The organism is Ruegeria sp. BH8, assembly GCF_056538065.1.
The window spans coordinates 56,331-111,671 of record NZ_JBQFSP010000007.1 but is presented as its reverse complement, the minus strand read 5'-3'; the positions used below and the strand labels follow the sequence as shown (position 1 = coordinate 111,671).

At 58.1% G+C, this 55,341-nt stretch carries 56 protein-coding genes, 1 tRNA gene, 1 pseudogene and 1 riboswitch (2 of these 59 running past the window's edge); of the genes and pseudogenes, 32 read left to right on the top strand and 26 right to left on the bottom strand.

Going from position 1 to position 55,341, the window contains the following annotated elements:
• The 5 genes from ACR0AD_RS13485 to smpB all read left to right on the top strand — a co-directional run.
• Positions 1-87, top strand: the final stretch of a protein-coding gene (locus ACR0AD_RS13485) for an SDR family oxidoreductase (RefSeq protein WP_480487861.1). The gene continues 660 nt to the left of window position 1, outside the view; only the last 87 of its 747 coding nucleotides appear in the window; the start codon falls outside the window, past its left edge; it ends in the stop codon at positions 85-87.
• 82 nt (positions 88-169) lie between these two features.
• Entirely contained in the window at positions 170-1,186 is a 1,017-nt protein-coding gene (locus ACR0AD_RS13480; RefSeq protein ID WP_480482714.1) for a P1 family peptidase, read from the top strand.
• A gap of 113 nt (positions 1,187-1,299) precedes the next feature.
• Positions 1,300-1,713, top strand: coding sequence for a c-type cytochrome (locus tag ACR0AD_RS13475; protein WP_480482716.1), 414 nt, complete (start codon positions 1,300-1,302; stop codon positions 1,711-1,713).
• Between the two features lie 200 nt (positions 1,714-1,913).
• Positions 1,914-2,456 carry an isopentenyl-diphosphate Delta-isomerase gene (gene idi / locus ACR0AD_RS13470; RefSeq protein WP_480487859.1) on the top strand — a complete coding sequence of 181 codons (543 nt, stop codon included), beginning with the start codon at positions 1,914-1,916 and terminating at the stop codon, positions 2,454-2,456.
• 58 nt (positions 2,457-2,514) lie between these two features.
• Positions 2,515-2,991 carry an SsrA-binding protein SmpB gene (gene smpB / locus ACR0AD_RS13465; protein WP_209505165.1) on the top strand — a complete coding sequence of 159 codons (477 nt, stop codon included), beginning with the start codon at positions 2,515-2,517 and terminating at the stop codon, positions 2,989-2,991.
• On the opposite strand, the gene glpK is transcribed toward smpB, so the two are convergent.
• From glpK to panB, 3 genes are all read right to left on the bottom strand, one after another.
• Complete coding sequence (gene glpK, locus ACR0AD_RS13460) at positions 2,988-4,466, bottom strand: glycerol kinase GlpK (RefSeq protein WP_480487857.1); 1,479 nt, start codon at positions 4,464-4,466, stop codon at positions 2,988-2,990. The two genes, smpB and glpK, sit on opposite strands and share 4 nt — an antisense overlap.
• A gap of 68 nt (positions 4,467-4,534) precedes the next feature.
• Complete coding sequence (gene panC, locus ACR0AD_RS13455) at positions 4,535-5,386, bottom strand: pantoate--beta-alanine ligase (protein WP_480482723.1); 852 nt, start codon at positions 5,384-5,386, stop codon at positions 4,535-4,537.
• A complete protein-coding gene (panB, locus tag ACR0AD_RS13450) occupies positions 5,383-6,222 on the bottom strand; it encodes a 3-methyl-2-oxobutanoate hydroxymethyltransferase (RefSeq protein WP_480487855.1) in 840 nt (279 codons plus the stop codon). The genes panC and panB overlap by 4 nt, the downstream gene beginning before the upstream one ends.
• 168 nt (positions 6,223-6,390) lie before the next feature.
• On the opposite strand from panB, the gene ACR0AD_RS13445 reads away from it, so the two are divergent.
• From ACR0AD_RS13445 to ACR0AD_RS13420, 6 genes are all read left to right on the top strand, one after another.
• Positions 6,391-7,878 carry an ABC transporter substrate-binding protein gene (locus ACR0AD_RS13445; protein WP_209505161.1) on the top strand — a complete coding sequence of 496 codons (1,488 nt, stop codon included), beginning with the start codon at positions 6,391-6,393 and terminating at the stop codon, positions 7,876-7,878.
• Between the two features lie 167 nt (positions 7,879-8,045).
• A complete protein-coding gene (locus ACR0AD_RS13440; RefSeq protein WP_480487853.1) occupies positions 8,046-9,005 on the top strand; it encodes a ligand-gated ion channel in 960 nt (319 codons plus the stop codon).
• Positions 9,006-9,254: 249 nt separating this feature from the next.
• A complete protein-coding gene (locus tag ACR0AD_RS13435; protein ID WP_480474535.1) occupies positions 9,255-10,505 on the top strand; it encodes a sarcosine oxidase subunit beta family protein in 1,251 nt (416 codons plus the stop codon).
• A 13-nt stretch (positions 10,506-10,518) separates the two neighbouring features.
• Complete coding sequence (locus tag ACR0AD_RS13430; RefSeq protein WP_480487852.1) at positions 10,519-10,806, top strand: sarcosine oxidase subunit delta; 288 nt, start codon at positions 10,519-10,521, stop codon at positions 10,804-10,806.
• Positions 10,803-13,748 carry a sarcosine oxidase subunit alpha family protein gene (locus tag ACR0AD_RS13425; protein ID WP_480487850.1) on the top strand — a complete coding sequence of 982 codons (2,946 nt, stop codon included), beginning with the start codon at positions 10,803-10,805 and terminating at the stop codon, positions 13,746-13,748. Before ACR0AD_RS13430 ends, ACR0AD_RS13425 begins: the two co-directional genes overlap by 4 nt.
• On the top strand, positions 13,741-14,301 hold the full coding sequence (locus ACR0AD_RS13420) for a sarcosine oxidase subunit gamma (protein WP_480487849.1): 561 nt from the start codon (positions 13,741-13,743) through the stop codon (positions 14,299-14,301). The genes ACR0AD_RS13425 and ACR0AD_RS13420 overlap by 8 nt, the downstream gene beginning before the upstream one ends.
• An 8-nt stretch (positions 14,302-14,309) precedes the next feature.
• Here ACR0AD_RS13420 and ACR0AD_RS13415 read toward each other — a convergent pair whose 3' ends face one another.
• A complete protein-coding gene (locus ACR0AD_RS13415; protein ID WP_480482737.1) occupies positions 14,310-15,314 on the bottom strand; it encodes a GlxA family transcriptional regulator in 1,005 nt (334 codons plus the stop codon).
• Between the two features lie 263 nt (positions 15,315-15,577).
• Between ACR0AD_RS13415 and ACR0AD_RS13410 the strand changes: the two genes are divergently transcribed.
• Genes ACR0AD_RS13410 through ACR0AD_RS13395 form a run of 4 tightly spaced genes read left to right on the top strand, consistent with a single transcriptional unit; the run spans position 15,578 to position 20,416 of the window.
• Positions 15,578-16,525, top strand: coding sequence for an ABC transporter permease (locus ACR0AD_RS13410; protein WP_480487848.1), 948 nt, complete (start codon positions 15,578-15,580; stop codon positions 16,523-16,525).
• Entirely contained in the window at positions 16,522-17,337 is an 816-nt protein-coding gene (locus tag ACR0AD_RS13405) for an ABC transporter permease (RefSeq protein WP_480487846.1), read from the top strand. Before ACR0AD_RS13410 ends, ACR0AD_RS13405 begins: the two co-directional genes overlap by 4 nt.
• Positions 17,334-18,932 (top strand): ABC transporter ATP-binding protein, encoded by a 1,599-nt coding sequence (locus tag ACR0AD_RS13400; RefSeq protein WP_480487844.1) that lies wholly within the window; start codon positions 17,334-17,336, stop codon positions 18,930-18,932. Before ACR0AD_RS13405 ends, ACR0AD_RS13400 begins: the two co-directional genes overlap by 4 nt.
• Positions 18,933-18,964: 32 nt before the next feature.
• Positions 18,965-20,416 (top strand): aldehyde dehydrogenase family protein, encoded by a 1,452-nt coding sequence (locus ACR0AD_RS13395; RefSeq protein ID WP_480487842.1) that lies wholly within the window; start codon positions 18,965-18,967, stop codon positions 20,414-20,416.
• 280 nt (positions 20,417-20,696) lie between these two features.
• Here the strand turns inward: ACR0AD_RS13395 and dxs are convergent, their stop codons facing one another.
• The 6 genes from dxs to ACR0AD_RS13365 form a co-directional block, all read right to left on the bottom strand.
• The gene (gene dxs, locus ACR0AD_RS13390) at positions 20,697-22,625 is read right to left on the bottom strand and encodes a 1-deoxy-D-xylulose-5-phosphate synthase (RefSeq protein ID WP_480487840.1); all 1,929 of its coding nucleotides are present in this window, start codon (positions 22,623-22,625) and stop codon (positions 20,697-20,699) included.
• Positions 22,626-22,641: 16 nt separating this feature from the next.
• Positions 22,642-23,508: a polyprenyl synthetase family protein gene (locus ACR0AD_RS13385; RefSeq protein ID WP_480487838.1), complete on the bottom strand. Its 867-nt coding sequence runs from the start codon at positions 23,506-23,508 to the stop codon at positions 22,642-22,644.
• Complete coding sequence (locus ACR0AD_RS13380) at positions 23,509-23,751, bottom strand: exodeoxyribonuclease VII small subunit (protein WP_267363166.1); 243 nt, start codon at positions 23,749-23,751, stop codon at positions 23,509-23,511.
• Positions 23,748-24,674 carry a histone deacetylase family protein gene (locus tag ACR0AD_RS13375; RefSeq protein WP_480487836.1) on the bottom strand — a complete coding sequence of 309 codons (927 nt, stop codon included), beginning with the start codon at positions 24,672-24,674 and terminating at the stop codon, positions 23,748-23,750. Before ACR0AD_RS13375 ends, ACR0AD_RS13380 begins: the two co-directional genes overlap by 4 nt.
• Before the next feature lie 68 nt (positions 24,675-24,742).
• Positions 24,743-25,444: a response regulator gene (locus tag ACR0AD_RS13370; RefSeq protein WP_209506983.1), complete on the bottom strand. Its 702-nt coding sequence runs from the start codon at positions 25,442-25,444 to the stop codon at positions 24,743-24,745.
• Complete coding sequence (locus ACR0AD_RS13365; RefSeq protein WP_209598920.1) at positions 25,441-25,953, bottom strand: MarR family winged helix-turn-helix transcriptional regulator; 513 nt, start codon at positions 25,951-25,953, stop codon at positions 25,441-25,443. The genes ACR0AD_RS13370 and ACR0AD_RS13365 overlap by 4 nt, the downstream gene beginning before the upstream one ends.
• Before the next feature lie 159 nt (positions 25,954-26,112).
• Here ACR0AD_RS13365 and ACR0AD_RS13360 point away from each other — a divergent pair, with 159 nt between their 5' ends.
• From ACR0AD_RS13360 to ACR0AD_RS13345, 4 genes are all read left to right on the top strand, one after another.
• Positions 26,113-26,979, top strand: coding sequence for a branched-chain amino acid aminotransferase (locus ACR0AD_RS13360; protein ID WP_480482753.1), 867 nt, complete (start codon positions 26,113-26,115; stop codon positions 26,977-26,979).
• 109 nt (positions 26,980-27,088) lie between these two features.
• Positions 27,089-28,039, top strand: a complete 951-nt coding sequence (locus ACR0AD_RS13355) for an AraC family transcriptional regulator (RefSeq protein ID WP_480487834.1) — start codon at positions 27,089-27,091, stop codon at positions 28,037-28,039.
• Between the two features lie 111 nt (positions 28,040-28,150).
• Positions 28,151-28,516 (top strand): SPW repeat domain-containing protein, encoded by a 366-nt coding sequence (locus tag ACR0AD_RS13350; RefSeq protein WP_480487832.1) that lies wholly within the window; start codon positions 28,151-28,153, stop codon positions 28,514-28,516.
• Positions 28,517-28,688: 172 nt separating this feature from the next.
• Complete coding sequence (locus ACR0AD_RS13345; protein WP_267363171.1) at positions 28,689-28,895, top strand: hypothetical protein; 207 nt, start codon at positions 28,689-28,691, stop codon at positions 28,893-28,895.
• Between the two features lie 34 nt (positions 28,896-28,929).
• Here the strand turns inward: ACR0AD_RS13345 and cobO are convergent, their stop codons facing one another.
• The 5 genes from cobO to ACR0AD_RS13320 form a co-directional block, all read right to left on the bottom strand.
• Positions 28,930-29,529 (bottom strand): cob(I)yrinic acid a,c-diamide adenosyltransferase, encoded by a 600-nt coding sequence (gene cobO, locus ACR0AD_RS13340; protein WP_267363172.1) that lies wholly within the window; start codon positions 29,527-29,529, stop codon positions 28,930-28,932.
• Between the two features lie 56 nt (positions 29,530-29,585).
• Entirely contained in the window at positions 29,586-30,521 is a 936-nt protein-coding gene (locus ACR0AD_RS13335; RefSeq protein ID WP_480482758.1) for a DMT family transporter, read from the bottom strand.
• Between the two features lie 45 nt (positions 30,522-30,566).
• Positions 30,567-31,229 (bottom strand): HD domain-containing protein, encoded by a 663-nt coding sequence (locus ACR0AD_RS13330; protein WP_480487829.1) that lies wholly within the window; start codon positions 31,227-31,229, stop codon positions 30,567-30,569.
• Positions 31,213-32,313: a chorismate synthase gene (aroC, locus tag ACR0AD_RS13325; RefSeq protein ID WP_480482762.1), complete on the bottom strand. Its 1,101-nt coding sequence runs from the start codon at positions 32,311-32,313 to the stop codon at positions 31,213-31,215. Before aroC ends, ACR0AD_RS13330 begins: the two co-directional genes overlap by 17 nt.
• A gap of 127 nt (positions 32,314-32,440) precedes the next feature.
• A complete protein-coding gene (locus ACR0AD_RS13320) occupies positions 32,441-32,881 on the bottom strand; it encodes a 6,7-dimethyl-8-ribityllumazine synthase (RefSeq protein WP_480487827.1) in 441 nt (146 codons plus the stop codon).
• Positions 32,882-33,011: 130 nt separating this feature from the next.
• A riboswitch (FMN riboswitch) is annotated at positions 33,012-33,159 on the bottom strand.
• 54 nt (positions 33,160-33,213) lie between these two features.
• Between ACR0AD_RS13320 and ACR0AD_RS13315 the strand changes: the two genes are divergently transcribed.
• A complete protein-coding gene (locus ACR0AD_RS13315) occupies positions 33,214-33,825 on the top strand; it encodes an FMN-binding negative transcriptional regulator (RefSeq protein WP_480487825.1) in 612 nt (203 codons plus the stop codon).
• A gap of 19 nt (positions 33,826-33,844) precedes the next feature.
• Here the strand turns inward: ACR0AD_RS13315 and ACR0AD_RS13310 are convergent, their stop codons facing one another.
• Positions 33,845-34,291 carry a c-type cytochrome gene (locus tag ACR0AD_RS13310; protein ID WP_480482769.1) on the bottom strand — a complete coding sequence of 149 codons (447 nt, stop codon included), beginning with the start codon at positions 34,289-34,291 and terminating at the stop codon, positions 33,845-33,847.
• Between the two features lie 461 nt (positions 34,292-34,752).
• Here ACR0AD_RS13310 and petA point away from each other — a divergent pair, with 461 nt between their 5' ends.
• The 6 genes from petA to ACR0AD_RS13280 all read left to right on the top strand — a co-directional run bounded on the left by petA (position 34,753) and on the right by ACR0AD_RS13280 (position 39,067).
• On the top strand, positions 34,753-35,337 hold the full coding sequence (petA, locus tag ACR0AD_RS13305; protein WP_267363183.1) for a ubiquinol-cytochrome c reductase iron-sulfur subunit: 585 nt from the start codon (positions 34,753-34,755) through the stop codon (positions 35,335-35,337).
• 15 nt (positions 35,338-35,352) lie between these two features.
• Entirely contained in the window at positions 35,353-36,684 is a 1,332-nt protein-coding gene (gene petB, locus ACR0AD_RS13300) for a cytochrome b (protein WP_267363184.1), read from the top strand.
• Positions 36,685-36,701: 17 nt separating this feature from the next.
• The gene (locus tag ACR0AD_RS13295; RefSeq protein ID WP_480482771.1) at positions 36,702-37,493 is read left to right on the top strand and encodes a cytochrome c1; all 792 of its coding nucleotides are present in this window, start codon (positions 36,702-36,704) and stop codon (positions 37,491-37,493) included.
• A 199-nt stretch (positions 37,494-37,692) separates the two neighbouring features.
• Positions 37,693-37,944, top strand: a complete 252-nt coding sequence (locus ACR0AD_RS13290) for a PepSY domain-containing protein (protein ID WP_480487824.1) — start codon at positions 37,693-37,695, stop codon at positions 37,942-37,944.
• Positions 37,945-37,949: 5 nt separating this feature from the next.
• On the top strand, positions 37,950-38,525 hold the full coding sequence (locus ACR0AD_RS13285; RefSeq protein ID WP_480474557.1) for a cytochrome b/b6 domain-containing protein: 576 nt from the start codon (positions 37,950-37,952) through the stop codon (positions 38,523-38,525).
• Entirely contained in the window at positions 38,522-39,067 is a 546-nt protein-coding gene (locus tag ACR0AD_RS13280; RefSeq protein WP_480487822.1) for a helix-turn-helix transcriptional regulator, read from the top strand. Before ACR0AD_RS13285 ends, ACR0AD_RS13280 begins: the two co-directional genes overlap by 4 nt.
• Here the strand turns inward: ACR0AD_RS13280 and mtaB are convergent.
• The gene (gene mtaB / locus ACR0AD_RS13275; protein ID WP_480482779.1) at positions 39,049-40,305 is read right to left on the bottom strand and encodes a tRNA (N(6)-L-threonylcarbamoyladenosine(37)-C(2))-methylthiotransferase MtaB; all 1,257 of its coding nucleotides are present in this window, start codon (positions 40,303-40,305) and stop codon (positions 39,049-39,051) included. The genes ACR0AD_RS13280 and mtaB overlap by 19 nt on opposite strands.
• The gene (dapF, locus tag ACR0AD_RS13270) at positions 40,302-41,135 is read right to left on the bottom strand and encodes a diaminopimelate epimerase (protein ID WP_480487820.1); all 834 of its coding nucleotides are present in this window, start codon (positions 41,133-41,135) and stop codon (positions 40,302-40,304) included. Before dapF ends, mtaB begins: the two co-directional genes overlap by 4 nt.
• 220 nt (positions 41,136-41,355) lie before the next feature.
• Between dapF and ACR0AD_RS13265 the strand changes: the two genes are divergently transcribed.
• Positions 41,356-41,431, top strand: a tRNA-Lys gene (locus ACR0AD_RS13265).
• 96 nt (positions 41,432-41,527) lie between these two features.
• Here ACR0AD_RS13265 and ACR0AD_RS13260 read toward each other — a convergent pair.
• The 4 genes and pseudogenes from ACR0AD_RS13260 to ACR0AD_RS13245 form a co-directional block, all read right to left on the bottom strand.
• A pseudogene (locus ACR0AD_RS13260) lies at positions 41,528-41,674 on the bottom strand (hypothetical protein); the annotation flags it as partial.
• A 284-nt stretch (positions 41,675-41,958) separates the two neighbouring features.
• Positions 41,959-42,534 carry a TetR/AcrR family transcriptional regulator gene (locus tag ACR0AD_RS13255; RefSeq protein ID WP_480482783.1) on the bottom strand — a complete coding sequence of 192 codons (576 nt, stop codon included), beginning with the start codon at positions 42,532-42,534 and terminating at the stop codon, positions 41,959-41,961.
• Complete coding sequence (locus ACR0AD_RS13250; RefSeq protein WP_480482785.1) at positions 42,531-43,052, bottom strand: dihydrofolate reductase family protein; 522 nt, start codon at positions 43,050-43,052, stop codon at positions 42,531-42,533. Before ACR0AD_RS13250 ends, ACR0AD_RS13255 begins: the two co-directional genes overlap by 4 nt.
• Positions 43,053-43,142: 90 nt before the next feature.
• The gene (locus ACR0AD_RS13245; protein ID WP_480487819.1) at positions 43,143-44,015 is read right to left on the bottom strand and encodes a LysR substrate-binding domain-containing protein; all 873 of its coding nucleotides are present in this window, start codon (positions 44,013-44,015) and stop codon (positions 43,143-43,145) included.
• A 107-nt stretch (positions 44,016-44,122) separates the two neighbouring features.
• Here ACR0AD_RS13245 and ACR0AD_RS13240 point away from each other — a divergent pair, with 107 nt between their 5' ends.
• The 3 genes from ACR0AD_RS13240 to ACR0AD_RS13230 all read left to right on the top strand — a co-directional run bounded on the left by ACR0AD_RS13240 (position 44,123) and on the right by ACR0AD_RS13230 (position 47,790).
• Positions 44,123-45,685, top strand: a complete 1,563-nt coding sequence (locus ACR0AD_RS13240; RefSeq protein ID WP_480487817.1) for a trimethylamine methyltransferase family protein — start codon at positions 44,123-44,125, stop codon at positions 45,683-45,685.
• Between the two features lie 12 nt (positions 45,686-45,697).
• Entirely contained in the window at positions 45,698-46,789 is a 1,092-nt protein-coding gene (locus tag ACR0AD_RS13235; protein ID WP_480487815.1) for an aminomethyl transferase family protein, read from the top strand.
• A gap of 374 nt (positions 46,790-47,163) precedes the next feature.
• A complete protein-coding gene (locus ACR0AD_RS13230; RefSeq protein ID WP_480487813.1) occupies positions 47,164-47,790 on the top strand; it encodes a GTP-binding protein in 627 nt (208 codons plus the stop codon).
• A 901-nt stretch (positions 47,791-48,691) separates the two neighbouring features.
• Here ACR0AD_RS13230 and ACR0AD_RS13225 read toward each other — a convergent pair.
• Together ACR0AD_RS13225 and ACR0AD_RS13220 are read right to left on the bottom strand one after the other, a co-directional pair.
• Positions 48,692-50,278: an ABC transporter substrate-binding protein gene (locus tag ACR0AD_RS13225; protein ID WP_480487811.1), complete on the bottom strand. Its 1,587-nt coding sequence runs from the start codon at positions 50,276-50,278 to the stop codon at positions 48,692-48,694.
• A gap of 38 nt (positions 50,279-50,316) precedes the next feature.
• The gene (locus tag ACR0AD_RS13220; protein WP_480487809.1) at positions 50,317-51,843 is read right to left on the bottom strand and encodes a sulfatase family protein; all 1,527 of its coding nucleotides are present in this window, start codon (positions 51,841-51,843) and stop codon (positions 50,317-50,319) included.
• Between the two features lie 97 nt (positions 51,844-51,940).
• On the opposite strand from ACR0AD_RS13220, the gene ACR0AD_RS13215 reads away from it, so the two are divergent.
• A complete protein-coding gene (locus ACR0AD_RS13215; protein ID WP_480482799.1) occupies positions 51,941-52,846 on the top strand; it encodes a LysR family transcriptional regulator in 906 nt (301 codons plus the stop codon).
• A gap of 446 nt (positions 52,847-53,292) precedes the next feature.
• Here ACR0AD_RS13215 and ACR0AD_RS13210 read toward each other — a convergent pair whose 3' ends face one another.
• Complete coding sequence (locus ACR0AD_RS13210) at positions 53,293-54,282, bottom strand: adenosine kinase (protein WP_480482801.1); 990 nt, start codon at positions 54,280-54,282, stop codon at positions 53,293-53,295.
• On the bottom strand, positions 54,279-54,923 hold the full coding sequence (gene nth, locus ACR0AD_RS13205) for an endonuclease III (RefSeq protein WP_209505105.1): 645 nt from the start codon (positions 54,921-54,923) through the stop codon (positions 54,279-54,281). Before nth ends, ACR0AD_RS13210 begins: the two co-directional genes overlap by 4 nt.
• 117 nt (positions 54,924-55,040) lie before the next feature.
• Here nth and ACR0AD_RS13200 point away from each other — a divergent pair, with 117 nt between their 5' ends.
• A protein-coding gene (locus tag ACR0AD_RS13200) for a bifunctional helix-turn-helix domain-containing protein/methylated-DNA--[protein]-cysteine S-methyltransferase (RefSeq protein ID WP_480487807.1) crosses the window boundary here: on the top strand, positions 55,041-55,341 show its 5' end (the start). The gene runs 551 nt beyond the window's last position; 301 of the gene's 852 nt are visible here — the first part of the coding sequence; the start codon lies at positions 55,041-55,043; its stop codon lies beyond the right edge, outside the window.

Genomic DNA, 55,341 nt, shown 5'->3' with positions numbered 1-55,341 from the left:
GCCAACGCCGCCTGTTTCCTGTGTTCAGACGAGGCCAGCATGATCACCGGCACCGCGCTCGAGGTCGATGGCGGCCGATGCATCTGATCCGCTCTTCATCTGGCCAAAAATATCCCCGCCGGAGGCAGCGCGCGCCCGCGCGCTTCCCCGCTCCAATCCCGAGCTCAAGATGATCCCTGGACCAAGAAACCTGATTACCGATGTCCCCGGCCTGAAGGTTGGAAACGCACAGGACGACGCTCTGAAGTCCGGGACCACGGTTCTCACGGCAGATAAACCGTTTGTAGCGTCGGTCCATGTGATGGGCGGGGCACCGGGTACGCGCGAAACCGATCTGCTTGCGCCTGATAAAACCGTCACAGGGGTGGACGCGCTGGTTCTGTCCGGCGGATCGGCATTTGGACTGGACGCCTGCTCGGGTGTTTCAGATGCGATGCGGGCCGAAGGGCGCGGATTTCCCGTCGGGTCCGCGAAGGTTCCGATCATTCCCGGCGCGATCCTGTTTGATCTGCTCAATGGCGGTGCAAAGGATTGGGCGGAAAACCCCTATCGTGCGCTGGGGCGAGCCGCTTATCTGGCCGCTTCAAAAGATTTTGATTTGGGGTCCGTCGGGGCGGGCACCGGGGCGTTGGCCGCAATGCAGAAGGGCGGGCTTGGCTCTGCTTCGTCCATTCTGCCTGATGGGGTCACGGTCGGGGCCCTCGTTGCGACGAACCCGCTGGGCAGTGTCACAACACCGGGTGACCGGCACTTTTGGGCGGCACCCTTTGAACAAGGTGCAGAATTTGGCGGGCTGGGCCCCGATATGTCGCCGGATCAAAGCCGGATCCGCCCCAGCCGCAAAGCGATGGCCATGAGTCCAGCGCAACCCGAACAGACAAACACGACCATCGCCATCGTTGCCACGGATGCCGCATTGACCAAACCACAATGCCAAAGATTGGCCGTTGCCGCCCACGACGGAATTGCCCGGGCGATCCTTCCCGCACACACACCCGGCGACGGTGATCTGGTTTTTGGCATCAGTACCGGCGCCCGCCCCATCGCATCCGAGGCCGATCTCGCTCTGATCGGGCACGCGGCTTCGCTGTGCCTGTCCCGCGCCATCGCGCGGGCGGTTTATCTGGCGACCCCGGCGGAAGGAGACCTGTTGCCCTGCTGGACCGCTGTACATGACTTAAGTTAAGGACACACCATGTGTCGCAGTGGCACTGTAGATGCGCGCGGCAATCCGCGCGTTGACACTTTTATGCGCCGGGGGTCCATTCGGTGCAGCCAATTTGTATCGGAGCACAAGCTATGAATCGTATCCTCACTATCGCAATCGCTGGCCTGCTGGCGCTGCCCGCCCATGCCGAAGGCGATGCCGAAGCCGGTGAGAAAGCTTTCAACAAATGCAAGTCCTGCCACATGATCGCTGACCCGGCCGGAGAAGTCATTGTCAAAGGCGGAAAAACCGGTCCCAACCTCTTTGGTGTCGCCGGCCGCACTGCCGGAACCTACGAAGACTTCAAATATGGCGACAGCATCGTCGCAGCCGGTGAGAAGGGTTTGGTCTGGGATGAGGCCTCCTTTGCGGAATACACGCAGGACCCTAAGGGCTTCCTGAAATCGTATCTGGACGACACCGCTGCCAAGTCGAAAATGACCTTCAAACTGAAAAGCGGCGGTGAAGACGTCTACGCCTATATCGTCAGTGTATCAGGCGAATAAACGCTAGCATTGTGCACCCATGCACAAGGACCAAAGGCCGCAGCCCCTGCGGCCTTTGGTGCGATTGATACCAGTGTAGAACAGCGCCACTTTGGTATCTGACGGCAAACCGCAGAGTGTGCCGCAACGCCAAGCCGACCCGGCAACAGCTAAACCCAACATCAGCGCCCGTCAGGCGGATTGGCAACAGGAGAGGACAGATGGGCATTATGATCCCGGCTTGGGTCAATGGTGAATTGACCCCGGTAGACAAACTTGAAGCTCACGAAAAGGGCCTCAAGCACAAGGCCGTGTCGGTGTTTGTCGTTAGGGGCACCGAGATTTTGTTGCAGCGTCGGGCGCTGGGCAAGTACCACACGCCCGGCCTGTGGGCGAACACTTGCTGCACACACCCCGACTGGGACGAAAGCTCGTCAACCTGCGCCGTGCGCCGTTTGAACGAAGAACTGGGGATCACAGGTCTTTATCCTGAATACCGTCACCGTTTGGAATACCACGCCGATGTTGGGAACTGCATGGTGGAAAACGAAGTGGTCGACGTTTTTCTGGCCCATGTGCGCGGACCGCTGAAAATCGCGCCTGATCCGGACGAAGTCATGGATATCCGCTGGATCGACTACCATGACCTGTTGGCCGAAGTGGCCCGCCACCCGGATCGGTTTACACCGTGGCTCAAGATCTACCTGCACAACCATGCGGACACGATTTTCGGCCCGGACCTGATCATTTCAGCTAAATCCTGAGGCACACCGAAAATCCCTGCCTTGCAAGGGCGGCCCAAGCCGCCTAAATCAACGCGTCATGGCCAAGCAGAAGACAGACCCGAATTACAAGGTAATCGCCGAAAACCGGCGCGCCCGCTTCGATTACGCAATCGAAGAGGACATTGAATGTGGCATCATCCTGCAGGGGTCCGAGGTCAAATCCCTGCGCGCGGGCGGCTCGAACATCGCCGAAAGCTATGCCACGGTCGATGACGGAGAACTGTGGCTGGTCAACAGCTATATCGCGCCGTATGAGCAGGCCAAGATGTTCAAGCATGAAGAACGTCGCCGCCGGAAACTGCTGGTGTCCCGCAAGCAGATGTCGAACCTGTGGAACGCGACGCAGCGCAAGGGCATGACGCTGGTGCCGCTGGTTCTGTATTTCAACCACAGAGGACTGGCCAAGATCAAAATCGGCATCGCCAAGGGTAAGAAAACCCACGACAAGCGCGAAACCCAGGCCAAGCGCGACTGGTCACGGCAAAAGCAGCGCTTGTTGAAAGATCACAGCTAGAACGCCATCGCCGCCTGAACCGCCCGTTGCCAGCGATCATAGGCCGCGTCGCGTTCGGCTTGCTCTTGCGTTGGCTCGAACCGGCGGTCCAGCGCCCATGTTTCGGCAAAACCGGCCTGATCCGGGTAAATCCCGGCTTTCATACCTGCCAGCCATGCGGCGCCTAGGGCGGTCGTTTCCTGCATAACCGGGCGATCCACCGGGGCACCCAGACAATCTGAAAGACCCTGCATGGTCCAGTCAGATGCACTCATCCCGCCGTCGACGCGCAAGATGACATCCGCCTCGGCCCCCCAGTCGCCCTGCATGGCGTGCCACAGGTCGCGGGTCTGAAAGGCGATGCTTTCCAGCGTGGCGCGGGCAATCTCGGCCCGGCCGGAATTGCGTGTCAGCCCGAACATCGCACCGCGGCAATCCGGCTTCCAGTAAGGAGCCCCAAGGCCCGTGAACGCCGGCACCAGAATCACATGCTGGTTCGGGTCGGCCTGCGCCGCCAGATCGCCGCTTTGCGGGGCCGAATCGATGATCTGCAACGCATCGCGCAGCCATTGCACGGCGGCCCCGGCGATAAAGATCGACCCTTCCAGCGCATAGGTGCGCTGACCGTCCAATTGGTAAGCGATTGTTGTCAGCAGGCGGTTTTTCGATTCAACCGGCTGCGCGCCCGTGTTCAGCAGCGCGAAACAGCCCGTGCCATAGGTGGATTTCATCATACCGGGCTGGAAACAGGCCTGACCGATGGTGGCTGCCTGCTGATCGCCTGCCACACCCAGAATGGGGATATTCCCACCAAGCAAGGTGGTTGCGCCGAAATCCGAGGCGCAATCCTGCACGGTCGGCAACATTTGAACGGGTACATCCAGCAATTCGCAAATCTCAGCGCTCCAGGCGCCTTTGTGAATGTCGAACAGCAGGGTGCGGGCGGCGTTGGTGGCGTCAGTGGCATGGACACGACCTTCGGTCAGACGCCAGATCAGGAAACTGTCGATGGTGCCGAACAGCAACTCTCCGGCCTCAGCCCGCGCGCGTGCGCCTGAAACGGTGTCCAGCAGCCATTTGACCTTGGTGCCCGAGAAATAAGGGTCCAGCAGCAGGCCGGTCTGGGCGGTGACGTCATCTTCACACCCGGCTTGCTTGTATCGGGCGCAGATTTCGGCGGTGCGGCGGTCCTGCCAGACAATCGCGTTATGGATGGCCTTGCCGGTCTGCTTGTCCCAGACCACGGTGGTTTCACGCTGGTTGGTGATACCAATACCCGTGATCTGGTCAGCCGAAACACCGGCGCTTTCCATCACCTCGCGACACACATGCATGACGCTGGACCAGATATCCTCGGGGTCGTGTTCAACCCAACCTTCTTGCGGGAAATGCTGGGGGAACTCCTGCTGAGCGGTGCCAACACGGTTCATCTGCCCGTCGAACAGGATCGCGCGCGAGGACGTGGTGCCCTGATCAATTGCCAGAATAAAGGTCATGTCCGCTCTCCCCGGTGTCATTTTGCGCGACTTTAGCGCAAACAACGGCGCCGGGGCCAGAGCAGAAATCAGACCGGATCGACGGGAATATTGTCGATCAGGCGGACGCCATCGGCCCAGGCCGTAACGAACAAGCGCGCGGGTTTGCTGGCATTGGGCAGGCTTTCCAGCGTCTCGGCGCAGCGCAGATCGATATATTCCACTTCGGTAAAACCAGCGTCCAGCAATGCGGCTTTTGCGTCTTGCGCCAGCGCCGCGAAATCCTTGCCAGCGGCAAGCTTATCTGCCACCCGCCGCATGATCTCGTTCATGCGGGACGCGACCTTTACACCCTCAGGCGACAAAAGCAGATTGCGCGACGACATTGCCAGCCCAGAAGGCTCGCGCACGGTTGGGCAGCCGACAACCTCGATGGGAATGTCCAGATCGCGGGCCATGCGGCGCACCACCAGCAGTTGCTGATAGTCTTTTTCCCCGAAGTAGGCTCGGTCCGCCTGCGTTTGCAGGAACAGTTTGGCCACTACAGTGGCCACGCCTTCGAAATGGCCGGGGCGAAACGGGCCTTCCATCATGTCGGTCAAACCGGTCACGGATACCGTGGTGGAAAAGCCGTCGGGATAGATTTCCTGAGGGTCCGGCACATAGATCGCATCCACGCCATAAGGGGCCAGCTTTTGGGCGTCTTCATGTTCCGTGCGGGGATAGTTCGCCAGGTCTTCGGGGTTGTTGAACTGCTTGGGGTTCACAAAGATCGTCACGATCACCCGGTCACAGTTCTCCTTGGCGGCCTGCGCCAGCGACAAATGCCCTTCGTGCAATGCGCCCATGGTCGGAACAACGCCGATAACGTCACCTGCGCGGTGCCATTCTGTCGTCTTGGTCCGCAGTTCCGCCAGCGAGCGCAGGATCGGCGCGGTCACGTCTTTGGTCCTTTCGCCGGAGCCTGATCAGCAAAGACATGTTCGTCCGCCGGAAATGTTCGCGCACGCACTTCGGCCGCGTAATCTGCGATGGCGGCTTCGGCCAACGGGCCAAGCTCGGCATAGCGTTTGACGAATTTGGGTTTGAAGGCGGTGAAAAAGCCAACCATGTCATCGACGACCAGAATCTGCCCGTCACAACCGGCGGACGCTCCGATTCCGATGGTGGGGATGGCAACCTGTTCGGTGATCCTGTCGGCCAGACCTTGCGGCACTTTCTCAAGCACCACGGAAAACGCGCCGGCCTCGGCCACGGCGCGGGCATCTGCCATGACGGTTTCGGCCTGTTCGTCGCGCCCCTGCACCTTGTAGCCGCCCAGCGTGTTGATCGATTGCGGGGTCAGACCGATATGCGCCATCACCGGGATGCCGCGCTTGACCAGAAAGCGGATGGTTTCGGCCATCTCGGCACCGCCTTCCAGCTTGACTGCCCCCGCACCGGTTTCCGCCATCAGCCGCGCCGCGTTGCGAAACGCTTGTGCCGGGCTTTCCTCATAGCTGCCAAACGGCATGTCGATGACCATCATCGCCGTGCTCAACCCGCGTGCGACGGCCTGACCGTGCAGGATCATCATCTCCATCGTGACACCAAGGGTGGATTCCAGCCCGTGCAAAACCATCCCGACGCTGTCCCCCACAAGAACAAAGTCACAATGCGTGTCCATCAGGCGCGCCATAGGCGTTGTGTATGCGGTCAGCGAGACCAGAGGCACGCCGCCTTTTCGGGCGCGAATATCTTCGGCGTTCGGGGCCTTTTTGCGGGCGGTGGCGCTCATGGTTGGCTCCTGCAGGGCTTATGTTGCAGTGCGGCATAGCAGATCGGCCAGGGCCAAAGAAACCCCGGTTGCGCGAACATTCCCTTGATTGACCTCAGGTTTAAAGGAACACTGCCGATAAAACGGCCCGGAAAACATGGGCGCAGATTTTCAGTTGGGAGAGTTCACATGACAAAACACGTGCTTCGAACATTCGCGTCGACCGTGGCGATTGGCGCCAGCCTGTTGGCGACGCAGGTTTTGGCCAAATCCGACATCACCATCGCCATGCAGTTGGAACCCCCGCATCTGGATCCGACCAGCGCCGCAGCTCAGGCCATCGATTCGGTTGTCTACACCAACATCTTCGAAGGTCTGACCCGTTTCATGGGCGACGGCTCGGTCGTGCCCGGCCTTGCGGAAAGCTGGGAGATTTCCGAAGACGGCAAAACTTATACCTTCAAACTGCGCGACGGCGTGACCTTCCATGACGGCACGACTATGGATGCCGAGGATGTCAAATTCAGCCTTGACCGGGCCACGGCCGAGGACAGCGCCAACGCGCAGAAAGCTCTGTTTGCAGGGATCGAAAGCGTCGAGGCCGTGGATCCACTGACGGTCAGGATCACCCTGGCCGATCCGAACGGCAACTTCCTGTTCAACCTTGCCTGGGGTGACGCGGTGATCGTCGCGCCCGAAAGCATCGAGAACATCAAGACAAACCCGGTTGGTACAGGTGCATTTACCTTTGGCGACTGGGTTCAGGGCGACAGCATAACACTGAACCGCAACCCCAATTATTGGGGCGATCAACCCGCTTTAGAGACTGCGACGTTCAAATTCATCTCAGACCCGACCGCCGCTTTCGCGGCCATGATGGCCGAAGACGTGGACGTGTTCGACAACTTCCCGGCACCGGAAAACCTGCCCCAGTTCGAGGCTGACCCGCGGTTTCAGGTTCTGGTTGGATCGACCGAGGGGGAAACGATCCTGTCCACCAACAACAAACAGCCGCCATTCGATGATATTCGGGTCCGGCAGGCGTTGGCCCATGCGATTGACCGGCAGGCCATCATCGACGGCGCCATGTTCGGGTACGGCACCCCTATCGGCACGCATTTTGCGCCACACAACCCCGCTTATGTCGATCTGACGGGCCAGTCCGCGTATGATCCCGAAAAGGCCAGGGCTTTGCTGGCAGAGGCGGGATTTGAAAACGGGTTCGAGACAACTCTGCACTTGCCACCGCCATCTTATGCGCGCCGGGGCGGTGAAATCATCGCCGCACAGCTGGCCGAGGTCGGCATCACGGCCGAGATCATCAACGTCGAATGGGCCCAGTGGCTGGAATCGGTGTTCAAGGGCAAGGAATTTGGTCTGACCATCGTCAGCCATACCGAACCGATGGATATCGGCATCTATGCGCGGCCCGACTATTACTTCCAGTATGACAGCATCGACTTTCAGACGCTGATGGAGACGCTGAACACCACCACCGACCCCGAGGAACGGACCCGTCTTCTGGGTGAGGCGCAGCGCCTCATCTCGAACGATTATGTCAACGGGTACCTGTTCCAGCTGGCCAAGCTGGGCGTCGCCAAGGCCGGTGTTCAGGGCCTTTGGGAAAACGCACCAACTGCGGCAATCGACCTGACCGCCATTTCCTGGTCTGAATGACATCAGTTGACTGGGCCTGCTTAACGGGCCCAGTCTCACCATTGCGAAATGCGTTTCTAACGATCATGAAAAGCTTGTTTGCAGGTTTCGTTCTTTTGCTTTTCGCGTCTGTCCTTCCAGGCGCTGTTTTTGCGCAGGGCTTGTTCCAAGGGCAGCAGGATACGCTGGTGGGAACCCCGGACAACCCGCTGCAGGTCGGGGTTGGTATCAAGATCGACCAGATTACCGGCGTCGATCAGCAATCCGAAAACTATGGTGCCGTGGTTGTACTGCGGTTCGAATGGACAGACCCGGAACTGGCGTTTGATGCAGCAAGCCTTGGTCGTGATTTTCGGGTTTTTGAACCTCCCGCTTTCGTGAAATACGCCGCTGAGCTGGATGTGGTAACCCCGGCTTTTGTTATCCACAACCAACAGTCCAATCGATGGATTCATGAATCCGCAGTTGCCGTGCGTCATGACGGTCACGTGACCTTTGTCGAAAAATCCTCGCTGACCTTGCAGGCTCCGCATTTCAACTTTCGCAAATACCCGTTCGATACGCAGGAATTTCACTTCGAGGTCGTATCGGTGTTTCCTTCGCAATTCGTTCACTATCACTCGCTTGATGAATACTCCGGCCTGGGTGACATGCTGGGCGAAGAGGAGTGGATACTTGGCAATGCCAGGGCTCTGACGTCAACGACGACCGGTTTGTCGGGCAACGAAAGCGACCGGGTGGAACTTGTCTTCGAAGGCACCCGGCACCTGACATATTACACCATCCGCATATTCCTGCCGATGCTGGTGCTGATCACGGTAGGATGGGCGCTTTTCTTTCTGGATGAATACCGAAAACGGATCGAGATCGCAGGCGGCAACCTGTTAGTCTTTGTGGCCTTCAACTGGGCCATTTCCGCTGACTTGCCCAAGCTTGGCTATCTGACGTTTCTGGACTTCATTCTGCAATGCATGTTCCTGATGACAGGAACGATTATCGTCTTCAGCGTGATGTTGCGTAAATTGAAAGTTTCCGGTCGGGAAGAGACGGCCAGAAAGCTCGACAATTACGCGATCAAATGGATTTACCCGTTGGGATATGCCGCCATCATCGGCTATGCCGTCGTTGTCTTTCTGATGACGTCTTAGGCGCTGAACCCCACAACTATGTGGTTCTGAAATCGCGTGTATAGCTTTGGCTACCGGCTGTTCTGACCCTTGTCGGCGCAGCAGGACGGCGTGGCGGACACCGCGCGCTGAAAGCAACAGTAACAAAAAATCGCAAGATTAAGCATGCACCGCTGATTGTCGTGGTGTCTGATTCAACACAACAGATGTCGGATTCTAGAGTATCCAAATTCGGTTTTTTCGCGGATTCTGAAAAAAAAGGTCCGATTCATGCGATACTCTGGTTTCAAAGTCATCAAAGAGGCTCTTACCGGGCACAAAGGGTGGACACCGGCCTGGCGCGAGCCGGAGCCCAAGCCACATTACGACATTGTGATCATCGGCGGTGGCGGTCATGGCCTTTCAACGGCGCATTACCTGTCAAAGGTATTTGGCCTCCGCAATGTGGCGGTGATTGAAAAAGGCTGGATCGGTGGCGGCAATGTCGGGCGCAATACAACCATTATCCGCTCGAATTATTTGCTGGACGGCAACGAACCTTTCTACGAGTTCTCGCTGAAACTGTGGGAAGGTCTTGAGCAGGACGTAAACTATAACGCGATGGTCAGCCAGCGCGGGATCATCAACCTGATCCACACAGACGCCCAGCGCGACGCCTTTACGCGACGTGGCAACGCCATGATCCTGAACGGCGCGGATGCCGAGCTGCTGGATGCCGAACAGGTGCGCAAGGAATACCCGTTCCTGAACTTCAACGATGCCCGGTTCCCGATCAAGGGCGGGCTGGCCCAGCGGCGTGGTGGCACGGTTCGGCACGACGCGGTGGCCTGGGGATATGCCCGTTCAGCAGACAGCCACGGTGTCGATATCATCCAAAACTGCGAAGTGACCGGTTTCCGGATAGAAAACGGAAAATGTCTGGGGGTTGAGACGTCGAAAGGGTTCATTGGCGCAGGCAAGGTTGGCTGTGCCGTGGCCGGAAATTCGGGGCGTGTCATGGGCATGGCGGGTATGCGGTTGCCAATCGAAAGCCATGTCCTGCAAGCCTTCGTGTCAGAAGGTCTGAAGCCGGTTCTGCCCGGGGTGATCACTTTTGGCGCGGGGCATTTCTATGTCAGCCAGTCCGACAAGGGCGGGCTGGTCTTTGGTGGCGATATCGACGGGTACAATTCGTACGCACAACGCGGCAACCTGCCCGTGGTCGAAGATGTCTGCGAGGGCGGCATGGCCCTGATGCCGATGATCGGTCGCGCGCGCCTGCTGCGGATGTGGGGCGGGATCATGGATATGTCCATGGATGGATCGCCCATCATCGACCGGACCGGCATCGATGGCCTCTATTTCAACGGCGGCTGGTGTTACGGCGGGTTCAAGGCAACTCCGGCGTCGGGGTATTGTTTTGCGCATCTGCTGGCAAAGGATGAACCGCACCCGACAGCCACCGCCTACCGGTTCGACCGGTTCCGCACTGGCCGCATGATCGACGAAAAAGGTATGGGCAACCAGCCCAACCTGCACTGAGGGGAGCAGCACCATGATCATCCATCATCCCTTGCTGGGCCCGCGTGACAGTTCCGAATTCGTCTATCTGGGAGACGCTTCGCTGATCAACAGGCCCGATTGGCAGGCCGAAGATGCCGCCGAAGCGTTTTTTGACTACGCCTATTTGCGCGGCAATCCAGCTGGCGAACACCGCGAGTTGTGGTTCCACGAGGGGGGCGACCGATCCTGGCTGGTCGTGACCCGCAATACCGCGACACATGAGATTTCCAAAGTGGAACTGGCCCGTGACGTGGCCCGGGCACAGGGGCGCTCCAAATGACTCAAGACAACAGGCTGAGCGGCGGTCAGATCGACCGCACCAAAACCCTGAACTTCAAATTCGACAACCGCAGTTACACTGCGCATCCGGGCGATACGCTGGCCTCGGCCCTTCTGGCCAATGACGTGCGCCTGATGGGCCGGTCGTTCAAATACCATCGCCCGCGTGGCGTGCTGACTGCCGGTTCGGAAGAACCCAACGCCCTTGTCGAGCTGCGCACCGGCAACCGTCAGGAACCCAACACCCGTGCCACGACCGTTGAGATGTTCGAGGGGCTTGAAGCCCATTCCCAAAACCGCTGGCCCAGCCTGAAATTCGATGCTCTGGCAATCAACGACAGATTCTCGACCTTTCTGACGGCGGGGTTCTACTACAAAACCTTCATGTGGCCTGCCGCGTTCTGGGAAAAGCTGTACGAGCCGATGATCCGCCGCGCGGCCGGTCTTGGGTCATTGTCGATGCAGGAAGATCCCGATGAGTATGACAAGGGGTTCCGGCATTGCGATCTGCTGATTATCGGCGCGGGTCCAGCCGGATTGATGGCGGCACTGACTGCGGGCCGGGCCGGTTCCGAGGTCATTCTTGCGGATGAGGATTTCGCACTTGGTGGGCGGCTCAACAGTGAAACCTTTTCGCTGAACGACGGCGATGCGACCGAATGGGTTAAGCAGAGTGTCGCTGAACTGTCAGCAATGCCCAACGTCCGCCTGATGCCGCGTACGACCGTGATCGGTGCCTTTGATCACGGCATCTATGGTGCAGTTGAGCGGACGGGCGATCATCTTGCTTCTCTGCCTTCCGGTAAACCGCGCCAGATACTCTGGCGCATCTACGCCAAACGCGCCCTGTTATGCGCTGGCGCGACCGAGCGGCCCATCGCGTTTGAAAACAACGACAGGCCTGGCATCATGCTGGCAAGTGCTCTGCGCACCTATGCCAATCGGTTTGCAACCACGGCGGCGCAACGTGTCGCCATCTTTACGAACAACGATGACGGCCACCGCACAGCTGCGGATCTGCACGCAAAAGGTATCAGGATTGCTGCCGTCGTCGATGTTCGTGACGACGCTCCGACCAGCCATGACTATGAGGTTCTGCAGGGCGCGCAGGTCAGGGACACCAAAGGCCGACTGGGGCTGACCTTTGTCGAGGTTGAGCTGGCAGACGGGTCGTCGCGCACGCTGGACTGCGGGGCGCTTGGCGTCTCGGGTGGCTGGAACCCCAACGTGCATCTGACCTGCCATCAACGAGGGCGTCCCGCGTGGAACGAAGATCTGGCGGCCTTTGTGCCTGGCACGGACTTGCCGCCTGGGCTGTCCGTCGCAGGGGCGGCAAATGGTGTGATGTCCACCCATGGCGCCCTGCAATCCGGGGCAGAAGGTGCGGCGCAGGCGCTGGGCCTGAAAGGCCCGCTGCCCGATCTGCCTAAGGCCGAGGATACCCCGATCTCGCAGACACCGTTCTGGTATGTTCAGGGTTGCAGCCGCGCGTGGCTGGATCAGCAGAACGACGTGACCGTCAAGGATGTGAAGCTCAGCCATCAGGAAGGGTTCCGTTCGGTCGAGCACTTGAAACGCTATACCACCTTGGGCATGGCCACCGATCAGGGCAAGACCTCGAACATGGGCGGGCTTGCGATCATGGCCGAACTTGCAGGTAAGTCCATTCCGGAAACCGGCACAACGATCTTCCGCCCGCCCTATACGCCCGTTCCGATTGCAACCTTTGCTGGCCGGATGAAAGGCAAAGAGTTTCATCCAACTCGCCTGACCCCGTCACATTACTGGGCCAAGGAACGCGGCGCGGTGTTTGTCGAGGTCGGCAATTGGCTGCGCGCACAGTGGTTCCCGCTGCCCGGTGAAACCCATTGGCGCGAGTCCGTTGACCGTGAGGTGCGCCAGACCCGTGCCTCGGTCGGGGTGTGCGACTGCACCACGCTTGGAAAGATTGATGTTCAGGGTGCGGATGCGGCGGATTTCCTGAACAGGGTCTATTGCAACGGATTTGCTAAACTGGCCGTCGGCAAAACCCGCTATGGGCTGATGTTGCGCGAAGACGGAATTGCGATGGATGACGGTACCGCCGCGCGTCTGGCCGAGGATCATTTCGTGGTCACCACCACAACTGCGAATGCGGTCAAGGTCTACCAGCATATGGAATTTGTCCGGCAATGCCTGTTCCCGGACATGGATGTACAGCTGATCTCGACCACCGAAGCCTGGGCACAATACGCGGTAGCCGGGCCCAATTCGCGCAAACTTCTGCAAAAGATCGTGGATCCCGAGTTCGACCTCTCGAACGAAGGCTTCCCGTTCATGGCTTGCGGCAACATCACCGTATGCGGCGGGTTGCGCGCGCGGTTGTTCCGTATTTCCTTCTCGGGCGAATTGGCCTTTGAAATCGCGGTGCCATCGCGATACGGCGACGCGCTGATGCGGCGTTTGATGCAGAAAGGTGAAGAGTTCGATGTCGTACCCTACGGCACCGAAGCGCTGGGCGTCATGCGGATCGAAAAGGGTCACGCCGCAGGCAACGAGTTGAACGGAACCACCACCGCCCTGAACCTTGGAATGGGTCGGATGGTATCCAAGAAAAAAGACAGCATCGGCTCAATCCTGTCCGAGCGTGAAGGGCTGAACGAACCCGATGCTTTGATGATGGTTGGAATCAAGCCTGTGAACGCTGGCGACAAGGTAACCGCCGGAGGGCATCTGATGAATGCCACGGGTCCCGTGGATGCTGCCCATGATCAGGGCTATGTCACATCGGCGGCATTTTCGCCGTCGCTGGACAGCCATATCGGCCTTGGCTTTTTGAAAAACGGCGGCACACGTCAGGGCGAAAAGATGCGCCTTGTGTCACCAGTGACCGATCTGACGGTCGAGGTTGAAATCGTCTCGGCCCATTTCGTCGACCCCGAGGGAGAACGGCTCCGTGCATGATCTTGTAGCAATAACCGCGCTGGGTGGAACCGAACCCAAGATCGACAGGGTCGGAAGCGTGACCTGTACCGAAACTCCGGGTGTGGCGCTGGCCTCGGTCGCCGCTCGGCTGGGTCGGGAAGACAAAACCCGGAGCGCCATATCCCAATTGATCGGCGCGGAAACGCCTGCCGTCGGGCAATTTACCGGCGGGCCGATCGTTGCCTTCTGGACCGGGCCTGATCAATGGATGATCGAAGCGCCCTTTGAGACACATGAAGATCTGGCGCATCTGGTGAAAAAAAGTACTGGGGATAACGCATCGGTTTCCGAACAGACAGACGCATGGGTCAGGTTTGATCTGGACGGAGAGGGCGTGTTGGCAGTGCTGGAATTGCTAAGCAGTCTGGATTGCCGAAAAATGGCGGCCGGTGCCGCATCCCGCACGTCTATCCATCACCTGGGGTGTTTCGTCCTGTGCCGCGCTTCTGGTTCGTTCAGCGTCTACGGGCCAAGATCGTCTGCCGGGTCACTGCATCATGCGATTGTGGCCGCAATGAAATCGGCGGTTTGAAGGCAAGATCAGCTTGAGGGTAGCGGAGCGTTATCCTCGACCCGAAACCGGTTGATCCGTCGCCGGTCCTCGCTGGGGCTCAAACCAAAGGCAGATCGGTAGTGCGTCACCAACGGCGTGACCGAGCTGTATCCGATGGCCGCGGCAATGTCGGCAATAGGGTCTTTGGTATAGACAACCATCTGACGGGCCGCCTTCATCCGCATGGACCGGAAATAATGGCTGGGGCTTTGCCCTGTGGCCTGTTTGAAGGCGCGCTCGATCTGGCGGGGGGTGACGCCCGTTTGATCCGCTATGTCCGCGATCGAGATTGGATTGCCGATACGGCTTGCGAACAGGTCGACACATCGGGCCACAAGCGGCGGCAGCTTTTCACCAGTGGCAGGTTTGCTTGCACTGGGCACCTGTTGTTGAACACCTTCCCCTCGCATCATCGGATGCTGGAACCAGCAGGCCACCTCATGCGCGACTTCGCCGCCCAACCGGTCCTGAATCAGATGCAGGGCCAGATCAAACGCGGCCGCCGCCCCGGCCGCTGTATACCGCGTGGCATCCGACACGATCACTTCGCGCCTTGCATCGATCTGTGGAAACTCGGCCAGAAACGCGGCTTCGTAGCACCAGTGCACCGATACCGGATGGCCAGTCATGACTCCCGACCGCACGAGCGGGAAAACGCCGCCGCTGATACCGCCCAGAATTGTCCCGTGGCGTGACAAAGCCCTCAACGCACCATTCCCCTGGGCAGGGTTTCTGAAGCCCGAGGTCGGACTGCTGAGCAGGAACAGAATATCAATCGGCTTACAGTCTGCGAGGTTGCGTTCAGCCTCAAAACGCACATGAGCGCTGGAGCTGACCTTTCCCCCGTTTTCCGCCACAAGAGACCAGCGAAATGCCTCTTGCCCGGCGATCTCATTTGCAGCGCGCAGCGGTTCGATGACCGAGGTCAGGCAAGCCATCGGAAAGCCATCGAACAGCAGAAACCCGATCTCAATTCTATTTTCTGTCAGCATGAGCGCTACACTATCAGTAAATCCTGGTTCGGCCCGGATTGCTCCTTGGCCGCTCTGGCCTGCGGAAACGGTTCGAACAAGTGTAGCAAAACTCGGAACGTGCGAAATCGAAAAAACGCGCAACAAACATGGTGAAAATCGGGGTCAGGTCCTGCATTCGGATTGACAGGCGGAAAGGAACAAAGGTTGCGCAGCGCCATTTGCCGGTCTGCCGATGCCGTAGATGCTGGACCCGTGACGGCTGAGACCCTAACGTGGCCTCAATGCTTCGCTATACCCTTAAACGACTGATCTCATTGCTTGCCAGCCTTGCCGTCGCCTCGGTGGTCATCTTCGCCGTGATCGAGGTCGCGCCGGGGGACCCGGCATCGTTCATGCTGGGTGTCAACGCGCAGGAGGATACGTTGGCCGCGCTGCGGGCTGAACTGGGTTTGGATGGATCCAGGGTGCAGCGGTATTTCAACTGGGTCGGAGGGATGGTAGCCGGAGATTTCGGCACCTCGTACACCTATCGTACACCGGTGTCGCAGATGATTGCGGACCGGCTGTGGGTATCGTTGCCCTTGGCTTTGTATGCGCTCACGCTGTCCACGCTGATCGCCTTTCCTGCCGGGATCTATGCCGCCGCGCGCCGGGGCAAGCCCGGGGATCTGGCGGTGATGGGGGCGACACAGCTTGGTATCGCTGTGCCCAATTTCTGGTTCGCGATGATGCTGGTGCTGATCTTCGCCATAAACCTGCGCTGGTTCAATGCCGGTGGGTTTGTTGGCTGGGGCGAGGGCCTTTGGGCGGGGCTGCGTTCGCTGACTTTGCCCGCCATTGCGTTGGCCCTTCCTCAGGCCGCGATCCTGGCCCGCGTTATGCGATCAGCGCTGCTGGATATTCTGGGTGAGGATTTCATGCGCACCGCGCGGGCCAAGGGATTGTCGCGTCGTCAGGCTCTGTGGCGGCATGGGGTGCGGAACGCGCTGATCCCCGTGCTGACGATCATCGGCTTGCAGTTTTCCTTCCTGCTGGCCGGGTCGATCATCATCGAACAGGTGTTCTACCTGCCGGGCCTCGGGCGGTTGGTGTTTCAGGCCATTTCGGCCCGCGATCTGATCGTGGTTGAATCGGTGGTGATGCTGCTGGTCTTTGCGGTGATCACCGTGAATTTTCTGGTGGATCTGGCCTACGCAGCCGTTGACCCACGGTTGAGGAGCCGGTCATGAGCCGCAACCTGATTCTGGGCGCGGCGCTGTCGTCGCTGGTGGTGCTGGCGGCGCTGATCTCGTTTGTCTGGACACCCTACGACTATGCCGCGCTGGATATCCCCAACAAACTTCAGACGCCCGATGCACAACACTGGTTTGGAACAGATCACTTCGGCCGCGACATGTTCTCGATGATCATGGTCGGTGCACGCACTTCGATTGCGGTGGCTCTGGTGGCCGTGGGGATTGGCATGGCGCTGGGCGTACCCCTTGGCCTGACAGCCGCCGCACGCAAAGGGTCGTGGTTGGATGAGGTGATCATGCGTGGCAACGATCTGGTCTTTGCCTTTCCCTCGCTGGTCATCGCCATCCTGATCACGGCTGTGTTCGGTGCCGGTGCCATCAACGCGATCATTGCGATCGGTATTTTCAACATCCCCGTCTTTGCCCGCATCACCCGAGGGGCCGCATTGTCGCTGTGGGAGCGCGAGTTCATCCTTGCCGCCCGTGTGTCGGGCAAAGGCGCAGCACGGATTTCAGCCGAACACATCCTGCCCAATGTCGCCAACCTGCTGATCGTTCAGGGCACCATCCAGTTTTCACTGGGTATTCTGGCCGAGGCGGGCCTGTCCTATGTCGGTCTGGGCGCACAGCCGCCGACGCCCAGTTGGGGCCGGATGCTGGCAGACGCGCAGACAATGGTCAGTTTTGCCCCGCATTTGGCTCTGATTCCGGGCTTGGCGATTATTGTCACGGTATTGGGTTTGAACCTGCTGGGTGATGGTCTGCGCGACTGGCTGGACCCAAGGATCAGGGTGGCGCGGGCATGACGTTGCTGCAAGTCGAAAACCTGTCCCTGTCGATCCACGGGGTGCCGATCCTGAAACAGGTCAACTTGTCCATCGACCCGGGCCAGATCGTGGCGGTGACAGGTGAAAGCGGCTCGGGCAAATCCATGACAGCACTGGCTGTGATGCAGCTTCTGCCAAACGGGGCAACGGCAGACGGCGTAATCCGACTGGATGGCACTGACCTGCTTTCCGAATCCGAGGCCGAGATGTGCGCCTTGCGTGGCGCGTCCATCGGGATGGTATTTCAGGAACCGATGACGGCGCTCAACCCGGTGAAAACAATCGGCGATCAGGTGATGGAGACCATCCTGATCCACAAGGCGATGCCTCCTGCTCAGGCCCGGACCCGCGCCGCAGAGGTTTTGACCCGGGTTGGCCTGCCACCCGACAGGTTTCCTCTGTCGCGCTATCCGCATGAGCTGTCGGGCGGGCAGCGTCAGCGTGTGGTCATCGCAATGGCCATCGCATTGCGCCCAAGGCTATTGATCGCGGATGAGCCGACTACGGCGCTGGATGTCACCACGCAGGCGCAGATCCTTGATTTGCTGAAAGGGCTGGTTCGCGAATATGATATGGGCCTGCTGATGATCACCCATGATCTGGCTGTGGTCTCGGACATGGCCGATCAGATTGTCGTCATGCGTCACGGCGAGGTCGTCGAAAGTGGCGCGACGCGAAACCTGTTTCGAGATATGCAGCACCCCTATACCCGTATGTTGTTCGAAGCTTCGGGTCATCAGGTCACCCTGCCTGAACCTACACAGCAACGCCCGCTTCTGGAGGTTTCGCAGGTCGTCCGGGATTACCGCCTTCCCCGCAAAGGTCTGCTGGATGCGCCGCGCCACCACCGCGCGGTGGATGGTGTCAGCTTTACCCTCAACCGAGGGGAGCGTTTAGGGCTGGTGGGCGAGTCCGGTTGCGGAAAATCGACCCTAACACGGGCTATTTTAGGGTTGGAAGAGATCCAATCTGGTCAGATTATGCTGGATGGTCAGCCGGTTTTCACCGGCCACAGGCCCAACCTTGCGGTACGTCGCAAGATGCAGGTCGTGTTTCAGGACCCCTATGGCAGCTTCAATCCCCGCCACCGTGTCGCGCGCCTGATTACAGAACCTTTTCACCTGTTGGAAACGCCACCAAAGGGGTCCGAACGCCAGGACCGGATTGCAGAGATGCTGACGGCAGTGGGCCTCGGCCCTGATGATGCGGGCAAATACATTCACGAGTTTTCGGGCGGGCAACGCCAGCGGATCGCTATTGCCCGCGCTCTGATCATTCGGCCGGAACTGATCCTGTTCGATGAGGCGGTTTCAGCCCTCGACGTATCGGTGCGCGCCCAAATCCTCGATCTGCTTGCCGAACTCTGCGAGGCTTATGATCTGACTTACCTGTTCATCAGCCACGATCTGAGTGTGGTGCGCACCATCACCGATCATGTTCTGGTGATGCAATCCGGACGAATTGTCGAACATGGCAAGACCGAACAGGTATTCTCGGACCCGCAGCATCCCTACACGCAAACCCTGATCGCCGCCGCGCCCCAATTGCCTGAAATCGGGAAGTTATTGGCGTAAAACCATTTGTTAGAGCCTGAACGGAGGCCAAAATGACCCAACCACTCTGGTTTGATCCCACCCTGTGCCTGATTGGCGGAAACTGGATACCTGCGACATCAGGCGACTCATTGCCTTTGACCAACCCGTCAGACGGGACCGAGATATGCAGGATTGCACGCGGCTCGGGTGTGGATATTGACGCGGCGGTCGCCGCCGCCAGATCTGCGCTAAAGGGCGACTGGGGGCGCAAGACGGCCTTGGAGCGCGGCCGCATCCTGACCCGGCTGGGTCAGCTGGTGCTGGAACGGGTGGACGATCTGGCGCGGCTTGAGGCGATGGATGTGGGCAAGCCCCTGACGCAGGCCCGCGCCGATGCCATCGCGCTGGCGCGCTATTGTGAATTCTACGGCGGTGCAGCGGATAAGGTGATGGGTGAGACCATTCCCTATCTCGATGGCTACACCGTCTATACACTGCGCGAACCCCATGGGGTGACGGGCCACATCGTGCCCTGGAACTATCCGATGCAGATCATTGGGCGCTCGGTCGGGGCCGCGCTGGCCATGGGCAACGCCTGCGTTCTGAAACCGGCAGAGGAGGCCTGCCTGACCGCGCTGGCCTTTGCCCATCTCGCGCAGCAAGCGGGTCTGCCAGCAGGTGCGCTGAATGTTGTGCCCGGCCTGGGGGCCGAGGCCGGTGCCGCATTATCCGGGCATCCGGGGGTCAACCATATCTCGTTTACTGGTTCGGTGGCCACGGGTGCATTGGTGCAGCAGGCCGCAGGGCGAAACGTTGTGCCTGTGACACTGGAACTGGGCGGAAAATCCCCGCAGCTGGTTTTTGACGATGCCGATTTGGATGCCGCCCTGCCGTTTCTGGTGAATGCGGGCATTCAGAACGCAGGACAGACCTGTTCGGCCTCGTCCCGCATTCTGGTACAGCGCGGCGTCTATGATCAGGTCAAATCCCGCATGGCCGAGGCCTATGAACAGCTCAGCGTTGGACCCGCGATGCAGGATCTTCGCGTTGGACCGCTGATTTCCGAGCGGCAAAAGCAGATCGTAAACAGTTTTCTGGACAAAAGCGCCGATCTGACCATTGCGGCAGAAGGGACGATCATAGTGGAGGCGCCGGAAACCGGGGCTTATGTCCGGCCCACCTTGTTTGCGGACGTGCCACCGGATCACCCGCTCGCCCGTGATGAAATCTTCGGCCCGGTCCAGGTTCTGATCCCGTTCGACACCGAAGAACAGGCTCTAATGATAGCCAATAGCACTGACTACGGTCTTGTCGCCAGCGTCTGGACACGTGACGGTGCGCGGCAGATGCGGTTGGCAAAAGGGCTGCACGCGGGTCAGGTCTTCCTCAACAACTATGGGGCAGGCGGCGGCGTTGAACTGCCTTTTGGAGGTGTGGGCAAGTCCGGCCATGGCCGCGAGAAAGGCTTTGAGGCGCTTTATGGCTTTTCGCAACTCAAGACAGTGGCTGCCTATCACGGGTAACAGCGCCCCGGTCTGTCAGATCAACGTTTTTTTCGCGCATATGCGCCCCAGAACAATCTCCTTGATCTCTTTAAGGGAATGGGCAACGGACAATTCAAAGGCGGCCGGTATCAGTGATTTGTCGTCTCAAGTCACTATTGGAGCAAAGACCGTTCGGGTCAGGACCAGAAAATCGCAATGAAGGACCCGGGTGGCACTTGGCATTCCCGCTCTGTTCTGGATTGTCGGCCTCCTGCTTGTAAAAGCGTCGAAACCAAAAGCGGGCGTCTCAACGCCGCTGTTACGCGCGCTTTTCACCGATCGAGGTTACGCCCAGAACATCCAGCACCCTGGCTTCGATCTGCTCGGCATTCATACCCGCAACGGCATACATGTCCGCGGGGCTGGCCTGATCGATGAAGATGTCAGGCAAGACCATCGAGCGGTATTTCAAGCCCCGATCAAAAACACCCTCATCCGCCAGAAGCTGTGCCACATGGCTGCCAAACCCGCCAACAGCGCCTTCTTCGATGGTGATCAACGCCTCATGATCCGCAGCCAGGTTCAGGATCAGGTCCCGATCTAGCGGCTTGGCAAAGCGGGCGTCTGCGATTGTTGGGCTAATGCCTTTGGCGGTCAGAGACTCGGCTGCTTTCTGAACTTCAGCCAGCCGCGTGCCAAAAGACAAAAGTGCGACGCGCGCGCCTTTCCGGATCAAGCGGCCTTTGCCGATCTCCAGTACCTCACCGCGTTCGGGTAAGTCCACTCCAACACCTTCACCACGCGGATAGCGGAAGGCAATCGGCCCTTCATCATGCGCGACAGCGGTTGCCACCATGTGCATCAATTCCGCCTCATCCGCGGCTGCCATGACGACCATGCCCGGCAGATTGGCCAAATAGGCAATATCGAACGACCCGGCATGGGTGGCACCGTCAGCCCCCACCAAACCTGCGCGGTCAATGGCAAACCGAACGGGCAAGCGCTGGATTGCGACGTCATGCACAACCTGGTCGTACCCTCGCTGCAGAAAGGTCGAATACATGGCGCAGAATGGCTTCATCCCCCCTGCCGCCAGCGCAGCCGAGAAGGTCACGCCGTGCTGCTCGGCAATCGCCACATCGAAACAGCGTGACGGGTACCGTTCGGCAAACAGGCCCAATCCGGTACCATCTGGCATCGCGGCAGTCACCGCAACGATCTTGTCATCGCGCGCGGCGGCATCCACCAGAGCCCTGCCAAAGACAGACGTGTAAGAAGGGGCGTTTGAAGGGGCCTTTTTCTGCTCGCCCGTAACCACATCGAATTTGGCTGTCGCGTGGCCTTTGTCGCGGGCCTGTTCGGCTGGTGCGTACCCTTTGCCCTTCTTGGTCAAGACGTGGATCAGGATCGGCCCGGTTGCCCGCGCCTTGACGGTGCGCAGAACCGGCAACAGCTGATCCAGGTCATGCCCATCAATAGGCCCGAGATAGGAAAACCCGAGCTCTTCGAACAGGGTCCCGCCCACGGCCATACCTTTCAGCATTTCCTTAGCGCGTTTGGCCCCTTCGCGGAACGGTTCGGGCAAAAGTGAAACAGCGCCCTTTGCGGCGGCTTTCAGATCGTGGAATGGCGCCTCGGCGTAGATTCGGGACAGATAGCTGGACAGGGCACCAACAGGGGGGGCGATGCTCATTTCATTGTCATTCAGAATGACGATCAGGCGTTTCTTCAGGTGACCGGCATTGTTCATCGCCTCAAAGGCCATGCCTGCGGACATCGATCCATCACCGATCACGGCAATGGCGTCGCCCAACCCTTCAGGGGTTACACCGCCCAGATCACGCGCCACGGCAAAACCCAGTGCAGCACTGATCGAGGTGCTGGAATGCGCGGCGCCAAACGGGTCATAGGGGCTTTCACTTCGTTTGGTGAAACCGCTCAGGCCATCTTTCATGCGCAGCGTGCGGATGCGGTCGCGCCGTTCGGTCAGGATTTTGTGCGGATAGCACTGATGGCCCACATCCCAGATGATCTTGTCGCGCGGCGTGTCGAAAACAGCGTGCAGCGCGGTTGTCAGTTCCACAACACCCAGACCCGCGCCCAGATGCCCACCGGTGACAGAAACCGCCGAAATCGTCTCGGCCCGCAATTCCTGCGCAACCTGATGCAGCTGCGCGTCCGAGAACCGCTTGAGATCAGCGGGGCGGTTCACAAGGTCCAGCAGGGGCGTTTTGGGGCGGTCAGACATTTGGCGCGTTCCTGGCTTAGCTGTCCCGGGCAATAACGAAGCGAGCGGCTTCCTTCAAGGTTTCTGCCGTCGGGCCATACCCGTCCAGTGCGGCACAGGCCTGATCAACAAGTTCACTGGCGCGGGTTCTGGCAGCATCCAAACCCAGAAGCGATACGAAAGTGGCCTTTCCCGCATCCGCATCTTTCTGAAGACGTTTGCCTGCCTTTGTCGCATCACCTTCAACATCAAGGATGTCGTCTGCAATCTGAAAAGCAAGACCAAGGGCTCGGGCATATTGGCGCAAGGGCTCTGGATCCGCTTTCGCCAGACGCGCACCCGCACAGGAGGACCATTCGATCAAAGCGCCCGTTTTGCCGCCCTGAAGCTGTGTTATCGCATTCAGCGTCAGAGGCTCAGAAGCGGTTTCCGCCGCGATATCAAGCGCCTGCCCCAAAACCATACCTTGCGCACCGCTTGCCCTGGCCAGTGTCAGTGCCAGATCAACGCGAATTTCTGCATCTCCAACCTCCGGCCGGGTACACAGCTCAAAGGCCAGTGTTTGCAGCGCGTCCCCGGCAAGTACAGCCGTGCCTTCATCCCATTTCACATGCACCGTGGGGCGTCCGCGCCGCAGATCGTCGTCATCCATGCAGGGCAGATCGTCGTGAACCAGCGAATAGGCGTGCAGGGCCTCTATCGCGGTCGCGGGCCAGATCGCGCGGGACTCGTCGATTTGGTGCAGGCGCGCACTTTCCAGAACCAGAAACCCGCGCAGCCGCTTACCGCCCCGGGTGGCGTAGGCCATTGCCCGTGTCACATCCAGATCGTCCAGCGCGCCCATTATCAGGTCAAGATGATCCTGAAGGCGCGCCGCGTCCTGCGCCAGTCTTTCCTGAAACATTTACTGACCTTCGACAGGTGTGGTCCCGGTCGGTTGGCCATTCGCGTCCAGAGTGATCGCGGCCACTTTTTCCTCGGCCCGCTTCAACTCGTCCTCGCAACGTTTTTTCAAAGCGGCCCCGCGTTCATAAAGCGCAATCGACTGATCCAGCGCCACGTCGCCGCGCTCAAGCTGACCAACCACGGTCTCAAGCTCTTTCATGGCCTGCTCGAATGTCATCTGCTCAACTGGGGTATCGGTCATCGTGCTGCCTTCATCAGTTCTTCCACATGGGCGCGTGTCGCCTCGGCCAGTGCGTTCAGATCATACCCGCCCTCCAGAGTCGAGACGATACGGCCCTGACACACCTCATCGGCTATCCCGCACAGCTCTGCCGTGATCCAGGCGAAATCGCCAGTCGACCAGTTGAGATTGGCCAGAGGGTCGTCCTGATGCGCATCGAACCCGGCCGAGATGATGATCAGCTCCGGCCGGAATGCCCGCAGGCGCGGAAAGGCCTGCGTTTCATAGGCGGATCGCATCTCAGCCCCGCCGGTGCCCGGGGCCAGCGGGATATTCAGAACGTTATCGTAAGCGCCTGCCTCGTCCGGGCGGCCTGATCCGGGCCATAACGGCATTTGCTGGCTGGTGATCACAAGGGCCCGATCTTCATCCCACAGCAGGTCCTGCGTGCCGTTGCCATGATGAACGTCGAAATCGACCACAGCGACCCGCTTCAGCCCGTGGTAATCCAGCGCGTGTTTCGCAGCCAGCGCCGCGTTGCCAAACAGGCAGAACCCCATGGCTTTCTCGGCTTCGGCATGGTGCCCAGGTGGGCGAATGGCACAAAATGCGTTCGGTGCCTCACCGCCCAAAACCAGATCAACGGCCCGCACCGCCGCACCCGCCGCGCGATAGGCCGCATCCACGGAACCCGGCGACATGAAGGTGTCCCCGTCGATCTGCGCAAACCCGTCAGTGGGGCGCGACGATCTGATGTCGCGGATATGGCTTTCGGGATGAACACGCAGCAAATCATCGTCTGCCGCCAGCGGAGCGGTCACGCGCTTCAGATCCAGCCCCTCCAGCGCGTGCAGGATATGCTCCAGCCGCGCCACCTGTTCCGGATGACCCTGGGGTGTGACATGTCCAAGGCAATCGGCATGTGTCAAAAGGGCGGTTTTCATCGGGATCCCATCTTCATCTGGCTAAAAATATCCTCGCCGAAGGCATTAATCGCCGCGCAGCGGCTCATTCAATCGGGTGCCAGCATATAGCCTGCGCCCCGGACTGTCTGCAGATACCGGGGCTGTTTCGGGTCCTGTTCGATCTTCCGGCGCAGGCGGGTGATCTGCACGTCCACGGCACGTTCTTGCGCCTGTCCTTTATCCCGGCCCAGATCTTCCACCAGTTTTGCACGGCTGATCGGCTCGCCAGGTTGGGCCGAGAAAATTTTCATCAGCTGGCTTTCGGTTGCCGTCAGGCGGACCGGCATTTCGCCCTGCCACATTTCACCACGTTCAATGTCATACCGGATGGGACCAAGATGCAGGATCTTCGCCGCTGTTTCCTCGGCCGGGGTTTCCGGCATTCGGCGCAGGATCGCATTGATCCGCAGCAACAACTCTTTCGGCTCGAAAGGTTTGGCGAGATAATCATCCGCCCCGGCTTCAAGCCCTGCAATCCGATGCTCGGTCTCGCCCTTGGCGGTCAACAACAGGATCGGTGTCGTATGGGTGTCACGCAGTGATCTGGTCAGACTGACGCCATCTTCGCCCGGCATCATCACATCCATGACGATCATGTCGAAATCCAATCCCGACAGAACCCGCCGCGCATGGGCCGCATCCCGTGCCGCTGTCACCAGAAACCCGTTTCGCATCAGGAATTTCTTGAGCAGATCGCGAATGCGTTCGTCATCATCAACAATCAGCAGATGGGCATCCATTTCGCTCATGAACTCGTATCCCGCAATTTCGTATAGGCATGACGCATATCAGCATCCATCATTGCTTCAAGTACTTTGCGAAACCCGGCCACGGCCTCGGGACCGGCATCCTTGAAGGCTGCGCGCATTCTTGTTCGTTGCGCATCGGACAACGTGGCCTCCAACGTTTCGCCCTTCTCCGTCAGAAATAGGTGCCGTTCGCGTTTGTCCACGGTTCCGACCCGGCTTTCCACCAGACCATCCTCGATCAATGTCCGAAGAACCCTGTTCAGAGACTGTTTTGTAACCCCGAGGATCGCCAGCAAATTGTTCACCGTGGTGCCCGGCGCACGGTTGATAAAATGGATCGCGCGGTGATGGGCGCGGCCATAGGCCATCTCGGACAGGATACGATCAGGATCCGCGGTAAAGCCACGATAGGCAAAGAACATGGCCTCGATCCCCTGCCGCAACTGTTCATCCGTCAAAAACAACAGGCTCTCGCCCCCATATCGCGGGGCTGGGCGGATTTCGGACATATCATGCCTCATTCGTTACTCGGGTTTGACTTTATGTCAGCGTTATTGACATTCCAAGGGCGGAGCGGTATCGAATCGCAGTTTTTGCGCAACATTGTGTCCGCATCGGACCTAAGTGGCGCAACAATCGGAAATTTAACCCGGTTCAGGAGGTTTCGCATGGCGGGGTATGATGATCGTGACGGTGTCATCTGGTTGGATGGTAAGCTGGTGCCCTGGCGCGATGCCAATGTGCATATTCTGACCCACGCGATGCACTATGCCTCATCCGTGTTCGAGGGTGAACGGGCTTATAACGGCAAGATTTTCAAAAGCCGCGAACATTCCGAACGTCTTATCGCCAGCGCCGAGGCACTGGACATGCCGATGCCTTACACTGTCGATCAGATTGAAGCGGCCAAGGAAGAGACCCTGAAAGCCAGTGGCCTTCAGGATGCCTATGTCCGCGCATTGGTGTGGCGCGGGTCTGGCGAAGACATGGGCGTGGCGTCGGCCCGCAACCCGGTACGGATGGCCATCGCGGTCTGGCCCTGGGGCGCCTATTACGGCGACGCCAAGATGCAGGGCGCAAAACTGGACATCGCCGAATGGAAACGCCCCAGCCCGGAAACCATCCCGGTTCATGCCAAGGCGGCGGGCCTCTACATGATCTGCACCATTTCCAAACACAAGGCCGAAGCCAAGGGATGCTCGGACGCGCTGTTCATGGACTGGCGTGGTTACGTGGCCGAAGCAACAGGTGCCAACGTGTTCTTCGTCAAGGATGGAGAGGTTCACACCCCGCTGGCGGATTGCTTCCTGAACGGCATCACCCGTCAGACCGTCATTCAGATGCTGAAGGATAAAGGCATCACTGTGCATGAGCGGCGCATCAAGCCCGAAGAAATGGCTGATTTCGAACAGTGCTGGCTGACCGGAACCGCGGCCGAGGTCACTCCGGTCGGGCAAATCGGAGATTACACTTTCGAAGTCGGCGACCTGACCCGCGAAATCGCAGAAGATTACGAAAAACTGGTCCGCTCGTAATAACTTGCAAAACCCCGCTTCGGCGGGGTTTTTGTTGCAGATCGTGCAAATTGTCGTGCAAAGCGTTCCGTGATCTGGACGATCGGATCAGTTCCCGTATCTTCACCCCATGTTGGACCTTCTCAGCGATATTCTCACCCGTCTGTCCCTGCGTGGCACGTTCTACTTCCGCACCTCGTTCACACCACCTTTTGGTATTCAGGTGCCGGAATTCGAAAACGTCGCGCGGTTTCATTTTGTTCAACGGGGTGAGCTCAAGGTCCATGTCTCATCCACCGGGGAAACGTTGCGGCTGCGGCAGGGGGATCTGATCCTGATCCCTCATGGGGCGCCACATGCGTTGTTGTGTGCCGAGGTCAGGCCACCGGATGCGCTCCCTCTGGAGCAGGTTCTTGAGATTGCCGGCTACAAGGGCGATGGCGTCCTTGTCTATGGCGGTGCAGACGAGGACCGGGACACGCAACTGATCTGCGGTCATTTTTCTTTTACCGGCCCGGCAGGGCGAAAAGGCACCGGGCATATGCTGATCGACCGCCTGCCACCCTACATCCTGATCGAGAATTATGGTGAAGAGGCCGGATCGTGGATGGAATCGACCCTGCGCATGATCGGATCCGAAGTGTCCGGGGCCCGTATTGGCGGCGATCTGATTGCGCTCAAGCTGTCCGAAGTTCTGTTTGCGCAGGCGATCCGAACCTATCTGGAACGGCAAAGCCCGCAGGACACCGCCCTTGCGGGCTTTGCGGATACGCGCATCTCACGCGCTTTGACGGCGTTCCACCAAGCGCCAGCGCAAGACTGGAGCGTTGCGGCACTGGCACGCGAATCCGGCATGTCGCGCACAGCCTTCTCTCAGTTGTTTGCCCAGAAGATGGGCACGACGCCGATGCAATACCTCACCGACTGGCGCATGCAGATTGCGTGCCATGGCCTTACAGAGGCACGATGGAACGTCGCAGATGCAGCAGCCGAAGTTGGATATGCCTCTGAGGCCGCGTTTTCCCGGGTTTTCAAGAAGCAGGTCGGCTTGTCACCAGCCGCATACAGGTCTATGCACTAAAACGCCGAGAATTCTGTACGATCTGCAAGATTTTTGAAACGATCAGGAATTCTGCGTTCGGGTCAGGCTTTCTATCTTTCTTTCGTCACTGATTGAAAAGAGGAAAATCTTATGTCCCTGCGTTTCGTTACCCGCTCTGTCCACGCGTATCTGGACTACCCGGTTGCCATTGCCCTGATGACACTGCCATTCCTGCTGGGATTGGGTCAATCCAACCCGCTGGCGCTGTGGTTTTCGGTAGTCACCGGCGTCGCCGCCTTTGTCCTGACAGTTCTGACCGACCATCATCTGGGAATTTGGCGCGTTCTACCTTACAAGTTTCACCTGGCCGTGGACCTGATTGTCGGCATCACCTTTCTGTTTGCACCCAGTGTACTGGGGTTTTCAGGATTGGATGCGGCGTTCTACTGGCTGAACGGTGCGGCTGTGGTTCTCGTCATCTCGCTCAGCGCGCCCGAGCAGGAAGTCGCTGCCTGAGCGCTGTTCCTCAGCACTGGCAACTTTGTCCAAATACTACCGAAATAGCTGAGCCGCCCGTTTTGTAAATCGGCGGCTCAGAGCAGAGAAGCGTGTTGACCGGTCGGGCGAATTTACTTGAAAAAGCCGACTGAATTCATCAGATTTATCCCTGCGCGGGGTGAGGTCACAGATGACAGACACGCTTGACGAAATCATGGCCCGGCATGATGCGCTGGTTGCGTGCGGGTGCAATTGTTGCGAAGGCGACTATTGCGCCTATGCCGACCGCCAGAACCGGGACACAGCAACCGCTGAAGAAGCCCGCACACAAGGCACCGCGCATCAACGCAAGTCGTTGCGATATATCTTTGAAACTGTGCGAAGCGGCAGAGGATAGCAGCGCAGCAGTTTGGGCTGCGCTGTTGCAAGGTTCAGAAATCCACCCCGCGCTGGGCTTTGATTCCCGCCTGGAACGGGTGCTTTTCTTCGGTCATTTCGGTGACCAGATCTGCATAATCACGCAGCGCCTGCGGTGCGTCACGGCCTGTCAGGAACACACTCGTCTTGTCCGAACGCGCGTTCAGCCCTTCTATCACCTGCTCGACCGAGAGATATTCATAGCGAAGCGCGATGTTGATCTCGTCCAGAACCACCAGATCGTATTCGCCACTTGCCATAAGGGCGCAAGCCTTGTCGAAGGCGGCATTGGCGGCTGCAATGTCGCGCTCGCGGTCCTGCGTGTCCCAGGTAAACCCCTCACCCATCGTGTGCCAGGTGACCAGATCACGTTCTTCGAAGAAACGGCGCTCGCCGGTTTTCCACTTGCCCTTGATGAACTGCACCACGGCGACCTTCTGACCCCAACCAAGCGCGCGGATGACCACGCCAAAGGCCGCTGATGACTTGCCTTTGCCCTTGCCGGTATTGATCAGAACAAGGCCGCGTTCGGGGTCGACGGCCTCGGACACTTTCTTGCGGTGCTGGGCCTGCACCTTTTGCATCTTTTCCTTGTGATCCTGCGCGTCGCTCATTGGGGAACCTCTTTGATTGTCCGGCCCAACCTAGGGGAAGAATGCAAAAGGTAAAGTCACGCTTTGGGGTCCGTGACAGAACGCGCCTTGCCACGCTCCAGCCCCAGCTGGTGTTCGCGCCAGATCACAACAACATTGCCTGCGATCACCAATGCGGCCCCGATCAGGATCGCAACGGTGGGCAATTCATCAAACGCGAAATAACCGATCACAATCGCAAAAAGCATTGTTGCATAGTCATAAGGTGCCAGCATCGATGCCTGTCCAAACCGATACGAGGACGTGACCAAGATCTGTGCAACTCCGCCAATCAGCCCCATGGTGATCAGTATTAGAGCCTGATTCAGTGTAGGCATTGTCCATCCCCAGATCGCCGTCAGCGCCGAAAGCAGCGTCGCTGTCAGCGAGAAATAGAACACGATTGCGGCAGGGTGATCGACCTTGACCAGTTGGCGGATGTGGATCTGCACAAAGGCCCGGGCAAAGGTCGCGCCCAGTACGCATAGCGCTCCGATGGTTGCAGCCGTTTCCATCTGAGTGCTGCCAAGCCGGGGCCAGATCATGATCATCACGCCAAGCAACCCAAGTGCCACGGCACCGATGCGAATCATGCGGATGCGCTCACCCAGCATCACGGCGGCCAAAATCAGGGTGAAGATCGGCGTGGCGTAACCGATTGCGGTGACTTCGGGCAGCGGCAGCAGGCTAAGGCCGGTGAATGTCAGCCCCATGGCGCTGGTCCCCAGAACCCCGCGCCAGAAATGCCCCATGGGTTTCTTGACGACAAAGCCTTGCGCCAGCTCTCGGCGCGCGGTCAGCCACAGAATGATGACCGGAATAGCAAACAGGGACCGGAAGAACACCAATTGGCCCGGCGGGAATTCGTCAGATAAGGCTTTGACCAGGGCCGACATCGACGTGAAAAGGAACAGCGCGCCAAGCTTCAGCGCCACAGCCAGCAAAGGTCGATGCGATGTTAAGGGTTTTGTCATCGGCGCGACCCTGCGCCTTTGCAGAAAAAAGATCAACGGGGTGGATCAGGTGATGGTCCACGACTTCGGTATCGATGCGCCAATTTCCGCTGCAAAATCCTCAAGGAACTGAAACATTCGGCCCGCCCTTGCCTGCGCAATCTGCTTGCCTGCATCCGTCAGCATGTCGTCCGGCAGGGTCAGCAGCTTAACCTTCCAGTGATCAATCGAATACCGCAGATCGTCCAGCGGGCGCGCTTCTGCGAATGGATCGGCCGGATCATAGAGAACACGCCCCAAAGCACCTGATACAGAAAATGTGCGCGCAATCCCGATGGCCCCCAAGGCGTCAAGGCGATCCGCATCCCTCAGAATCCGCGCCTCGAGCGTTTCGGGTGGGATGTTGGCCGAGAAGCTATGGGCCGCTATCGCATGTTGCGCGGCCTGAACCTGATCGTCGGAAAAGCCCAGTTTTGCCAGAATAGGCCCTGATTCAGCAGCAGACTGGCGTGAGGCAAACAGTCGGTTCGGGTCATTCTTGGGTAGGTTGACCAGATCATGAAGATAACAGGCTGCCAACAGGACGGGGATGTCCACCTGAGCGTCTGCAATGGCCTGAGCATTGGTCCAAACACGATCCAGATGGGCCAGGTCATGGGCCGGATCAGTTTCCATGCGTTGCGCGACAATGGCACGCAAACGCGCGCGCAGATCAGCCGATCCGTCCACGGTTTTCTCCGATCTGACCACGGTGCAGCAGTAGGTGGTCCAGGATGACACAAGCCATCATCGCCTCACCGACAGGGACAGCGCGGATGCCAACACAGGGGTCATGACGGCCCTTGGTGATGATCTCGGTCTCTTCACCGGATTTTGTAATGGTTTTGCGGGTGGTCAGGATCGAAGAGGTCGGTTTTACCGCAAAGCGCACGACAATGTCCTGCCCGGTCGAGATGCCGCCCAGAATCCCACCTGCGTGGTTTGAGCTGTATTGCGGACCATTCTGACCCATGAAGATTTCGTCGGCGTTGGCTTCGCCAGTCAGTTCGGCGGCAGCCATGCCTTCGCCGATCTCGACACCTTTGACAGCGTTGATCGACATCATCGCAGCCGCAAGATCAGTGTCTAACTTGGCGTATATCGGCGCCCCAAGCCCTGCGGGGACACCGCGTGCCACAACCTCGACCACGGCCCCGACCGAGTTGCCGGATTTGCGCAGGTCATCCAGATAGGTCGCCCAATCCCCGGCCGCCTGTTCATCAGGCGCCCAGAACGGGTTCTGTTCAATCTGCGCCCAGTCGAATTTGGCGCGGTCGATCTTGTGCGGACCGATCTGGGTCATGTAGCCGGTGATCTGCACATTCGGCGCAATCTGCCGGATGGCCTCGCGCGCCAGTCCACCCGCGGCCACGCGCGACGCGGTTTCCCGGGCTGAACTGCGCCCACCCCCGCGATAATCGCGGATGCCGTATTTCTGCCAGTAGGTGATATCGGCATGGCCCGGACGGAACTTGTCCATGATGTCGCCGTAGTCTTTCGAGCGCTGATCGGTGTTTTCGATCATCAGTTGCACGGGCGTGCCTGTAGTTTGGCCTTCGAACACGCCAGAAAGGATCTTGACCTGATCCGGTTCGCGCCGCTGCGTTGTGAACTTGTTTTGCCCCGGTTTGCGCTTGTCCAGCCAGTGCTGGATCATCGCCTCGTCAATCGCAACGCCCGGCGGGCAACCGTCGACAGTGGCGCCCAAGGCGGGCCCATGGCTTTCACCCCAGGTGGTGACGCGGAAAAGATGGCCAAAGCTGTTCATCGACATGGGGCGTGCTCCTTTGCGGATCGTGATTAGCGGGCAAGGCCCCCGGCCTCAAGCGGATTTGGCCGTTGACGGTTTGAACGCCGCCCGTCGGGCGGCGCATTTTTGAGTATTTTCGAAAAGATGAAGATCAGGCGGCCTGCGCGACTTTCGCACGGGTTTCCGAGATCATCAGCGCGGCCTGAGCCGCTTCGCGCCCTTTTTGTACGAAATGGTCGCGGTAGATCGCATTGTGATGATTGGTTTCCTGATATTGGTGCGGGGTCAGCGAGACCGAAAGGACAGGAACCCCTGTATCAAGCCCGGCGCGCATCAGGCCATCGACCACGGCCTGCGCAACGAAATCGTGCCTGTAGATGCCGCCATCAACGACAAAGGCAGCGCAGGCGACGGCGGCATAGCGCCCGGTCCGGGCCAGATCACGGGCCAGCAGGGGCATCTCGAACGCGCCGGGAACGTCGTAGACATCGACTTGTTCCGAGGGGACGAGTTCGAGGAAGCCGTCGAGCGCGCGGTCAACAATATCGGAATGCCAGTTGGCTTTTACAAAAGCATAGCGGGTGTGTGTCATCATGATCTCCTTTCAGTTTGGTGGCCTGCTGGCAGTCGCGAGAACCGGTTCCCACTTTTAGCTGCCAGCCCGGCATGACACGTCACCCAAGGCGATCACGAGCAGGAGCGCCGGTTCACCGGCGCGGCTTGCACGTTCTCTTTCATCCGGACTTTGACCGTCGGCTCTGGCGTCTCACCAGATCTGCTGACACCCCGAAAACCGGGGCCGCTCGCGGGCTTACGGGTCGTGGCCCGCATACCGCCGGTGGGGAATTCCACCCCGCCCTGAGAACGAGGCGGACCTTGCCAAGAACTGTCCGACGCTGCAAGAGATTTGACAGGAGGACACTCATGCACCCTAACCCCGTTTTTCGCGCCGAGGATCGTGCGCGTCATGTTGAATTCGCCCGCGACCGGGCGTTTGGCGTTCTGGCACTCTCTGCGGAAGAGGGCCCGTTATTAAGTCATGTCCCGTTTTTGTTGTCCGAAGACGGATCAATGGCTGACCTGCATCTTGTGCGCTCGAACCCTATCGTGCGTGCGCTGCACGAACCGCAGCGCGCAAAGATCGCGGTGCAGGGGCCGGATGCATATATTTCGCCCGATTGGTACGGGGTCGAAGATCAGGTTCCGACATGGAATTATGTCGCCGTACACCTGATCGGAAAGCTTGAGCTACGCCCGCAGGACGAGTTGCGTGACGTACTTGACCGCCAATCTGCATTCTACGAAAAGCGGCTGCTGCCCAAGGCCCCATGGGTCACGGGAAAAATGTCCTCGGACGCGCTGAACAAGATGATGCGCATGATCGTTCCGTGCCGCATGCAGGTTGAAGATATTCAGGGCACGTGGAAGCTTGGTCAGAACAAACCCGAAGGTGCGCGAAATGCTGCCGCTGATCAGGTGTCCTCTGGCTTTGGCAGTGAAATCGCCCGGCTGGCCGCCTTGATGCACAAGGCTTAACCAGCATCAGGCGCCGGGTTTACTGGGGGCTGAAGGTAGCCAGATAAGCGGCAATATCGTCTGCACCGGTCTTGAGTTTGACGCTCATGTTCGGACGGGCAGTTTCGTCATCCAGAAATTCCTTGATGAAGCCGATCGGATCCTGCGCATAAGCAACGATGTTTTCCTCGGTCCAGACCAGACCCGCTTCGCCGGCACGGATCATGTCATCCGTGAACATGCCGATCGGCAGGCGCTCGCTGCCATAGCGATAATCGTTTTCGGACCCGGCCACGCGACCGACGACGCCATACAGATTCGGGCCGGTGATTCCACCTTTGACCAGAACTTCACCATCCTTGATGATCGCATGACACGAAGAACAACGGTTATATATCGCCTCACCTTTCGCGGGGTCGCCCGCGGCAAGGGTCTGAGAGGGCAGGGCCATTGTGCACAAGGCAGCGGCCAGAATGATCTTTGACATTGGGGTCTCCTTGCAGGAGTTCGCACGCCTTTTGCGCTGTCCTTTATTCGCGCGGAAAGTGCAACAGGTGAGGCGCGTGCAATTTGTAATTTAAATCATCTATTTAGCGAGTATGTTTTTGCTGAAAACAATCTCCGTTTCGAAGTCTTGATTATGGACCTTTTGGGCGCAAATCAGCGGCACCCAGGACAGGCTTCAAATACCCAACCCGGGTGGCGGAAGGCGGGGTGCGAAAGCGAATCAATGACGCATGAATCGAAGTTGCCGACAAAGTCGCACGCGAGATTCACCAAAAAACACTCTCCGCAGCTGCTGGAAACGACACATGCGGCGTATTGCGCGTTTATGAACGCTGGACGAACACTATTCTCCCCGATAGTAAGCGCGGTTAAGACACCGCATTCGTGCGGTGCGCGAGCTATTTGCCCGTCCGCGGGCGCCAGACAATCGGAGATAACCTCGTGTCCCACGCAGAAGACCACGAAGGCACCCGCAGAGATTTCCTGTACTACGTCGCTGGCGGCGCAGGTGTCGTTGCAACGGGTGCAGCCGTATGGCCCCTGATCAACCAAATGAACCCATCGGCAGACGTTCAGGCGCTGTCCTCGATCCGTGTGGATGTGAGCGGTGTTGAGCCGGGTACGCAGCTGACCGTCAAATGGTTGGGAAAACCCGTCTTTGTCCGTCACCGCACCGGTGCCGAGATTCAGGAAGCTCAGAAACAGGACGCCGAAGGTGTTGATGCGCTGCCCGATCCGCTGGCCCGCAACTTTAACCTGAGCGCCGATGCCCCTGCGACCGACGCAAACCGTGTGATGCCGTCGCCGGAAGGCGAAGCGCCGGGTGCATGGGTCGTCCAGATGGGTGTTTGCACCCACCTCGGCTGTGTGCCTCTGGGTGATGCAGGCGACTTCGGTGGCTGGTTCTGCCCTTGCCACGGTTCACACTACGACCTTGCCGGTCGTATCCGCAAAGGCCCCGCGCCTGAGAACCTGCCCATTCCGCCCGCAGAGTGGGTGGACAACGGCACAATCAAACTCGGCTAAGGGAGACCCAAACTTATGTCCGGAATTCCCCACGATCATTACGAGCCGAAGACAAACGGCGAGAAATGGCTGAACAGCCGCCTGCCGATTGTTGGCCTGCTGTATGACACCCTCATGATCCCGACCCCCAAGAACCTGAACTGGTGGTGGATCTGGGGCATCGTTCTGGCGTTCTGCCTGGCGCTGCAAATTGTCACCGGTATCATTCTGGTGATGCACTATACGCCGCATGTCGACATGGCATTTGCCAGCATCGAACACATCATGCGCAACGTAAATGGCGGTTACTTCATCCGCTACCTGCACATGAATGGCGCATCGCTGTTCTTTGTTGCGGTCTACATCCACATCTTCCGCGGCTTGTTCTATGGCTCATACAAAGCCCCGCGCGAGATCACGTGGATCGTCGGCATGCTGATCTACCTGATGATGATGGGCACGGCCTTCATGGGCTATGTTCTGCCATGGGGTCAGATGTCCTTCTGGGGTGCGACTGTGATCACCGGTCTGTTTGGTGCCATTCCGTTTGTGGGTGACGCGATCCAGACCTGGCTGCTGGGCGGACCCGCGGTGGATAACGCCACGCTGAACCGCTTCTTCTCGCTGCATTACCTGCTGCCGTTCATCATCGCGGCTTTGGTCGTGGTACACATCTGGGCCTTCCACACCACGGGCAACAACAACCCCACAGGTGTTGAAGTGCGTCGCGGCTCGAAGGACGAGGCGAAGAAAGACACGCTGCCGTTCTGGCCGTATTTCGTGATCAAGGACCTGTTCGCGCTGGCCGTGATCCTGGTCGTGTTCTGGGCCGTTGTCGGTTTCATGCCGAACTATCTGGGCCACCCGGACAACTATATCGAAGCCAACCCGCTGGCGACACCCGCACATATCGTGCCTGAATGGTACTTCCTGCCGTTCTACGCGATCCTGCGTGCCTTTACCGGTGAAGTCTGGGTTGTTCAGTTCGCCAGCTTCATCACCGGTGGTATCGTTGACGCCAAGTTCTTCGGTGTTCTGGCGATGTTTGGTGCGATCCTGGCCATGGCGCTGGCGCCCTGGCTGGACACGTCGAGCGTGCGTTCGGGCAAGTACCGTCCGATGTTGAAATGGTGGTTCTACCTGCTGATCATCGACTTCTTCGCCCTGATGTGGCTGGGTGCGATGCCTGCGGAAGAACCCTATGCGACCTTCTCGCTGATCGCATCGGCCTACTGGTTCGCCTATTTCTTCGTGATCCTGCCGATCCTTGGTGTGATCGAGAAACCTCTGGCCCAGCCCGAGACCATCGAAGAAGACTTCAACGCGCATTATGGCAAGGCTGACGCCGACGCCACGCCGGCCGAGTAAGAAGAGGGACCGGAAACATGTTCAAGAAACTTGCAATCGGCGCCGCGTTTGCTCTGGCCCTGACCCCTGCTGCTTCCATTGCAGCAGGTGGTGGTGAGCAGCATATCGAAGATTTCGCCTTCTCGTTCGAAGGCCCGTTCGGCACCTGGGATCAGCATCAGCTGCAACGCGGCCTGCAGATCTATACCGAGGTCTGCGCGGCTTGCCACGGTCTGCAATATGTGCCGCTGCGCGATCTGGAAGCGCTGGGTTACTCGGAAGAAGAAGTCATCGCATACGCTGCTGGCAACTTCGAAGTCTTCGACCCCGAGCTGGACGATTTCCGCCCGGCGATTCCCACCGATCACTTCCCGGCCAATACCGGCGTCGGCGCTCCGGACCTTAGCTTGATGGCAAAGGCACGTGCTGGCTTCCACGGGCCTTATGGTCTGGGCATCAACCAGCTGGTCAAAGGCATGGGTGGCCCGGAATACATCGCCTCGCTGCTACACGGCTACACTGGCCACGAAAAAGAAGAAGCGGGTGCAGTGCTCTACGAAAACACCGCCTTCCCCGGCGGCTGGATTTCGATGGCGCCTCCGCTGGCTGACGAGCAGGTCGAGTTCGCGGACGGGCACTCGAACACGGTTGAGCATATGGCCGAGGACGTTGCCGCATTCCTGATGTGGGCGGCCGAGCCAAAGCTGACAGACCGCAAGAACGCAGGCTTTGTCGGTGTCATCTTCCTGACCGTTCTGTCGGTGCTGCTGTACCTGGTCAACAAGCGCCTCTGGGCACCGCACAAGGGCAAACTCCGCAAGGAAGATTGATCCGATCCGTCCTACCGGATTTTACTAATTCAGCCCCCGCGCCGTCAGGTTGCGGGGGTTTTCTTTTTCCAAGCCTCCATCAGCGCGCGCTTATTTGACCGAAATAAGCGCCGGGTCAATGGATTGGACAGCTTCACAGGCGCACATCAGCCACAACGGCTGATCAACTGCCGTTTGTCTGAAACACGGAGTCACGACAATGAAACTTCCTATTCTTTTTGCCTCAATTCTATTTGCAACGCCGGTATTGGCACTGGATCTCGCACCCGATGCCGATCTTGGAAAATCCGAAGCCGAAATTCGGCAAACGCTGACAGGCATGGGATTCGATGTCCGCAAAATCGAGACGGAAGACGGCAAGATCGAAGCCTATGTCGTCAAGGATGGTCAACTGGCCGAGGTTTACGTCGACCCCGCAAGCGGCAAAGTCGTCAAGATTGAGGATCAGTAACCAGAATGTCCGAAACAGAATTGATGCATCGTGGGCGCACAGGCGCCCACGAAGTTCAGGTCTGGGATCCTTTGGTCCGGCTGGTTCACTGGGTCGTAGCCTTGTGCGTTCTGATCAATGCGGCGATATCCAATCCCGAGGGCGCGTTCCACGAATATGTGGGCTATGTCGTGCTGGCTTTGGTCTTGTTGCGGTTGCTTTGGGGGTTAACGGGTCCGGCTTTTGCCAGGTTTGCAGCCTTCCCTTTCAGCCCCCGTTCGGCACTCAACCACCTGCGCGACATGGGGCGGGGTGACCAAAGCGTGCACCTTTCACACAACCCTCTGGGAGCCCTTATGGTCTATAACCTCTGGGCGACACTGCTGGCTTTGTGTGTGACAGGGTTCATGATGGGGACGGTTCGGTTCTTTGGCATCGAATGGGTCGAAGATCTGCACGAACTGGCCTTCAACTGGCTGATGCTGTCTGTTCTGCTGCATGTTGCCGGGGTTGTCATTGATCAGAGGCGAACAGGTGTCGCTTTGGCAAAAGCTATGATAACAGGGCGGAAGAATATACCTGAGGACTGGTCAACCAAATGATCAAATGGATCAGCAGCCATTGGCGGCCCGGCGATGCAGACGCTCACCGGGCTGTACTTATGTCGATAATGATCGTTGTTCAGGTACTTTGCGTGGTGTTTTACCTTGGCGACGTTGCTCTGGATTTGAAGGAAGGCGAGGGGCCTTCTCATGTAAGTCTTGAGGCTTTTGTCGCATTTGTTTTGCTTGCCGGAGTTGTTTTTTTCATGATTGAACTTCGACGCCTGCTGGCAAGGGTGGAACAGACCAAGCTTGGCCTACAGGCCGCGCAGGGTGAAATGAGCGTCGTCATCAACACGTTCTTCGACCGTTGGGGACTTACCACCGCCGAGCGTGATGTGGGTCTATTGGTTCTGAAAGGGCTGGATAACGAAAACATCGCGCGCATCCGGGGGCGGGCCGTAGGAACCGTGCGCGCGCAGACCGCCTCGATCTATGCCAAAGCCGGGGTTGACGGGCGAGCGCAGCTGATAAGCGTATTCATGGAAGAATTGCTTGTCGCAGATGGCGAGGCTGCGGACCTTCAGACAACCAAACTGTGATCAATCGCCCCAATGGCTCGGGCGGTTACGATCTGGCCTTCGGGCTGAGGTGCATTGAACGTAACTTCGGTGAATTGTTCCGTCCGCCCCATATGCGGGTTCTCCATCAGGATCCGGTGGGTTTTGCCGACCTGATCTGACAGGTGTTTCCTGACCTGAACGTCCCCAGCCGCACGCAGACGGGCTGCGCGATCCTTGATTACATTGCCGTTCACCTGCTGCGGGATGCGAGCCGCTGGAGTGCCTTCGCGTTTCGAATATGGGAAAACATGCAGCCAGGTCAGATCGCAATCGGTAACCAGTTTCAGCGAGTTCTCGAAATGCGCTTCGGTCTCGGTTGGGAAACCTGCGATGATGTCGGCACCAAAGGTCATGTCGGGGCGCAGTTTCCGGGCCTCTTCGGTAAACCGAATGGCATCGTCGCGCAGGTGGCGACGTTTCATGCGCTTGAGGATCAGATCGTCGCCATGCTGAAGCGACAGGTGCAGATGCGGCATCAGGCGTGGTTCGGTTGCGATGGCCTGCATCAGATTCTCGTCCACTTCGATCGAGTCGATCGAACTGATCCTCAGGCGAGCCAAATCCGGCACCAGCTTCAGGATGCGCATCACCAGATCGCCCAGTTTGGGCTGTGCAGGCAGATCGGCCCCCCATGAGGTCAGGTCGACGCCAGTCAGCACCACCTCATGATAGCCCCGGTCCACCAGCCGCTTGATCTGATCCACCACAACACCGGCAGGCACGCTGCGGGAATTGCCCCGGCCATAGGGAATGATGCAAAAGGTACAGCGGTGATCGCAGCCGTTCTGAACCTGCACATAAGCGCGTGAGCGTGTGCCAAACCCGTCGATCAGGTGCCCGGCCGTTTCGGTGACAGACATAATGTCATCGACCTGAACGGCCTCGGTCTCGCCGATAAAGTCGGCGGCCATGCCTTTCCAGGTTTCTGGTCGCATCTTTTCCGTGTTGCCGATCACCGCATCGACCTCGGCCATCTGCGCGAAGGTGTCGGGTTCTGTCTGGGCGGCGCACCCGGTAACAATCAGCCGGGCGTTCGGATTTTCACGACGCAGTTTCCGAATCTCCTGTCGCGCTTTGCGCACAGCCTCAGCTGTGACGGCACAGGTGTTTATCACCACGGCATCCGTCAGTCCGGCTTGTTGCGACAGCTCTTTCATCGCCTCGGTTTCATAGGCGTTCAGGCGGCAACCCAATGTGGTGAATTTAGGCGGGTTCATCCCAGCGTCCCTAAGAACTCGGGCGACAACGTGCCCGAGAAGACGTGACAGGTTGACCCGGTCATCCAGACACCATCCTCGCGCCAGTCAACCCACAGGGTTCCCCCATCAAGATCAATCTGCACATTTCGCCCCGTCAGTCTACGCCGCGCCGCAGCCACCGCGGTTGCACAGGATGACGACCCTGATGCCAGGGTGATGCCCACGCCCCGTTCCCACACCCGCATGCGGATGTGATCCGGACCCACAACCTGAGCCACCTGCACATTGGTGCGCTCGGGATACAAAGGATGGTGTTCATAGCGCGCGCCGAACTCGGCCAAGGGAATCGCCTCGGCGTTTTCAACAAAGAACGTGCAGTGCGGATTGCCCATGCCCGTCGCTGTCGGGGCTCCCTCGATGGGCAGTTCCAGCGTGTCCATCTCTTCAGCCAGCGGAATTTCGTGCCATTCCAACTGAGGAAGACCCATATTGACCGAGGTCAGCCCATCACCTGCGTCCTGCGCAAAAAGTGTTCCACGTTCGGTTGTCAACGTCAGCTGGGTTTTGCCCGTCTCATCCATCAACATTCGTGCGATGCATCTTGTGGCGTTGCCACACGCCGCCGAAGTTGATCCATCCGAATTATAAAACACCAGATGCGCGTCCGCCGCACCGTTTTCGATTACGGCCAGCTGATCGAATCCCACACCAAAATGCCGATGCCCGATTCCTCGGGCCAGAGCCGGGGTAATCGAAACATCCTGCATGCGCGCGTCAACGACGACGAAGTCATTTCCCAGCCCATGCATCTTAACAAAGGGCAATCCGGTATCGAGTTTCTGTTGCATGGCGGCGATATAGCGTCGGTCGGAACATGAATCCACCCTGTCGCGTCGAATCGTGAAAAAAGGGGTTGACCCCCCTGCGCCACCTGCCTAAGTAGGCCGCCTATCGGGTCGCCGGAAACACAGGTTGTTTCAGCGAAACGAGGCGCAAATTAAGGGCTTGAACCCGGTTGGGAAATTGCCGTAAAGAGCGCCACGGATCGAGAAGATCCAATAAAAGAGTGGGCCGTTAGCTCAGTTGGTAGAGCAACTGACTTTTAATCAGTGGGTCGCAGGTTCGAATCCTGCACGGCTCACCACTTTTGTCAATAAAAACAACATCCTGTAAGGCATCTGGCCTCCACTTAAAGTATAGTAACTCCATATGGAGGCCAAATCCGGGGCCAGCGATATTTTCAGGCCGTGTTTTGATTAAGCATCGCCCTAGCCTCATCGGCAGCGGGGCGCCTGGCATACTTCGCATATTTCTGGGTCTGCTGCAGGGTGGCATGACCTAGCAGGAACGAAACTTTATCCAAGGGCATCCCGTTATTCAGGAGGCGCGTGGCATAAGAAAACTAACATCGTGGAACCATGCATGGTTTATCGAAGGGCGGCTGAACACCCAACCCTGAAACTCGCACCATTTTTGCCTGGGGAAGGCTCCGAGCCTTAGGTTTGCTATCAATTGTGGGCGCAAATTATGAGGTTGCTCCGAGGTCAACGTCTGCTGGGTTAGATCAGCCCCCTAAGCCGACAATCCCACCTACAGACACGAAGACAAAGCCCAATATGGTGTTCACGTCGACATAATATCCGTGGATCGCACCTCTGAGGCGCGTGCTTTTCATTTAATGGTCTCACGGCCTCCAGCCGCTCGACTAAGAATCCAGTCGATACCGCGGAGATAGTCTTCAATTGTTAGGGGATTGTTTGCTCCGCTGGATGCGGAGAGCACAAACCCGTGCGCATAGTCGATCAGCAAGTGAACAAGAACATCGCCGCCATCGCTGTATTCAAGCTGGTCCGTGCTGGCCTTCAGGTCCGCCGCCACGTCTGTCAAATCCGCGCTCATCAGCTTAACATCCTCAAGGATCGCGCGCAAAAGGTTGGCGTTCTTCAAGGCATACCCATAGTAGGTCGCCATGATGCTTCGGGCCCGCTCGACCGGCGTGCCCCCCTTCACGCCATCCAGGACGCCGGCGAATGCGTATTCCACCAGATCGGACAGAAGCTGTTTCTTGCTGCCGGCGTGATAGGCCACCGCCATCGGGGTGACCCCAAGGCGATCCGCAAGCATGCGAAACGACAGCGCGTCAACGCCCTTGTCCTGGACGATCGGCAAGGCAGTCTTCACGATCAGTTGTTTCGAAAGACGCTGAGCGGCCTTCGGCGGCCGCCCGGGTAAAGACGCCTTTGTCACGCGGCTTTCAGCCTGTAATCGAGGTCCACCAGACCCGAGGGAAAGCTGTTGACCGACACCAGTTCCAGATCGACGTCGCCCTTGGTCTCGCCAAATATCCGGATGCCCTCACCGATCAGGATGGGAACAAGGGTGATCCGCATGTCTTCCACCAGCCCGGCCTTCAGGAACGAGCGAATGATCGCGCCGCCATCCACATAGACGCGGTTGAAACCTCGTGCCTCAAAGCTTGCCATCAAGTCTTCGGGTGCCATGTCTGACACCTCCACTTTGTCGCGCAGATCGTCTGGGATGTCGTCGGCGTTCATCGTCCGACTGAGAACCACAACCGGTTTGGCATAGGGCCAGGCTCCGAAACCGCGCACCGTCCGATAAGAGCCCGAGCCCATTACGATCACATCGACACTGTCCTGAAAGGCAACAAAGCCGTGATCTTCATCCTCGGTCGGTTGCTTTTCTAACCAATCCAACCGGTGATCGGGCCGCGCGACAAAGCCGTCCAGGCTCATCGCCATCATGATATGTCCTGTGGGCAAATTCGGAGTCTCCTGCAGTGTATTTATACATCGTATAATAATTTCTGGTAGAATACTCAAGAGAGGGTCTTTTCAGGCTTCGCCGAGAAGCCAGTTCGAGAAAGCCTTCACTGCTTCACTCGAAGCAGCGCTGTGGGGTTGAACCAGAAAATATCCGTAATCGGACAAATCGATCTCGGACAATCGAAAAAGCCGTTCCGCCTTAAGGTCATCCCGAACCAGATCATCCATCAAAGCGATCCCTTGCCCGTCGATGACGGCCTGAACTCGGACATTCGGGTCCGGCACGATCAACACATCCCGCCGTGATTGCGTGGGCAGATCTGCGGCGTTCAGCCAATCGGACCAGGCGGTGCTGTCATCGCGATCTCTAAGCAGGGTCAGATGCGGTATCGCGGCTTGCATGCCCAGCCTGTTGACCAGGTCTGCGACGGCCCGATTGCCCACTGGAAAGGGCGGCATGGACATGAACGGTGTCACGATGCCGTCTTTCCAGTTCCCGTTGCCCCATCGGATTGTCAGACCCACTCCCTGCAATTCATGTGCCGAGAATTCGATCATCGGCTGAATGCGAAGCTGCACATCAGGGTGGCTTTGCATGAAGGTCATCAGACGTGGCGACAGCCAGCGCGCCGCGAAATAGGTCGAAACACCAACTGTCAGAGAGAGGGTCGAGACCCCCTTCAAGACCTGAATTTCGGTTTCGATCTCTTCGTATCGGCTCTGGCAGATCGCCAATAGCTTCAACCCTTCTCCGGTCAGAGTGACGCCGCGCGGAGTGCGCTGGAACAGGCTCATCCCCAGATCGGCCTCAAGCGTTTTGATTTGATAGCTGATCGCGCCTTTCGTCATATTAAGTGCCACAGCCGCCATCGAAAAGCTGGAATGACGTGCGATCTCGGCAAAAAGCCTCAGCAGATCATGGTGATGAAAGCGGGCAGTCATAAAGATGAGTATAAATTATTTGTACGTAGCGGACAGAAAATTTCGATTTTCAAACATATTTTTAAACCCAAAAACTTCAATCAGTCTTACAAAGCGAAGAGATCGCGTTGGAACCTTTAAACGCAACATCAGGCATGTCAGCACCTCAGGGTCGCCGCAGCAGCGCGCGCAGGGGTCGTCTGTCCCGTCACAACGCGCCATGCGAGAGCCCGCCGTTCACTGGCCGCAAGATACCTGCATACGAATTGCTAGATGAAACGGCATTGGCCCGCATCGAAGATCAGGCCGACTGGATATTGGACAAGATCGGTGTCGAGTTCCGCGGGGACCAAACGGCGCTGGATCTCTTCGCAAAAGCGGGCGCGCGGGTCGAATTTGAACGTGTAAGGTTTGAGCCGGGCCATGTTCGCGCGCTGTGTGCCACGGCTCCGGCTGAGTTTCAGCTACATGCCCGCGATCCGGCCAAGACCGTGACACTTGGCGGCGACAAAGTTGTGCTGATGCCCGGATATGGCTCGCCGTTTGTCAGCGACCTGGCAAAGGGTCGGCGCTATGCGACGCTGGAGGATTTCCGCAATTTCGTGAAACTGGCCTATCTTGCGCCCACCATGCACCATTCGGGGGGCACGGTTGTCGAGCCGACAGATGTTCCGGTGAACAAGCGGCATCTGGACATGATGCTGGCGCATCTGACGCTGTCGACCAAGCCCTTCATGGGCTCTGTCACTGCACCTGAGCGCGCGCGCGACAGTATCGAAATGGCCCGCCTCGTCTTCGGCCGCGACGCCATGGAACACCACGCAGTGATGCAGGCCAATATCAACGCCAACTCGCCGCTGATCTATGATGACACCATGTCTTCGGCCCTGCGCATCTATGCAGAAGCCGGCCAATGCGTTTGTGTGTCGCCCGCGATTTTTGCCGGTGCCATGGGGCCACTTTCCCCGGCTGCGGTGGCGGCACAGACGCTGGCCGAAGCCATGGTTGGCATCGCTCTTGCGCAACTTGTGCGCCCCGGTTGTCCTGTGGTCTTCGGTTCGTTCCACTCGACAATGAATCTGCGCACCGGCGCGCTGACATTTGGCTCGCCCGAGGCGAACATGACCACCATGGCGCTTTCGCAACTGGGTCGAAGGCTGGGCGTGCCGGTGCGCTCTGGCGGGGGGCAGATCACCGCGTCCAACGCACCCGACGGGCAGGCGATGCAGGACAGCACCGGCGCGATGTGGTCCACGCTGCTCTCTGGTGCGCATCAGGTCTGGCATGCAGCGGGCTGGCTCGAGGGCGGGCTTGTGATGTCTTATGAGAAATTCATCATGGACCTCGATCATTGCGGTGCGATGCTGAAGCTCTTGCAAGGTTTCGATACCGATAACGAGGCCTTTGGCCGGGATGCCTACTATGAGACGGATCTGGGCGAGAACTTTCTGTCGACCAGTCACACCCTGCGCCACTACACGACGGCGAATTTTGAGCCACAGATATCTGACGCCGGCCCATTCGAGACCTGGTCTGAAAATGGCGCGCTGACCGCTGATCAACGCGCCACCTCGCGATGGCAAAAGATGTTGGACGACTATCAACAACCCGAAATGAAACCCGACATCCGAGTCGCGCTTGAGGACTTCGTATCCGAGCGCAAGGCACAGATGCCGGACGAATGGTACTAGAAAGGAACACCCATGACCGAAGAACTCAGCCGCACATCCGCCCTTGCTTCCCGCCACACGGCACTCGGCTCGGGGCTGGAGGATTGGAATGGGATGGGCACCGCCTGGACCTACAACACCGATCCGGGCGACGAACACGATGCGGTCCGCGAGCGCGCGGGCATGTTTGATATGTCACCCTTGAAAAAGGTCTTCGTGCGTGGTCCTCACGCTCAGGCGGTACTCGATCACCTGACTTCACGCGATCTGTCAAAGGTCAAACCGGGAAAGGCGGCCTATCTATGCGTTCTGACTGATCAGGGCGGGATCGCCGACGACGCGATCGTGTCAAACAACGGCGGCGACGAATGGATGATCGTGCATGGTTCGGGCGACACGATGGCGCTCTTGCAGGCTTCGGCGGAAGGGCGCGATGTTGAGGTGCAGTTCACCGATGATCTGCATGATCTGTCGGTTCAGGGACCTGCGTCGCTGGATATTCTAAACGCGCATACGGATATCGACCTGAGCACTCTGTCCTATTTCGAGCACGCGCCAGCAACGCTCTTCGGCCACTCTTGCCGCATCTCACGCACCGGATACTCTGGTGAACGCGGTTACGAGATTTTCGCGGGTGGCTCGGTGATCACCGACATCTGGGACAAACTGGTCGAGGCAGGTGTAATGCCCTGTTCCTTCACTGCGCTCGACAAGGTGCGCATCGAAGCGGGCCTGCTGTTCTACGGCTACGACATGACCGAGGACAACACCCCGTGGGAGGTTGGTCTGGGCTTCACGGTGAGCAGCACCAAGGGTGATTTCCGCGGCAAATCGGCGGTCATGGCGGCGAAAGGCGCTGAGAAGGTCAACAACGTTTGCCTCGACATCGACCACCCGGACATGGTCGAAGGCGGTGAAGCCCTGATGCTAGACGGTCGACGCGTCGGCACCATCAACAGCCCCTGCTATTCGCACCGGATGGGCAAATCTCTTGCCGTCGCCCATGTTCAGCCCGGACTTTCAATCGGGACCACGCTGAGCGTCTCGGCAAATGGTCTCAACACTAGCGCCGCAATTGTGTCCAAACCTATTTATGACCCCAACAAAACGCACACTCACGAATAGAATGGCATCGGCACCGGCCCAATCCTGCCGTTCGACCTTAGTTCTGAATTCTGCGGTTGCAGCCCGCTTTCCGGACATTCGCCGCAAGCGCGAACTCCGGGCCTCGTCGAACTCACAGATTGCGGACTTTGCTGCCATTGGCCGTTTTCAGTTGAAAGGCTGGTTTCGGATGTTCCGCTGGTCTTCTGTCGAAACTAAGAAGTCCGCCAGCGATCAGTAGCTTTGGGTTTGGCAGACCACAATGCGTGTGTGTGCAGTGAAAAAATCTTGTTCGAACGGGATTTCAACACCAAGCGTTTCCAGTGAGTTTTCTTGGCACACACGCAACATGTCCCGATCCATGTCTATTGTTCCATTGAAGATGGGATCACCTCGTGTCTCTGGTCTTGCAATTTCTCAGACGACGATTCCGTTCACAGCAATTCGGAATCCGGTTTGTTCACAAAGACCGCTTGCTCCTCGCATTCTCGGACATGGTGATCCTGAACAAGGTTGACCTTGTGGAGCGCGAGACGGTCCAGAAAGTCCATGACTGGCTGGGATCGCGCTTCCGTCGCTACAGGCTGGTGGAAGCAGTCAACGCGGAGGTGCCGCTTGACATCCTGCTCTCTGTCGGACGCTTTGCCGCCGAACAACTGGATGCGGAACCGTCAGAACACGCCCATGGCCCAGGCTGCGGTTGCCCCGAACATGAGCATCACCATAACCACGCGGCGAAGTTCTCGACCACGATGCTACGCTCGGATCTTCCCGTTAATCTCTCCGGCCTGCGAGACGCAATCAAGGGACTGCCCGGTGAGGTCTACCGGGTGAAAGGGTTTGTCTATAGCGAGGAAGACCCGGAGCACCGTATTGTCGTGCAAGTCGTCGGCAAGCGTATCGACATTGCCCGGGACGAGAAGTGGGGAACGCGCAAGCCGGAAACTCGTCTGGTCGCGATCGGTGCGCCCGGGGCCGTTTCTGAAGACACCTTGGGAAGAGTGTTCCTCGAAGTGGCATAAAGGAGACTACTCTTTCCGTGGACCTGTCACGTTTTCGTGCCGCTCCAAGTGCTCGTTTAAGCCACTTTCCGTTCGAAGGCGACCGGGCTTTTCCAGCTCAGTGCTGAGTGCTTTCGACGCGGATTGTAGAACACATTGTTCAGCGTTTGTACCGGGAACTACGCCCCAACGCGACGAGTTCATCAGCGTCCACCATCAAATACACGGGGCCGAATGATGCGCGATGAAATGCATATCGAACACGATTGTCTGAAGTCAGCGCCAATGGGACAATTTAGGTCGTTTTGATAAGAGAGGGTTTCTGGCACATCGTTGCCACCAAGGAGTGGAGATGAGACAGAAACCCCGAGCCAAGCGGAGCCACGGCGAGAAAGATGCCAAAGACATCCGTTGGCAGTGGAGAAATATGAGCGGCGCAGCAGTGCCAAACCAACCGAGCAGGAGTTGGCCTGACTTCGTGATAAACAGTTGTCGCGGTGAGTATCTTCTCGCGCTTTTCGCGTATCGTTTTATTGACGCAACGTCGATTCAGTTGTTGTGGCCATTAAGAAGTTTACGCAAACTTAAGAAGCGATTTGATTTTTCGACTAGTCGCTCAAAAAGTGACGTCAGACGGCGTTTTCTTCCCCCTTTTGTGTCAGTTTGCAACTCTTACATGCGCTCAGTCGCTGCGGGTTGGCACTCACAGTAAGTGATCCTTGAGCCCTCCTTACCAGCGCGGATCGGATCAGACCCGCAGCGGCTCTATTCAAGTCGTAGTTCCTCTCGCCAGGGCATGGGATGCCAATCAATGCCCGACACGTGCCATTTCTTTTGAAACGCTGGTTCGAGTCGCAATTGAACAGGCGCAGTTCGGGATAAGAACTGCGCCTGTTCATGGTCAAACTCGAAAACCGCGCGTTTAAGCGGCGACCCACATCTTCAACGGTGCGCGGAAATCCATCAGGTCAAAGCCCTTGTGATCGTCAACCCAACCGCTGATCCGATCTGAAGTCGCACCGACAAAGTCGTTGAACATCGGACAGATCAGACCACCATCATCACGGATCAACGCTGAGGCTTCTGCGTACATTTCCTTGCGCTTCGCATCATCGAGTTCGGCGCGCGCTGCGATGACGATTTGATCGAAACGCTCGTTGAAGAACCGGGTGTCATTCCAATCCGCTGTGGACAAATATGCTGTGGACAGCATTTGGTCCTGAACCGGACGGCCACCCCAGTAACTGGTGCAGAAAGGTTGCTTGTTCCAAACTTCAGACCAGTAGCCGTCATTGGGCTCGCGCTTCACATCCAGCGTTATGCCCGCGGCAGCTGCGGACTGCTGGAACAACGCGGCCGCATCCAATGCGCCGGGGAACGAGTTCTCGGACGACCGAAGCGTGACCGGCCCGCTATGACCCGATTTCTTGAAGTGGAACGCCGCCTTGTCCGGGTCGTATTCGCGCTGTTCGAACCCAGTTGCGAGGGGATAAGAGCTGTTGATGGGTGTGTCATTGCCCACAGAGCCGTAGCCGAAGAGGATCTTGTCCACCATTTCCTGACGATTGATGGCGTATTTCAAGGCCATACGCAGATCATGGTTGTCGAACGGCGCGGTATTGACGTGCATGATAAACACGTAATGACCTGCGCCAGACGTAGAGCGCACCGTGATACCGGGCGCGCGGTCAACAAGACGTGCAGTACGGGGCGGCACACGGTCAATCATGTCGACCTGACCAGATTGCAGCGCCGCGACTCGTGCGGTGTTGTCGTTGATGACAATCACTTCGATCGTGCCGGCATGACCAATCGTGTCATCCCAATGGTTGGGGTTGTGTTCAGCCACGAAACGCACACCCATATCGGCGGCTTTCAAAACATAAGGACCGGTGCCAATTGCAGCAGCTGGGTCCTCTTTACCGCCGCCAGGCTGAATGACGAGGTGATAATCCGAAAGCAGATATGGAAGGTCCGCATTGGGCGCTTCCAGCTCGACAATGAACAGGTCGCCATCTGTTCGCATATTTGCGATACCGCGCAACAAGCCCAACGCCCCGGATTTGGTCTCTTCGTTCGAGTGTCGGTCGATGGTCTGTAGAACATCCTCGGCAGTGACGGGCTGACCGTTTGAGAAGGTGATGCCGTCTCGTATCTTGAACGTCCACGTTTTTGCGTCGGCAGAAGCCTCAAAGCTTTCTGCGACCTTTGGCTCAAGGCCGCCATCAGGTGCAAGCGTCAAGAGCGTCTCACCCCAAAGGCGGGCGACCATATTAGCGGTTGAGTTTGCGGCGGTCGCAGGATCAAGGCTGTCAGTTGTGCCGCCGCCCTGGATGCCAACGCGAATGGTGCCACCTTTTTGTGGACCAGCGGCTTTGACCGCTGACGACATCGCCAGATTGGCTGTTGCAGCAGCCAGCCCCAAGGCGGACGCCTTCCCAAGAAATTCACGGCGGGGCATTTTGCCAAGCGCTGCCTGTTTTGCCAGATATTTGATATGTTCGTTCATGGTGACTTCCCCGTTGTCGTTTGAGAGCTCAGATTTGATTAGTAGGTTGCAAGTGACACTCCGCCTGCATCCGCAGCTGGCGGAAAGTGTCGTGACAATTTTTCAATGATCTCGTCACGCGTGCTGCGGTATTCTTCTTTGAAGAAGAGATTGACGTGTTCACCCGGATCGTTGCGAAGATCGAACATCTCTCCCCAGTCTGCGTTTTGAGGATAGATTGTGACACGCCATTCGTCTGTCATTACCGTCTGGTTGTAAGTGTCCATGCGCGTGCGTGGGTGATATTCGGCAAAAAACGCGCGACGCCCCGGGCCATCTGCCTGCGTCATCAGGTGAGCGAAAGAGACCCCTTCGGTCGGCTGATGCTCCAGCTCCAAAAAATCCTGCAGGGTCGCGCGCAGATCCAGATGACTTGTTGTCCCGTGACGTTCGCCAGGCTCGATCCCCGGACCTGCAGCGATCAGCGGTACGTGCAAAAGCGATCTGTAGGGGCTGGGGCCTTTTCGGATAAGCCCGTGATCACCCAACAACTCGCCATGATCCGAGGTGAAAATAACGACGGTGTCTTCAAGGAGACCCTGATGCTCCGCCTGTGCCATGATCCGGCCGACGCAAGCGTCAATCATCGAAATCATTCCATTGGTATACGCGATCGCACGGCGAATTGAATCGTCCGAGAAGTTCGATGTTGTCTGCAAAAAACCCTGTTCTCGCGGTGGTCCCGGATCGCGCAGGAAGTCCACATAGCTTTTACCTTTTTCCTCATCATCGCCGTCGCGCAGGAAAGACGGCATCGCTGACAGCTCATCAGGCACATATGAGGGCATTGGCATGTCCGCCGGATCGTACATGTCGCACCATGGCGCAGGGGGGGAAAAAGGATGGTGCGGATCGGGAAAGGAAACAAACAGAAAGAACGGGTCTGACCCGTCATTTTCGGTCAGGAACTCGCAGGCCCGATCTGTGATCCAAGAGTTGTAATGCAAGTCGAAAGGGATGGCCGATTTCCAAACTTCGTCAATATCCCCACATTGCGGTTCAAGCGCGTTTTCCGGGAGATAGAGCTCGGCCGCTCCCGGCGCGACAGATTCCAGCCAACGGGCATAATGCCCACCTTTTGTGGCACTAACGGATTCTCCAATCAGAATGTCGACCGCGTCAAACCCGTAAAAGGGGCCGCACCATCCCTCACTTTCCGGTAAGTCCCAAAAGGCGTTTGAATCCGGCATAAGATGCTCTGGCCCGGCCAGAATAGGTTGGAAGTGGAATTTCCCAACCCCATGGGTCTTGTACCCCATGGCCTGAAAGTCATGGGTGATCAGTTTCAGATCCTCAGGCAGGGCAACCCCGTTGCGCGTCAGGCCGTGCGACCTTGCATACTGACCGCTGAACAAAGTGGACCGGCTTGGAGAGCAGATCTGGTGCGGTGTGAAATGCTTGGTAAAGACGGCGCCCCGCTGGGCCAGTGCGTCTATATTCGGTGTCCTGACATGCTTGTTTCCGGTGCAGCCCAGACTGTTCGCGCGTTGCTGGTCCGTCATAATCAAAATGACATTTTTCTTCATTCTTGGCGCTGCCCTCCGAAACAACGGGACAGTACCACAGCGCTTACATTTGAAATAATACTATCTGTTTCGACTGATATTTGTTAATCGAATACCTATGTTCACCCATAACCAACTCAACGTCTTCTCTGCGATCATGCAAACCGGGTCGGTTTCCGCTGCTGGTCGCAGGTTGAATCTGTCACAACCCAGCGTCAGCCGGCTTTTGTCGGATCTGGAGCGGGAGTTTGGCGTTCCTTTGTTTCGTCGCCGAAGTAAGGGTGTGACACCGCTCCCCGAAGCGGAAGAATTCTATCAAGAGGTTAAACGCAATTTTTCGGCCCTTGCGAACTTGAACGAGATCGCCTCTCAGATCGCTCGGAAGGATCGCGGGTCCTTGTCAATTGCCACAATAACCGCCGCCTCATTAGACCTCGTGCCTCAGGCCCTGAGACGGCTGAACATAGCGGAAAAGAACATCCGGATCGATTGGCGGGTACGATCTTCAAACTGGATACTGGACTATGCCCGTTTCGGCGCGATGAGAACAGGCTTCGCCTATGTTTCGCGCTCTCTGAAGCAAATGAACGTCCTGTTTGAGGGAAGCTTACCACATATTTGTTTTGTTCCCGAAGGTCACCCTTTAGCCGCAGGTCAGGGGGCGCTGATACTGGAACAGATGGCGCCCTGTCAGATCATCGGGCTGCGCAACGAAGTTGAGAGTGCTTTGTCGCTAAGTGACTTGCTAGAGGGTGAGCGCCCACCGGTGACTGTCGAAACATCTTTAGCGGCACTTACTCTTAGCAAATCCTGCGGTGGGTTGCCTCTCGTGGATGCTTTTACGGCTTTTCATTGGTTGCAAGGGAACAAAGGACGGCCGCGGATCGTAGAGGGCCTTCCTCTCTATCGGTTTGCGGTCGTTGAACCAATTGGCATCAACGCTTCACAGATAGACAGGGATTTTCAGGATTGCCTGATCCAAGAGATCGAACGCGTTGTTTTGTGGACCAAACAACTTGGCTAAAATACAAGAGCGTTCATTGACGTTCAGACTTCTTCGGATACACCGGCGTTGCGGGACTGTTGCATGCGTTGATGGGTCCCGCTTTTGCCGCCGACTAGGATATGCCTCTCGTCCACGCGCCAATCGACACTGGCACGCCGCACGTGTTTCTGGGTCTGCGTTGTGTGCTCCGGCGCAAACTTGGGGCAACGAAGACCAAAATCCAAGGCACTTGCGCGCAGACAGAGGTTAAAGCAAGCAAACACCCTTAAGGGTGAGAATGATTGGACGCTCAAAAAGGCAGCACGCTTCTATGAGTGGGCAACCATAGTCCGAATGACTTCAAGCCAGTTGCACCACTTCACAGAACCACCGCGCGAACCGGCTCACAACGCAATACCCGGCCCGCAACATGCGGATTGGCCGTTCAGCCCTCGATAAAGGAGGGGTTTTTCAACAAAATGGGCTCAAAGCAGCCCTTCTTCCCGCAACAATTCCAGCATATCAGCCTCGGGTCTTGGGCCGATATGGCTGATGACCTCGCGGGCGCAGACGTTGCCGATCCTGGCGCAGGTCTCGTAATCGCGCCCTGTGGCCATTCCATACAGGAACCCCGCAGCGAACTGGTCACCGGCACCTGTTGCGTCTACTGGCACGATCCTCTTGACCGGCACGTCGATGCGCGCGCCTCCGTTCAGGACGGTCACGCCATCACCCGAGCGGGTGCAAACCACCAGCGGGCAAATCTCGGCGGTCTTGATCAGCGCCTCTTCCAGATCGTCGGTTTCAAACAGCGATTTGATTTCGGCCTCGTTGCCGATGACGAAATCCAGCTCATTCTCGATCAACAGCAGGAAATCAACCCGGTGCCGTTCCACGCAGAACGGGTCGGAAATGGCGATCCCGGTCTTGCCGCCGCCCTTGTGGCAGGCGCGCGCGGCCTCAAGAAACGCGGCCTTTCCCTTTTCCTTGTCGAACAGATAGCCCTCAAGGAACATGATCTGGCTGCTTCCGGCGACCTCATCGGGCACGTCATGCGACGACAGTTCCGAGGAGATGCCCAGATAGGTGTTCATCGACCGCTCGCCATCGGGCGAGACAAAGATCATCGAGCGCGAGGTCGGCAATTCCCCGCCCGGAACCGGCGGGTTGACGAAATCGACGCCATCTTCGTTCATCGCATCCGCATAGAACCGGCCCAGCGCATCGTCATGCACCCGCCCGATAAAAGCAGCATCCAGCCCCAGTGCACCTGCGCCCGCAATCGTGTTGGCAACAGACCCGCCCGGTGTCTGTACCCGACCCTCCATCGAGGCATACAGCAGCTCGCCGCGCTCCTGCTCGATCAGCTGCATGATGCCTTTTTCAATGCCCATCAGTTCCAGGAAACTGTCATCGGCCTGCGAGATCACGTCCACAACGGCATTTCCGATACCGGTCAGCTGGTAGGTTTTCATAATGTCTTGTCCTCGAATTGACAGAGATCACGGATGATGCAGGTCGGGCATTGCGGCTTGCGCGCCTTGCAATGGTACCGGCCATGCAGGATCAGCCAGTGATGCGCATGGAGTTGAAAATCGGCGGGGATGTTGTCTTCGATGGCGCGCTCGACCGCGTCCACGTCCTTGCCGGGGCAGATGCCGGTGCGATTGCCGACGCGAAAGATGTGCGTGTCCACAGCCTGCGCCGGCTGCCGCCACCACATGTTCAGCACAACGTTGGCGGTCTTGCGTCCGACACCCGGCAGCGATTGCAGCGCTGCGCGGGAATTTGGGACTTCACCGCCATAGTCTTCGACCAGAATACGGCTCAGCTTGATGACGTTCTTGGCCTTCTGGCGGAACAGGCCGATGGTCTTGATATGCTCGATCAGGCCCTCCTCGCCCAGATCCAGCATCTTTTGCGGCGTATCGGCGATCTTGAACAACTCGCGCGTGGCCTTGTTGACCCCCGCATCGGTTGCCTGCGCCGACAGCGCCACGGCCACGACCAGCGTGTAGACATTCACATGCTCAAGCTCACCCTTGGGTTCGGGGTCGGCTTCCTGAAAGCGCGTAAAGATCTCGCGGATCGTATGATAGTCGAGTTGCTTTGCCATCCGGGCCTTAATGCCGCCCGAGGGGCCGCGACACAAGCCCAAAGCCAATGCGCAAGTTCCGGGTCGCGGCAGCGTGTCGCGCGCGCTATGGTTTGTGCCAGACAACGAGGTGCAACCATGAACGTCCAGACCCCCGAAAGCGGATACCACTATAACGTCATGCGCCGGGCAATCGACCTGATTGATCAGGGCGGTGAAACCCTCAGCCTCGATGAGTTGGCCCGCCAGATGGACATGAGCCCGGCCCATTTCCAGCGCCTGTTCTCGCGCTGGACCGGAGTGTCGCCAAAACGGTACCAGCAATACCTGACGCTGGGCCATGCCAAGGCGCTGCTGCGCGAACGGTTCACCACGCTTGAAACCGCCCATAATGTCGGCCTGTCCGGCAGTGGCCGCCTGCATGATCTGTTCCTGAAAT

What these genes read in the sequence shown, in the direction of transcription:
- ACR0AD_RS13280 (WP_480487822.1), top strand. Translation starts at nt 38,522, where the DNA reads ATGATCAAATGGATCAGCAGCCATTGGCGGCCCGGCGATGCAGACGCT.
- ACR0AD_RS13475 (WP_480482716.1), top strand. Translation starts at nt 1,300, where the DNA reads ATGAATCGTATCCTCACTATCGCAATCGCTGGCCTGCTGGCGCTGCCC.
- cobO (WP_267363172.1), bottom strand. Translation starts at nt 29,529, where the DNA reads ATGAGCGACGCGCAGGATCACAAGGAAAAGATGCAAAAGGTGCAGGCC.
- dapF (WP_480487820.1), bottom strand. Translation starts at nt 41,135, where the DNA reads ATGCAACAGAAACTCGATACCGGATTGCCCTTTGTTAAGATGCATGGG.
- ACR0AD_RS13235 (WP_480487815.1), top strand. Translation starts at nt 45,698, where the DNA reads ATGACCGAAGAACTCAGCCGCACATCCGCCCTTGCTTCCCGCCACACG.
- ACR0AD_RS13335 (WP_480482758.1), bottom strand. Translation starts at nt 30,521, where the DNA reads ATGACAAAACCCTTAACATCGCATCGACCTTTGCTGGCTGTGGCGCTG.
- petB (WP_267363184.1), top strand. Translation starts at nt 35,353, where the DNA reads ATGTCCGGAATTCCCCACGATCATTACGAGCCGAAGACAAACGGCGAG.
- ACR0AD_RS13405 (WP_480487846.1), top strand. Translation starts at nt 16,522, where the DNA reads ATGAGCCGCAACCTGATTCTGGGCGCGGCGCTGTCGTCGCTGGTGGTG.
- ACR0AD_RS13215 (WP_480482799.1), top strand. Translation starts at nt 51,941, where the DNA reads ATGTTCACCCATAACCAACTCAACGTCTTCTCTGCGATCATGCAAACC.
- ACR0AD_RS13360 (WP_480482753.1), top strand. Translation starts at nt 26,113, where the DNA reads ATGGCGGGGTATGATGATCGTGACGGTGTCATCTGGTTGGATGGTAAG.
- ACR0AD_RS13425 (WP_480487850.1), top strand. Translation starts at nt 10,803, where the DNA reads ATGACTCAAGACAACAGGCTGAGCGGCGGTCAGATCGACCGCACCAAA.
- ACR0AD_RS13385 (WP_480487838.1), bottom strand. Translation starts at nt 23,508, where the DNA reads ATGTTTCAGGAAAGACTGGCGCAGGACGCGGCGCGCCTTCAGGATCAT.
- panB (WP_480487855.1), bottom strand. Translation starts at nt 6,222, where the DNA reads ATGAGCGCCACCGCCCGCAAAAAGGCCCCGAACGCCGAAGATATTCGC.
- ACR0AD_RS13380 (WP_267363166.1), bottom strand. Translation starts at nt 23,751, where the DNA reads ATGACCGATACCCCAGTTGAGCAGATGACATTCGAGCAGGCCATGAAA.
- ACR0AD_RS13395 (WP_480487842.1), top strand. Translation starts at nt 18,965, where the DNA reads ATGACCCAACCACTCTGGTTTGATCCCACCCTGTGCCTGATTGGCGGA.
- ACR0AD_RS13370 (WP_209506983.1), bottom strand. Translation starts at nt 25,444, where the DNA reads ATGAGCGAAATGGATGCCCATCTGCTGATTGTTGATGATGACGAACGC.
- glpK (WP_480487857.1), bottom strand. Translation starts at nt 4,466, where the DNA reads ATGACCTTTATTCTGGCAATTGATCAGGGCACCACGTCCTCGCGCGCG.
- ACR0AD_RS13245 (WP_480487819.1), bottom strand. Translation starts at nt 44,015, where the DNA reads ATGACTGCCCGCTTTCATCACCATGATCTGCTGAGGCTTTTTGCCGAG.
- ACR0AD_RS13225 (WP_480487811.1), bottom strand. Translation starts at nt 50,278, where the DNA reads ATGAACGAACATATCAAATATCTGGCAAAACAGGCAGCGCTTGGCAAA.
- ACR0AD_RS13310 (WP_480482769.1), bottom strand. Translation starts at nt 34,291, where the DNA reads ATGTCAAAGATCATTCTGGCCGCTGCCTTGTGCACAATGGCCCTGCCC.
- ACR0AD_RS13445 (WP_209505161.1), top strand. Translation starts at nt 6,391, where the DNA reads ATGACAAAACACGTGCTTCGAACATTCGCGTCGACCGTGGCGATTGGC.
- smpB (WP_209505165.1), top strand. Translation starts at nt 2,515, where the DNA reads ATGGCCAAGCAGAAGACAGACCCGAATTACAAGGTAATCGCCGAAAAC.
- ACR0AD_RS13210 (WP_480482801.1), bottom strand. Translation starts at nt 54,282, where the DNA reads ATGAAAACCTACCAGCTGACCGGTATCGGAAATGCCGTTGTGGACGTG.
- ACR0AD_RS13290 (WP_480487824.1), top strand. Translation starts at nt 37,693, where the DNA reads ATGAAACTTCCTATTCTTTTTGCCTCAATTCTATTTGCAACGCCGGTA.
- ACR0AD_RS13320 (WP_480487827.1), bottom strand. Translation starts at nt 32,881, where the DNA reads ATGACACACACCCGCTATGCTTTTGTAAAAGCCAACTGGCATTCCGAT.
- ACR0AD_RS13315 (WP_480487825.1), top strand. Translation starts at nt 33,214, where the DNA reads ATGCACCCTAACCCCGTTTTTCGCGCCGAGGATCGTGCGCGTCATGTT.
- mtaB (WP_480482779.1), bottom strand. Translation starts at nt 40,305, where the DNA reads ATGAACCCGCCTAAATTCACCACATTGGGTTGCCGCCTGAACGCCTAT.
- ACR0AD_RS13415 (WP_480482737.1), bottom strand. Translation starts at nt 15,314, where the DNA reads ATGCTGACAGAAAATAGAATTGAGATCGGGTTTCTGCTGTTCGATGGC.
- ACR0AD_RS13285 (WP_480474557.1), top strand. Translation starts at nt 37,950, where the DNA reads ATGTCCGAAACAGAATTGATGCATCGTGGGCGCACAGGCGCCCACGAA.
- ACR0AD_RS13365 (WP_209598920.1), bottom strand. Translation starts at nt 25,953, where the DNA reads ATGTCCGAAATCCGCCCAGCCCCGCGATATGGGGGCGAGAGCCTGTTG.
- ACR0AD_RS13295 (WP_480482771.1), top strand. Translation starts at nt 36,702, where the DNA reads ATGTTCAAGAAACTTGCAATCGGCGCCGCGTTTGCTCTGGCCCTGACC.
- aroC (WP_480482762.1), bottom strand. Translation starts at nt 32,313, where the DNA reads ATGTCGATGAACAGCTTTGGCCATCTTTTCCGCGTCACCACCTGGGGT.
- ACR0AD_RS13220 (WP_480487809.1), bottom strand. Translation starts at nt 51,843, where the DNA reads ATGAAGAAAAATGTCATTTTGATTATGACGGACCAGCAACGCGCGAAC.
- ACR0AD_RS13355 (WP_480487834.1), top strand. Translation starts at nt 27,089, where the DNA reads ATGTTGGACCTTCTCAGCGATATTCTCACCCGTCTGTCCCTGCGTGGC.
- ACR0AD_RS13480 (WP_480482714.1), top strand. Translation starts at nt 170, where the DNA reads ATGATCCCTGGACCAAGAAACCTGATTACCGATGTCCCCGGCCTGAAG.
- ACR0AD_RS13435 (WP_480474535.1), top strand. Translation starts at nt 9,255, where the DNA reads ATGCGATACTCTGGTTTCAAAGTCATCAAAGAGGCTCTTACCGGGCAC.
- ACR0AD_RS13250 (WP_480482785.1), bottom strand. Translation starts at nt 43,052, where the DNA reads ATGATGGCGATGAGCCTGGACGGCTTTGTCGCGCGGCCCGATCACCGG.
- idi (WP_480487859.1), top strand. Translation starts at nt 1,914, where the DNA reads ATGGGCATTATGATCCCGGCTTGGGTCAATGGTGAATTGACCCCGGTA.
- ACR0AD_RS13375 (WP_480487836.1), bottom strand. Translation starts at nt 24,674, where the DNA reads ATGAAAACCGCCCTTTTGACACATGCCGATTGCCTTGGACATGTCACA.
- ACR0AD_RS13400 (WP_480487844.1), top strand. Translation starts at nt 17,334, where the DNA reads ATGACGTTGCTGCAAGTCGAAAACCTGTCCCTGTCGATCCACGGGGTG.
- ACR0AD_RS13350 (WP_480487832.1), top strand. Translation starts at nt 28,151, where the DNA reads ATGTCCCTGCGTTTCGTTACCCGCTCTGTCCACGCGTATCTGGACTAC.
- ACR0AD_RS13410 (WP_480487848.1), top strand. Translation starts at nt 15,578, where the DNA reads ATGCTTCGCTATACCCTTAAACGACTGATCTCATTGCTTGCCAGCCTT.
- ACR0AD_RS13345 (WP_267363171.1), top strand. Translation starts at nt 28,689, where the DNA reads ATGACAGACACGCTTGACGAAATCATGGCCCGGCATGATGCGCTGGTT.
- nth (WP_209505105.1), bottom strand. Translation starts at nt 54,923, where the DNA reads ATGGCAAAGCAACTCGACTATCATACGATCCGCGAGATCTTTACGCGC.
- ACR0AD_RS13430 (WP_480487852.1), top strand. Translation starts at nt 10,519, where the DNA reads ATGATCATCCATCATCCCTTGCTGGGCCCGCGTGACAGTTCCGAATTC.
- dxs (WP_480487840.1), bottom strand. Translation starts at nt 22,625, where the DNA reads ATGTCTGACCGCCCCAAAACGCCCCTGCTGGACCTTGTGAACCGCCCC.